Here is a 57671-nt window from a genome sequence, read left to right on the forward strand (position 1 = left end):
TCTGGCGCTGCGGAAATACAGTTCAACAACGTAAGCTTTTCCTACGACGGAGAAACAGAATTCGCCTTGAAAGATGCAAGTTTTATCGTTCCCGCAGGGAAAAGAACCGCCATTGTTGGCGCTTCGGGCGGTGGAAAAACAACTTGCCTGGGATTGCTGGAGAAATTCTTCTTTCCAAACTCTGGAGAGATATTGTTAAATGGAATGCCCCTGAATGAAATTGAGACAAGTCGTTTGAGAGCCTCAATCGGCTATGTAGACCAAGATGCAGTTGTCATGAGGGGGACGATACGATCGAATTTGTCTGTCGGACGGGAGGGAATCTCGGATTCCGAGATGGAAAAGGTCCTGGATTTAGTTGGACTAACGCTTCCGCAACCGCGACTCGATTATCAAACGGGGGAAAACGGCTCCGCCTTGTCTGGAGGGCAAAAACAAAGACTGGCCCTGGCTCGATCATTTTTGGGGCTCCCAAACCTGTTAATTATGGATGAGCCGACATCGAGTCTCGACGGGATAGCGGAGCATGAGATAAATGACATCATCCGTAAGGCATTCTCATCAATTACCGTACTCTGTACGGCGCATAGGTTGTCTCAGATTTTGAGTTCTGATTGGATTGTTGTCGTGAATGAAGGTCAAGTTGTCGCGCAAGGTCCGCATGAAATCCTGATGGACACATGCGAGTATTACAGAGAGCTCGTTGCTTCTCAGGCAGCATGAACTGTTGTCGTTGCGTTACCTTGCGCGATGACTACAACAAAAGACGATACGCACCCCCAGCAACTTATTCGACAGCACAGAAGGCGCGTGACGTTTCGTCCTCGAGCAATTCAAAGAAACGAATCATTAGTGGGCAGTATGGATCGGGCGCAGCAAGAGTGGGCGATGAGCATAAAGATCGCGCCCTGCATCCACCGCCACATATTTCGCAGTATTTACAAGTGGAGCATGTCTCAAATCGAGATGCATCAAGCTGCTGAAATAGTCTCGCGACATCCGAATCGAGAGCATTGGCCAGACTATCGATAAACACATTGCCCATTGCGTACTTTTCCTCATGAAGCATATGGCACGGGTAAACCGTTCCGTCGGAATCAATACTGAGCGTGTTTTTCGCAGCGCCACAATAACGTTTTGCAGAAATGTTGAGGCGCGTTTGTCCATGAGGGCCGGCCATCGAATCGCTTCCAAGGTGGAACAATGCGTCCCCCAGCGAGTAAAGTTGGCTCGGAGAGGGAATGAGGCCAGCCGTATGAGGATCGGAAGAGGTGAACGATATCAGGCTGAAATTGATCGTAACTCCAAGTCTTTTTGAAAGGGTCACGTACTGAAGAACATCTTCGATGTTCAGGGCGTGAATTGTGGCGATGATATGTCCTTGAATCCCGGCGCTCTTTATTTGTTTAATCGAGTCAACGAGCTTAGAAAAGTTTTGTGTACCACGAATGTGAGCTTGCGATTCTGCGGAGTATCCATCAAATGAAATAGAAATGCAGGGAGAATGACCTGAGAGGCGATGAAGGGAGCTTTGATCGATGTGCAGCCCGTTCGAGAGAATGGCCAGAGACGGGATTCCGCAAACCTCCTTTGCATATGCGACGATATCTGGCAAGTCATCACGAAGGAACGGCTCCCCTCCAGAGATGACAAGTTGACTTATTCCGCGACTACTTATTTCATCCAACGCTTTCTTGATGCATTCCAGGGAGGGGTCTTCGCAGGAATTTCTCCCCTCCTTGTACGAATAACATCCCTGACATGTTAAATCGCAGCGGCTCGTGACATGAAAATACACCGTTTTCAATGCGGGTGGATGCCGTGGACCCTCAAAAAAACAACTATTACTTAGCTGGTCGAACAGACTTTGATCTACGAGTGAAATTTCGGACCGGTCTAGGTCTTCCACGAGCAACTTTCGACATATTTCTGCACCGGCGGCAGTCAGTCCGATAATAATACCGTTGTCATAATTCGCAACTATCGGAATACCAGCAAAATCGAACATGGTCACGTTTTTATGGAACTTCATCCTCAATCCTCTCAGGTTAAGTCCCCAATGGTCGTCCCGCAGATGGAAGCCAATACAGCTGAGTTTGATTGTTCCGGTTGGGCCATAAGGGTCCATGAGGCTGCATTGACACACATATTCTATTGCGCAAATAAGATATGCCAATTGTGAATCGAATGAGTGGCCACAGTTGTTGTCAGCCAAATCCCAATCAGCGAATAACGTAAAGCGACGATACGGGTGCAGGCTCCTATGATTCAGGAGGGCGAGTTTCTGCACCGCAGCTCATAAATTCTCTTGATAGTGCTTGAGAAGAGGGGTGCTTCGTTTTCGATTTTCGCAGGTAAGAAGACCTATTTGGAATCTCGATTATCGAGATGGCTGGATTCGGTGTCATTATCAGGCTGGTGAAGATGCGGAAAAGCACCAAGAACGTTGTTTGACAGGGTTTTTCGGGCCTCCTGCACGTCTTGGAAGTTGCAAAATGATACAGCAACTCAAACATATCGAAGAGCGATAGCTGTTGGAGCGAGAGCCAGAACAGCGAGATTAAGCGAGTCGCAGCGGTCTCAACGCCTTCCCCTAAAGGGCCTCTTTTGTCCGTAGTGGCAAGAGGGGCTTTTTCGTTTCCCTCTTGCGGCGGAGGGGGACACCATGCGCCTATACAGGACGAATTGCGCGCTCTCGTCGGATGGTGGACTATGTGTCGAGATGAGGATCTCGGGTGGAGGTCACGTCGTGGTCGCGGTCGGGCGCGCCGTGGCGGAAGCCCTAGACGACCTCCAGCGCGAATGGTGGCGTATCGAGCGTCGGGAGGCACGCCACACTCTCAGTTTGGACGCTATGCTCCCCCAGGTGTTGGCGGACCCTTCGTCGAACCCTGAGGAGATGCTGGCGAGGCGATACGAATCGAAGGCGCTGGCTTACGCGGTCGCAACACTCTCCCCAGTTCAGATGAGGCGGCTTCTCATGCACGATGTGGCCCTGCTCCCGATAAGGGAAATTGCGGAGGGAGGGGTGCTTCGAAAGGGCGATAAAGTACGGCCTCTCACGAAGCGAGTGGGAAGGTGGATGCCGACGCACGTTCTCCTTCCTGCGGTCGTAGGGTTGAGACGGACGTCGACGGTGATGCTCGAGCAGGTAGGAACGCTCGACATGGCACGTCTCGGGGTGCGTCTCGGCATTGCAGGCGAGCGTGAGATGGCAAGGGTCGATGCGGCTATCGCGGTAAGCCCGGGGCTTGTCCCACGGAGAAACGTCGTCCCCTTGTGTGACGTCTGTGCGCGGCGGTTTCGCGACGCGGGCTACTAGCTCGACGCCCGAGACCCGGGAGCCGCGATGACTCCCTTTGTGTCTACTGCGGAGACCGCGCGGGTCGAGATTACGCGGTATCGGGGCCGTGGCGAAGCGTGTGGCGGACCGCAAGCGTGCAAGCCCGGCAGCAGCACCGTTGCCGTGTGAGGCTGCGGGGATGAGACTGGGATCGCGTGCCTTTAAGGGTGCGCGGCCCTCCAAGATTGGAAGGGAAATGTCGAGCGAAGGAATCGTGGCAGATCCGAACATGCCCGTCCTGGCCGACGCAGATCTGGACGGGCTGTACTTGGCGGCGCTCGAACCCTATCCCTACCTCATGACGCCAACGCAGGTCGCCGAGTTCGCTTGAAGGGACTCCGGGCGGAGTGAGGCGTCTGCTCAAGATGGGGGAAATTAAAGGGGCGAGGATGGGCAGCAGATGGGTGGTCCCGATTGAGATTTCTGGGATTGCATTGTTCTTTCCAATCAGGTGCAGATATGACAGATGGCGGGGGTGGAACGGCGTAACAAACCACGGCCGTTGGACGGACGTTTCCAATTTGTATGCGATTGACCGTTCCCTAAAGAACAATGACCAAAAAGACATCCCCTTGGATGATCGAGATTGGTCTAAGGCCCGTGACAGCTCTATTGTAAGACACTGCGTGCGGGCCGGGGCATGCCATATGTCACGGATTCCCGGGTGGACTGGGCCTCGCACGGTGTCAGCGCTACTTCCAAACCGCGAGCGCCGCAGTGCCCAAGACGATGAGGGCGAGACCGATGGCGCTGCGCCGCGAGACCTTTTCGTTGAATGTCAGGCGCGCAAATAGTACCGATACGACAATCGATAGTTTGTCGACCTGCACCACGACGCTCACCTGGCCTGCGGCGATGGCATAGTAATAGAGTAGCCACGATGCTCCGGTCGCGATGCCCGATGCCGTGAGAAATACGAGTTCGTAGCGGTCTACGTGCACGGCTTGGCCCATCTTGCCTTTAGCTGCCACGATTGCCCATGCCATAACCAGTACCACGCAGGTACGGATTGCCGTGGCCAGGTTGGACTCGACGCCTTCGATGCCAACCTTGGCGAGGATGGACGTGAGCGCCGCGAACACGGCGGCGCCGAGGGCGTAAGCGAGCCAGGTCCGGTCTTGCTGCTGCTCGGGTCCGGCAGACTGCTTCTTCTCGATCATTAAAAACGTGCCGAGGGTGATGACGGCAGTTCCCACGAGCTTAACCGCAAGGTTGCTCGTCTCGCCAAAAAGCACGATGGCGATCAGCGCGGCGAGCGCGGTGCTCATCTTGTCAACCGGTACGACCTTATTGACGTCTCCGATGCTCAGCGCCTTAAAGTAACAGATCCACGAAGCTCCGGTAGCGAGTCCCGAGAAGACGAGAAAGAGCCAGGATCTGGGTTCGATGCTGCCAATGGTTCCAATGGATCCAGAAATACCCGCCATTGCCCAGGCGAAAACGAGCACCACGCAGGTGCGAATGGCCGTCGCGACATCGGAGTCGGTCTGCTTGATGCCGCATTTGGCCAAGATGGATGTGATGCCGGCAAAGAATGCTGACGCAAATGCTGCGACGACCCACGACACGGGTGCGGTGCCTCCTCAAAAAAGATCACGCCAGATCTATGGCGCATGTCCGATGATACCGCGCTTGCCTATAGGTCGCGTGCCCGGTAAACCTTGGTGCTGATGGCACAGCTGACAACGCCAAGGACGACCGTTGCCAGCGCGACGGCACCACACAGGCAAGCGAGGACGGCAGAATCGGGATTCGTCCCTGCAATCGACATGAGCTGGTTGCTGATGGGGTTGAATGAGTTTAGCGTGACCATGATAAGGCACATGTAAAGGGCGTACAGACCAACGGATAGGCGTTGCGCCTTCATGTGTTCAAATCGAAAGAACAGAGGCAGTACCAAAAACACCGCCATGAGGGAGAAAAGCATCGATATTGCCGAGGCGATTGCGGTCTCAAAGACGGTCCCTCCCGTGGAGGGGATACCCACGCTGTTTAAGATCGGGATGGCGACGATACTCAACAGCACGGCCGCGCACGCCATGATGACCGAGAAAATAGTGATGCACAGGTAGCGTGCGCTGACGATGTCTTTGCGTGAGATGGGCAGCGTTGCCCGATAGCGCTCCCATCCGTTTTGGTTGTCGAGCCCGGCCAGCGACGTCATGGCCATGATAGGCGACATGGCACTGATCGCGAAGGCGCCGGCGGCGCTCATGTCGGAATCACCATTCGATGCCCTGACGGCGGTCAGCACGACGAAGATGAACAGACCGACACCTGCGATGCTCGGGACGAGCGTGCGAACGATGGCAAGCTCGGACATAATGGCGCGTTTCATTTCAAAGCCCCTTTCAGCATGAAGCGCAGATAGTCATCAATGGTTGCCCGATCGCAGGGAATCTCGGGGAAGGCCTCGAGCACTTCGCGGTGGTTGGGCACGAGCACGTCCACGCTGTAGGCGTGGCGGGCGGCGCGGGTGCCTTCGACGCACGCCATGAGCTCGGCGGCCTGTGCCTGGGTGCAGTGGGCGATGCCGGCGCGGTCGGTAATGTCCTCGCGTGGCAGGTCAAACACAATCGAGCCGTTATCGATGCAGATGACGCGGTCGGCAGCACGATCGAGATCAGACGTAATGTGGCTCGAGAGCAGCACGCTGCGCTGGCCGTCGGCGACAAAGGCGAGCAGCTCATCGAGCAGTTCCTCGCGTGCCATGGGATCGAGGCCCGCGGTGGCTTCATCCAAAACGAGCAGCTTGGCATGGTGGCTGAGCGCGCAGGCGAGCTGCAGCTTCATACCCATGCCGCGGGAGAGGTCCTTGACCTTTGTCTTGGGATCGAGGCCAAATCGGTTGATGAATCCGGCGAACGTTTCGCGGTCCCACGTGGGGTACGCCGGGCCTACGAGCGCCTCGATCTGGACGACCTTGAGCGTGGAGGGGAAGGGGCATGTGTCCAGCACGAGGCCGATGCGAGAGCGCAGGTGGCGTTGCGACTCATCGGGCGCGTCGGTGCCACAGCGCTGCCCAAACAGGTGCACCTCGCCGGCATCGAGCTTTATAAGCCCAAGCGTGGCGCGAATGGTCGTCGTCTTGCCGGCGCCGTTTGCGCCCACAAAGCCAACAATTTGGCCGGGCTCCACGGCCAACGTGACGCCACGTAGCGAAAAGCGGTCGCTCACGCGGCGTGAGATGCTTTTGAGTTCTAGCAAGTTTTGCATGGCATAGCCTTTCTTGCAGATGGTTACTGCATGGTTTCGGGGGCTACCAGGTCGAGCATCTCGTGCAGTTTATCGCGCGTGACGCCCACGGCTTCGGCTTGCGTTGCTGCCTGTGCGAGCAGCTCTTCGATATGGCAGAGCTGATTTTCGCGCAAGAGTTCTTGGTTGCCCTCGGCGACAAAACAGCCCTTGCCCTGCACAGTGCAGATAAAGCCGAGTTGCTCCAGGTCGGCGTAGGCGCGCTTGGTGGTGATGACACTCACGCCAAGATCGCTCGCGAGTGCACGGATGCTGGGGAGTTTGGCTCCCGCAGCAAGCGTGCCCGAAAGGATCTGAGCTTTGACCTGCGAGGTTATCTGCTCGTAGATGGGCTTGTCGCTCGAATTGGATAGGATGATGTCCACAGCGGCTCCTTAGCTGATGGGCTACACGTGTATATAACCGGTAAGCACAGTATATACACACTATGCACAGTTATGCAAGAGGTAATTACGGGGCTGTCCGTCCCTCTACTCATTCATCTCAATCTGTAACACTAAGACCCGTTTTGGATGACTAACTGTTACAGATTGAGACGTTATTTGCCTGTCCATTCATTTGTCTTGATCTGTAACATCTAGACCTGTTTTTGCTGGCTAACTGTTACAGATCAAGATATTGGCTGACCGCCCTGTGCGTTCATCTCAATCTGTAACATCTGGAGGTCAAAAACCCTTCTAGGTGTTACAGATTGAGAAAAACCGTCGCGGAACACCGCTGACATTCCACCGTCCGAGCCCCAACTGATGAATTTGTCCTGATAGGCGCCCTATGGCGAGGTTTCGCGGCTACAATAATACGGTTACATCGACGTAATGCACTCAATGCAAGAAAGGATCCGCATGGCAAGCCTGTCGGATGAAATCTCGTCGCGCCGCACATTCGCGATCATCAGCCACCCGGACGCCGGTAAGACCACACTGACCGAGAAACTGCTGCTCTATACCGGCAGCATCCAGACTGCCGGCTCGGTCAAGGGCAAGAGCTCGGCCAAGCATGCCGTCTCGGACTGGATGGACATCGAGAAGGAGCGCGGTATCTCCGTCACCTCCTCGGTGCTGCAGTTCACCTATAACGGCGCCTGCGTCAATATCCTCGATACCCCCGGCCACCAGGACTTCTCGGAGGATACCTACCGTACCCTTATGGCCGCCGATGCTGCGGTCATGGTCATCGACGGTGCCAAGGGCGTCGAGGCCCAGACCAAAAAGCTCTTTAAGGTCTGTACGCTGCGCCACATTCCCATCTTCACCTTTGTGAACAAGCTCGACCACGATGCTCGCGATCCGTTTGAGCTCATGGAAGAGATCGAGAATGTCCTGGGTATCAATACGTATCCCATGAACTGGCCGATCGGCAGCGGCCGCAACTTCCGCGGCGTGTTCGATCGTCAGACCCGTCGCGTCATTGCCTTTGAGGGCGACGGCCACGCCAACGCCACCAAGAAGGTCGCCGAGGTCGAGGCCGAGCTGGGCGATCCTTCCATGGACGAGCTCATCGGCGAGGAGAACCATAAGAACCTGATGGACGACATCGAGCTGCTCGATGGCGCCGGTGACGAGCTCGACTTGGATGCCGTGGCCTGCGGCAAGCTGAGCCCGGCGTTCTTTGGCTCGGCACTCACCAACTTTGGCGTGGAGCCCTTCCTCAAGGAGTTCCTGCGTCTGGCCCCGACGCCGCGCGCCTATACCGATACGCTCACCAGCGAGCCGGTCGATCCCTGCCGCGACGACTTTAGCGGCTTTGTGTTTAAGATTCAGGCCAACATGGACAAGAACCACCGCGACCGCATCGCCTTTGTGCGCATTTGCTCGGGCAAGTTCGAGCGCGGCATGGATGCCTTCCACGTGCAGGGCAACCGCAAGCTTAAGCTTGCCACGGGCACGTCGATGATGGCCGATGACCGCGCCATCGTGGACGAGGCGTATGCGGGCGATATCGTGGGCCTGTTCGATCCGGGCATCTTTAGCATCGGCGACACCGTGTGCTCCGGGAAGCGCCACGTGCAGTATCCGCAGATCCCGACGTTTGCCCCCGAGATGTTCGCTCGCATTACGCAGGTCGATACGCTCAAGCGCAAGCAGTTCGTCAAGGGTATGGAGGAGCTTGCCCAGGAGGGTGCCATCCAGATCTTCCGCGAGCTGGGTGCCGGCATGGAGAGCGTCATTGTGGGCGTGGTCGGCGTGCTGCAGTTTGAGGTGCTCGAGCGCCGCCTTAAGGCCGAGTACCGTGTTGAGGTTCGTCGCCAGCCACTGCCCTATACGGACATCCGCTGGATCCAGAACGACCCCGACACCATCGATATCCCGGGCCTTTCGCTCACGCGCGACACGCTGCGCGTCGAGGACATGCGCGGCGGTAAGCTGCTGCTGTTCACGAGTCCGTGGAACGTGGATTGGGCAACCGATCACAACCCCAACCTTATCCTGTCGGAGTTTGGCAACGTAGCCTTTTAACGCATCGGCGCGGTGGCCCTGTGGGGCTGCCGCGCCGCTTGCTTGCCTGATGCCGTGTGAGCGGCTATCATACCCACCGTCGTCTCAAGACCGGGGCGTCCGAGCAGTTCGGGTCCGATATCCTGCTCGTTAAACCTAAAACCAAAGGAGTACATAATGATCAAGAAGGTCATGGAGGACTACAAGGTCCTGTTGCGGAGCATTCCCGCGGCAACGGTTTCGCTGTTTTTCGTGAGCGTCATCATGATGAACCTGCTGGCCAACAAAGAGCTGATCAGCCTGCCGTATCTGGCGCTCGACTGTGGCTTTGTGGTGAGCTGGGTTTCGTTTTTGTGCCAGGACATGATCTGCAAGCGCTTTGGCGCCAGGGCATCCATCAAAATCTCTATCCTCGCGCTGCTGGTCAACCTGGCCGTGAGCCTGTGCTTCTGGGCATGCTCGCTCACGCCCGGCATGTGGGGCGCCTACTACGACACCGGCATGATCGAGGTCAACACTGCCCTTAACGCCACCATCGGTGGCACCTGGTACGTGGTGCTTGGCTCGTCGCTTGCCATGCTCATCTCTGCCGTGGTTAACTCCACGCTCAATCAGTCGCTCGGCCGTATGGTCAAAAAGAATAATTTTGCGAGCTTTGCCTTCCGCTCCTATGTGTCCACGGGCGTTGGCCAGTTCATCGACAACCTGGTCTTTGCCATCGTGGTGAGCCACACGTTCTTTGGTTGGACGTGGGTACAGGTCCTTATGTGCTCGCTGACCGGCGCTATTGCCGAGCTGCTGTGCGAGGTCTTCCTGAGCCCCGTGGGCTACAAGGTCGTGCGCAGCTGGGAGCGCGAGAACGTGGGCGCCGAGTACCTCGAGCGCCACGCAACCGCCTAAGGAGCAAGTATGCGGGTTTTGATCACGGGTGCTTCGGGCGGTATCGGAGCCGCATGCGTGCGGCGCTTTTTGGACGAGGGCCACGAGGTCGTGGGCTTTGACCTGCTGCCGGCGGCGGTCGAACATGAGCGCTACCGCCATCTGATCGTCGATGTCCGCGAGCTGGACGCGTTTCCAGGCGACCTTGAGCCCCAGGTGATTGTGAACGTTGCCGGTACACAAGATTCGTCCGATGATATTGCTGCCAACCTGTGTGGCACCATCAACGTGACCGAGCGCTACGCCTTTGTGGGGGAGGGGCTTGCCGCCAAGCCGGCGCCGGCTATCAAATCCGTGGTCAATGTGGGGTCGGCGAGCGGGCATACGGGATCGGAGTTTCCCGCCTATGCCGCCAGCAAGGGCGGCGTTATCGCCTACACCAAGAACCTTGCAAACCGCTTGGCACCGCAGGCCATCGCCAACAGTGTGGACCCGGGCGGCGTTATCACGCCGCTCAACCGTTGCGTGATGGAAGACGAGCACCTGTGGAACCAGATTATGGGGCTCACGCCGCTTAAACGTTGGGCTACCGCCCAAGAGATCGCCGAGTGGATCTACTTTGTGGGCGTGATCAACCGGTTCATGACCGGGCAGAGCCTGCTGATCGATGGCGGCGAGGCCGGCCGCACCCAGTTTATCTGGCCCGAGTAGAAAACGCGCCCGATGGCAAGATTGCCGTCGGGCGCGTTTTTGATGTATCGATTTTAGCCGAGGCAAGTCCAGTTGACGGGGGTCGAGCCGTGCTGTTCGAGTAGACGATTGGCTGCCGAGAAGGGACGCGACCCCATAAAGGCGGGGAGTTCTGCCGTGGCACGGTTGGCCGAAAGCGGCGAGGGGTGCGTGGAGGCCAGACAGAACTTGTCGGTTGCCTTGCCCGCGCCGATCGCGGCGAGCTTACCTTCGACCATCTGCTGGGCAAAGCGACCCCATGCCAAAAAGACGACCGACTGGGGCAGCTGGCAGCAGCGTTCGATAACGTAGTCGGTGAGCGTGCACCAGCCTAGTTTGGCGTGCGAGTTGGCGGCATGCTCGCGCACGGTGAGCGTGGTGTTGAGGAGCAGAACGCCCTGTTGTGCCCATGGCGTTAGATCTCCTGTGGCGGGAATGGGGCAACCCAGATCGGCATTGAGTTCCTTGTAGATGTTGCGCAGGCTCGGCGGCAACTTGGTTTGCGTCGCGGGGACCGAGAACGACAGCCCCATGGCCTGGTTGGGCCCGTGATAGGGGTCTTGACCCAAGATGACAACCTTGACCTGGTCGGCCGGCGTGTAGGCGAGGGCATTGAGGATGTCGTCTTGTGCCGGGTAGATGGTTTGCTCGGCACGCAAAAGGGCGATGCGCTCGAGCAGCTGGTTCGTAGTGTCACGTACCGGCTGTGGCGCATCGCCCAACCAAGTTGCTATGTTGCGGTCGCGGGTCGCGGCGTCCATGGGGCTCCTTTACGTCAGATGCTCTGTTTGCATCTATTGTAAAAACTTTCGTCGGCCGATATTCGCGTACGTCCCGTTGTGCATGCCCCCTCGCGCGACGTGGTGGCGGCCTGGCGCCGCCGAGAGACCATGCCTATCGCCACGAGGCGCTTTATCGACTATATGAGCTCGCATATTGTCCATTAATGACTGGCGGGGCGTTGAGTGCGGTGTTTAGCGGGCTGTCGCTTTGGTTTGGGCAGTGCGATAGGTGCGTGCCGGGTGGCAGAGTAGCACCGCCACGACCATAAAGAATGCCGTGGTGCCCAGGCTGATGGGATAGACCATCATGATGTTCGCAAAGGTGCGGAAGTGCGGGAATACGCAGAACACCCAATAGAAGCGAATGCCGCAGACGCAGATCATGGTGATGAGGGCGGGCATGAGCGAGATACCAAAGCCGCGCAGGTAGCCGGACATGTTTTCGTAGAACATGCTAAAGGCGTAGGCAGGGAAGATCGAGCACACGCGGATATAACCGATCGAGACGATGTTGGGATCGCTGTTGAACAGCGACAAGATCTCGCGCCCCAGGCCGACAATAACGACAATCGTGGTGAGTGCAACGATGCCGCCTTCGGTCAGGCAGACCTTGAGCGTTTTGGTGCACCGGTCGATCTGGCGGGCACCGTGGTTTTGTCCCACAAAGGTGGTGCAGGCCTGGCTAAAGCTATTGAGCAGGTTGTAGCATACGTACTCCAGGCTCATGGCGGCGCTCGATGCCGCCATGACTTCGGTGCCCAGGCTGTTGATGGCAGACTGGATGATAATGTTGGCGACGGCAAAGACGGCGCTTTGGATGCCGGCGGGCAGGCCGATCTTGACGATGCGCTTGAGGGCGACGGGGTCTAAGCCTAAGTCGCGCGGGGTGACACGGACGACGGAGTTGGTTTTGAGCAGGCGGATGAAGAGCGTAGCGGCGCTGACGGTGTAGGCGATGGCGGTGGCGATGGCGACGCCCGCGACGCCCCAGTGGAGTACGGGGACAAAGATGAGGTCCAGGCCAATGTTGAGGACGGTGGACACGGCAAGCGCCTGCAGCGGCATGCGGGTGATGCCGACGGAGCGGAAGATCGCGGCCTCAAAGTTGTAGAGCAAGATCGAGGGCATGCTGAGCAAAAAGACACGCAGGTAGAGCGAAGCGAGCGGCATGGTTTCGGCGGGAACGTTGAGCGCGGCGAGCATGGGCTCGGCAAAGATCTCGCCCAGTGCGATGACGACAAAGCCCACGAGCGCCATTAAAATCGAGGTATGGACGGCGCGTTTGACCATGTTCTGATCGTTGCGCCCGATAGCGTTGGCGATGACCACGTTGGAGCCAAGTGACATGCCGATAAACAGGTTGAGCATAAGACTGGTAAGCGGAACATTGGAGCCGACCGCCGCCATGGCGAGGGTTCCCTGGTCGCCCGAGAAGTTACCGATGATGACCGTGGCGATGAGGTTCGACAGCTGCTCCAAGATGCTCGTGGCGGCCACGGGGAAGGCGAACAGGGGAATATTGCGCCACAGCGAGCCGGTGGTCATGTCAATGTGCTTAGATGCGGTGTCAGCCATACGCTCTCAATCTCTAACATGCTCTTTCGTGCTCATTTGCGCAGACGATGATACTCCTAATCGCCTAGTCATTGGGGACGTTCTTAAACGACTAGTCATTCAAGAACGTCCCCAATGACTAGGTGGGGAAGGCGTGCGACAATGGTGGGCGTTGTGTTGTTCGCGCTAAGGAGTTGCCATGTTGTTGTGTCCCGTTTGCCATGAGCCGTTGGTGGACGACGAACGCGGTGCTGTATGCGCGGGCGGACACCGGTTTGACCGCGCGCGCGAGGGCTATCTGTATCTACTGCGCTCGTCCAAGAGCGGAGACTCTATGAGAGATCCCAAGTCGCAGGCGCGCAGCCGTCGTGACTTTCTGAACCGCGGTTACTATGCGCCGTTGCGCGATGCGATGGTCGAGTTCGTGCGCCTGCGCGTGTCTGGGCACGCCGCGTCTGCGAACGACCCCATGACCTTGCTCGACATTTGCTGTGGCGAGGGCTACTACACGAGCGCCATGGGCGCGGTGCCGGGCGTGGATGCCTACGGGTTCGACTTGGGCAAGGAGATGGTGCGCCTGGCCGCCAAGCGCGGCGATGCGACCTACTTCGTGGCCAACATGAAGGACATCCCCGTGGCCGATGGCGCCTTCGATATGGTGACCGAGCTCTTCGCTCCCTTTAACGAGCGCGAGTTTGCCCGCGTGCTGGCGCCCGAGGGCTCACTCTACACCGTGGTGCCGGGCGCCCGTCATCTGTTTGGGCTCAAGGAGGTGCTCTACGACACGCCATATCTTAATGACGAGAAGTTGCCGCAGACCACCGAACTCGAGTTGGTCGGAACGCGGCGGGTGTTTGCGAACATTACGCTCCAGACCCAGGCCGACATCGAGGCGGTGTTCCAGATGACGCCGTACTACTACCGCACGCGCCCTGCCGACAAAGAGCGTCTGGCACATTTGGACGCCCTTCAGACCGACATCGACTTTATCATCGCCGAGTACCGCCGCTGCTAGCAACCTGCCAAAAAGGGACAGGTTTATTTTGGTAGGTTTTATCTGGGCAAACGTAAAGGGCCGACCGCGTTGCTACGCGATCAGCCCTTTTTTGCTGCTTGATAGCAGGGGTTGTGAGAAGTGGGCGTTTACAGGCGGTCCTTGTTCTCGACCTTAACGGCGCGTGCCTGCTGAACAAAGAACAGGTCGTAGACCACGATGACAAAGGCGCCATAGTTGATGGCGTTGCCGCCAAACGCGGGAAGCGTGAGCACCGCCTGGGCCAGCGTGGCGACCGCGGCAACAATACCGAGCTTAAACGCGCCGTCTACTTGCGAAGGCTTGTTGGCACCCTTGATGCCCGCAATGCCCGCGGCAAGGTCGACGAGGCCCTTAGCGATAATCACGACCGCGGCGAGCATGGCGTTTGGGCCGAATGTGGAATAATCGAGGTTGTTCGTGGCAATGCCGACGCCGGCGATGACGAGGTCGGAGATGCCCCGAATGAAGTAGATGAGGGCAAGGATTTTGAGTGTCTTGCGAGCGAAGCTCATGGGTAGTCCTTTCGATGCGGGCGCTGCCAGGCTGGCGCGTCCCATATGCTGCACATATCGTGAAACACATTGTAGTTCACTGTGACGGCGTGTGTGTTGGAAAGCGCTTCTCGCCTGTGCAGGGCAATCTTTCAAAAAAGAAAGCCAGCTGTAAGCCAAATCGATGGCAGCTCATGTGCGGCGCTGCGATGATGGAGCCATGGTAAGAGCTGGACCGAAGGAGGAGCCATGATGTACGGAGCCAAGCAAGTGCGTGAGCCGCGAACGTTGGGAAGGCGCATGAGTGATTCCGTGATTGCTACCGTGTGCACGGGATTGATGGCGGTGCTTTGCATTGGGATGCTGTGGACCATGTCGCATGTGGGACAATAGCGACGGGTGGGTGCTGGCATAAACGGCGCTCACGTATCCGTTTTGCTTGTTAAGGAGTGTCCATGGGCGTCGTCGATCCCTTTTCTGTTGCTCGGGCCGTGGGGCTTGAGCTGACCGGGAAGCCCGAGGGCCTCACGCTCACCGACGGCACGATGGAGCTGCGTGCCGATTTTGCCCGCATGCTTCCGCGGCTCAAGCAGGGCCGCCTACAGCAAGAGCTGCTGGTAAAGGCTGCGCGTGCAAAAGGCATCGAGCGCCCATGGGCGATTGATGCCACGGCGGGCTTTGGCGAGGATTCGCTGCTGTTGGCAGCCGCAGGCTTTACCGTCGATCTGTATGAGCAGGATTGCGTGATCGCGGCGCTCCTCAAGGATGCCTTGGATCGCGCGGCGGGTGATCCGGAGCTTGCGACCGCCGTGACCCGCATGCGCTTGCACGCGGGCGAGGACAGCATCGCCGGTCTTCGCCATACAGCTGAGCTGATCGGGCAGGGCGAGCTCGCGGCTCCCGACGTGGTGTATCTGGACCCCATGTTTCCCGAGCGCACCAAGAGCGCGGCGGTGAAAAAGAAGTTCCAACTCTTGCACCATCTGGAGCAGCCGTGCGCCGATGAGGAGACGCTGGTCGAAGCTGCGCTTGCGGCGCGCCCGCGCAAGGTCGTTATCAAGCGGCCGGTGAAGGGGCCGCTGCTTGCCTGCGTTAAGCCGAGCTATCAACTTGCGGGCAAGGCCGTTCGCTACGATGTGTTGGTGCCGCCGCGCCCGTAGCTTGCGTGCGATGGCTGGCGCTCCGTCAATGCCGTGCCGATGCGGCGCCTATTTCCAAGGGTGCGACGTCAAGTGCCAGCCGCCGCAGTATTCGCATTTGTAGCAGGCCAGCCCGCGGCGTCCGCGGTTTTCGCAGTCGGCCATAACTGCCTCGGCCTCGGCGCGCGTGTCGTAACGGTTTTTGCGCTCGCACGATTTGTAGCGCCAGGCTTCATCGCGCTCGGCGTCCAGGGCGTCGCGGCGCTCGTCCTCGCGTGCAAACAGGTCGCTCATATCGCCGCCGGTAGCAGCGCTCAAAAACTCGCTTTTGGCCTTTGACCAGGCGGCTCGCTTTTTGCTTCCCATCTGCTTCGCGCCCTTCTCCAAACGTTGGTATCATTGCTCAATCAAAGTGATACCAATAAACGTGAGGTCGCCGCGTGATGATCAGAAAAACCCTCGATACCGACATTCCCGCCGTCATGGCCATCTATGACGCGGCCCGTGCCTTTATGCGCGCACATGGCAACACGACGCAGTGGCCCGAGGGCACGCCTTCGGGCGAGCAGCTGGCTGCCGATATCGCCGCCGGTGGCAGCTATGTGTGCGAGGAAGACGGACGCGTGGTGGCGACGTTTGCCTTTCTGCCGGGGCCGGACAGTTCCTACGATGTGATCGAGGGCGGCCAGTGGCGCAGCGACGCCCCGTATGCTGTGCTGCACCGTGTGGCGTCCGATGGCACCGCGCACGGTATCGCGGCTGCGATGTTTGCCTTTGCCAAGGAACGCGCCGATCACCTGCGCATCGACACGCATCAGGACAACCTGCCCATGCAGGGAGCCATCGCCAAGGCCGGGTTTAAGCGCGCCGGTATCGTATATGTGTCGGACGGTACGCCGCGCGTCGCGTTTGATTGGCTGCGCGAGGCATAAAGGCCGAGCCACATACCAGCGTTTTACCAAAAATGGCCCCGAGTGGGGCCATTTTTTGTAAAACGCGTTGTTGTGGGGCTCGCGTTGTTATCGCCCCAGATGAGCCCAGGCAGACAAAAAGGGGAGGTGCCGGCTTTCGCAAGGCGCGAACCTACGAAAATCGCTGCGCGGCAACGCGGGGCGATGAGCTCGGTCGGGGGATAGGGCTCGCTTCGCCCGCCGGCCCGTACATTGTATCATCCAGTGTGGAACGAGGATGCCCGTTGCCGCGTGCGATGGGCTTGCAATAAGAGGAGAGCCATGTCGAAGCAAGCGGTCGTTGGAATCTTGGCGCATGTCGATGCCGGCAAGACCACGCTGGCCGAGGCCATGTTGTTCAACGCGGGTCGCATTCGCAAGCGCGGCCGCGTGGACGATGGCGATTCGCATCTGGACACGAACGCGATCGAGCGTGAGCGTGGCATTACGATCTTCTCGTCGCAGGCCGTGCTCGACCATGGCGATACCCACGTCATGCTCGTGGATGCACCGGGGCATGTCGATTTTTCGGCCGAGGCGGAGCGCACATTGCGCGCGCTGGACTACGCGATTTTAGTTGTGGGCGCCAACGACGGCGTGCAGGGGCACACCGAAACCCTGTGGCGCCTGCTTGCGCGCTATGACATCCCGACGTTCATCTATATCAATAAAATCGATTTGGAGAATCCCGGCCGCGATGTTTTGCTGGCACAACTTGGGCAACGTCTCTCCGAGGGCTGCTTGGATGCCAGCGAACTGCTGGCGGGCGGGGCCGTTCAGGAGGACGCTGCCGCGTTAGACGAAGAAGCGCTCGAGGAGTTTCTTGAGGCGGGCGAGCTTTCTGTCGCAACGCTGTCGCGCATGGTTGCCGAGCGCAAACTCTTTCCCTGCTTTGCCGGGTCGGCGCTCAAGGACCAAGGCGTGGACGAGCTGCTGGACGGCATATGCGCGCTGATGCGTGAACAGGCATGGCTTCCGGAGTTTGCCGCGCGCGTCTATCGTGTCAGCCGCGGGGATCGCGGCGAGCGCATGGCTTGGGTTAAAGTGACCGGCGGCACGCTGCATGCCAAGCAGATGATTGACGGACGTTCCGGCGCCGAGGCATGGGAGCAGAAGGTCGATCAGGTACGCATCTATAACGGCGAAAAGTATGAGCTTGCCCAAGAAGTTGCTGCTGGCGGTATTTGTGCTGTGACGGGTCTTGCGCATGTTCGCCCAGGGGACGCCCTGGGCGCGGAGCCCGCGGGCGATGCGCCCGTCATTGCGCCGGTCCTCACCTATACGGTGCTTCCGGGCGAACACGATGTCCATGCGGTGTTCAAAGCGTTGACTGAGCTGGCGGACGAAGATCCCATGCTCGGCGTAAGCTGGAATACGCATCTAGAGCAGATTCATTTGCAGCTGATGGGCGCTGTGCAACTCGAGGTCGTGCAGCGGGTGTTGGCCGATCGTTTTGGCCTTTCGGTTGCGTTTGAGTCTGGCGGCATTCTCTATAAGGAGACTATTTCGCAGCCGGTCGAGGGCGTGGGCCACTTTGAGCCGCTGCGCCACTATGCCGAGGTGCATCTGCGCCTGGAGCCGTTGGCAGCGGGTTCGGGCGTGCAGTTTGGCACCGTGACCTCGACCGACGAGCTCGATCTTAACTGGCAGCGTTTGGCGCTCACCAACGCCATGGAGCGCGACCACCTGGGCGTGCTGACTGGCTCGCCCATCACCGATGTGCGCATTACACTCACGGGCGGCCGCGCGCATGCCAAGCACGCCGAGGGCGGTGATTTTCGCCAGGCCACGTACCGCGCGATTCGCCAGGGGCTCATGCAAGCGAGTGAGGCCGGCGCGGCGGTGCTGTTGGAGCCGTGGTATCGCTTTGAGCTCGAGGTGCCGGGGGAGTGCGTGGGCCGGGCGCTCTCGGATGCCACGCGCATGGGTGCCGAGTACGAGCCGCCGACGATGGCGGGAGACCGGGCGAAGCTTATGGGTCGCGTGCCGGCATCCGAGGTGCAGGATTACGCGCTGGAGGTGGCTGCCTACACGAGCGGTCGCGGACATCTGTACCTGGAGTTTGCCGGCTATGCGGCTTGCCATGATGCCGAGCGCGTAATCGAGACTGCCGCTTATGAGCCCGAGGCCGATCTGCCCAACACGCCCGACTCGGTCTTTTGCTCTCACGGCGCCGGTTACACGGTCAAATGGTACGACGTGCCCGCCGCGGCGCACGTAAAGATCGATCCCGCCACCTTCCGCCCCTGGCGAGCAGCAGACGCCGAGTTTTTCGGCCACATGTGACAAAGGGACAGTTTCTTTGTCACATGTTATTGGTATAACTCGGTATAAGTTGGTATAACTATTACCAGGGTTTGCCAATCCGAGGAGACCGACATGAATCCAAATCCCTTTAAGCCCACGGCTGGCAAGCGGCCTCCGATACTCATCGGTCGCGAGTCGGTCATCGAAGGTTTTGCGGAAGGGCTCGATAACGGTGCCGGAGCGCCGGGCAGGCTCATGCTCATTACGGGAAACCGCGGCTGCGGCAAGACAGTTCTCCTGCGGGAGCTGCAACGTCTGGCCAGCGAGCGCGGATGGGCGGTTGTCTCCGATTCCGCTTCGCTTGGCTTATGCGACCGCTTGGCCGACGCGCTTCGCTCGAATAAACCCGTTGTGACGTCAATGGAGTTCGGTCCGTCGTTTGGGCGGATGTCGGTCGAGGCGGCGCGATCAAAGGGCGAGACGTTGCGAGGGCTGGTCAACGAGCGCCTCAAGAAGCTCGGTCCAGGCAAGGGCATACTGTTTGCGATTGACGAGGCTCAATCTGCGTCTATCGAGGAGCTGGCGGCTCTTGCCGTTCTCTATCAACAGGTGCTCGGAGACCAGGATGCCACGGGCTTGTCCGATAGCGACCAGCGCGGCCTTGCGCTTGTTTTTGCCGGCTTACCCAGTATGGTTGACGATCTGCTCGAAGAGCCGAGCGTGACGTTTTTGCGGCGTGCCCAGCAGCGTACGCTGGGGGCGATATCTTTGCCCAAGGTGCGCGATTCGTATATCCAGACGGTCAAAGACGCTGGTCTTTACGTTGACGCGGAGACGGCGGACCTTGCGGCACGCAAAAGCATGGGGCATCCCTATATGGTTCAGCTGGTGGGCTATTACATGTGGCGGTCTGCTGTCCGGCGCAACTCGCGAGTCATTGAAAGGCGCGATGTCGAGGCTGGCTACGCCGATGCCGTCTCCGAGTTCTATGAAGCGGTCGACGCTCCCTTGTATTACGGGTTGCGCAGTCCGCAGCGCCTCTTTATCGAGGCCATGGCGGCTGACGAGGGCAAACCGACTCGCATGGCGGATATCATTGAGCGTTGCGATCGCACCCAAAGCTGGGCGAGCAAATATCGCGCAAGCCTGATTCGCGAGCGCGTCATCGAGGCTGCCGGATACGGCCTCGTCCGGTTTACCGTGCCCATGCTGGGCGCGTACGTTCGCGATCGAGTTTTATGGCATGAGTAGGGTGATAAAGGTGACGGAACAGAAGATGAGCCCGCAGGCTATCGAGGTGCGTGGCGCGCGCGTTCATAACCTTAAAGACATCGATATCGATATTCCGCTGGGAAAGCTCGTGGGCATTGCCGGCGTGTCGGGTTCGGGCAAGAGTTCGCTGGCGCTGGGGGTTCTTTATGCCGAGGGCTCGCGTCGCTACTTGGAAGCACTCAGCACCTATACTCGACGTCGCCTAACGCAGGCCGAACACGCCCAGGTGGACGAGGTGCTGCACGTGCCGGCAGCGCTCGCGCTACACCAGCGTCCGAGCGTGCCGGGCGTGCGCTCTACCTTTGGCACCATGACCGAGCTCAACAACAGCCTGCGCCTACTCTTTAGCCGCTGTGCCCATCACGTGTGCCCGCATTGCGGGGCGCGTGTGGAGCCGAGCCTTAACGTAGCGGCTGGCCTGTCGCTCACGTGTCCGACATGCGGCCGCGAGTTCTACGCGCCGAGTGCCGAGGATTTGGCTTTCAATAGCGGCGGTGCATGCCCCACATGTGGCGGCACCGGTGTCATGCGCGAGGTGGACGAAGCGAGCCTGGTGCCCGACGAGTCAAAGACTATCAACGAGGGCGCGGTGCTTCCCTGGGGTACGCTCATGTGGGATCTGATGAAGCAGGTGGCAGGTGAGATGGGCGTACGCACCGACGTGCCGTTTAACCAGCTCACGCCTCAAGAGCGCGACATCGTGTTTCATGGTCCGGCGGTTAAGAAGCACATTCTCTACGTTCCCAAAAACGGTGAGGGCGCCACGCCGCTCGACTTCACCTATTACAACGCCGTCTATACCGTCGAGAATGCGCTCGCCAAGGTCAAGGACGATAAGGGTTTAAAACGCGTTGCGCGCTTTTTGCGCGAGGGAGCATGCCGCGATTGCGGCGGCACGCGTCTCTCCGAGGCTGCGCGCCAGCCCCAGGTGCGCGGTATCAATCTGGCGCAAGCGGCGGCCATGACGCTGGGCGGGGCGATTGAGTGGGTGCGCGGGGTGCCCGCATCCTTGCCGCCCGAGATGCGGCCCATGGCGACGGATATCTGCGATTCGTTTTTGAGCGCGGCCCGTCGTCTGGTCGACCTGGGTCTCGATTACCTTTCACTCGATCGCGCCGGTGCCACGCTCTCCACGGGTGAGCGCCAGCGCGTACAGCTTGCTCGCGTGGTGCGCAACCGATCGACGGGCGTGCTTTATGTGCTGGACGAGCCTTCGATCGGCCTGCATCCTGCCAATGTCGACGGCCTGGTGGGCGTGATGCGCGATCTGGTGGATGACGGCAACACCGTGGTTGTTGTCGACCACGATACGCGCGTACTGGCGGAAGCCGACTATCTGGTTGAGATGGGCCCCGTTGCCGGAGCAGGCGGCGGCAATGTAATCGCCGCTGGTACGGTAGACGAGGTCGAGCAATCGCAGAGCAGTCGCATCGCGCCGTTTTTGCGCGCCGAGCCCAAGCGCTTGCGTCCGCAGGTGACTGACGACGAAATGTTCGACCAGGGCCATATCCGCATGGCGACCGATGCCATCCATACCGTCAAGCCGCTCGAAGTCGATATCCCGCGCGGTCGCTTGGTTGCGGTTACGGGTGTTTCGGGTTCGGGCAAGACGACGTTGGTGCTCGAGACGCTCATCCCGGCACTCAAGGCGCAGGCAGCTGGCGAGCGCCTGCCGGGGCACGTGCGTTGGGTCGATGCCGAGGGTATTGCCCGCGCAAACCTGATTGACGCTACGCCCATCGGCGCCAACGTGCGCTCGACGGTAGCGACTTATGCCGACATCCATGATGAGCTGCGCCGCGCCTTTGCCCGTACGCCCGAGGCCAAGGCAGCCGGCTACAAGGCGGGCGCCTTTAGCTACAACACCGGCGCCTTGCGCTGCCCTACGTGTGACGGCACGGGCTCGATATCGCTCGACGTGCAGTTTTTGCCCGACGTCGAGATCATCTGCCCAGCATGCCGTGGTTCGCGCTACGCCGAGGCCGCCTCGCATATCCATCGCGAGGGTAAGGACGGGAGCTTGCTGACGTTGCCGCAGCTCATGGACATGAGTGTGGACGAGGCTATCGACGCTACGGTGGGGCTCAAGAAAGTTCAGGCGCGCTTGCAGACCTTGCACGACCTGGGCTTGGGCTATCTCACGCTCGGTGAGCCCACGCCGGCGCTCTCGGGTGGCGAGGCACAACGCCTTAAGCTTGCGAGCGAGATGGGCCGCGTGCAGGACGATGCCGTGTTTGTGTTTGACGAGCCCACGATCGGCCTACATCCGCTCGATGTTCAGGTGTTGCTGAGTGTGTTCGACGGCCTCGTTGCCAAGGGCGCCACGGTTATCGTGATCGAACACGATCTCGACCTTATCCGTAACGCCGATTACGTGATCGACATGGGCCCGGGCGGTGGCGACGCGGGCGGGCAAATCGTCTGCGCCGGCACGCCGGGCGACATCGCGGCTTGCTCCAAGAGCATTACCGGTCGCTACCTATAGGCAATGTGACAAAGGGACTGCCCCTTTGCCACATTGACTTCTATTTCACGCATTGAGCCGCGAGATAGTCGCGGAAGAATGGCAATTCAAATGCGACGAGCCCTCGTCCTCGTTCCCCGATGATGCCGGCATCTATCATGCGGCGTCGGTAGCGGGAGACCTGCTGTGGCGAACGCTTAAGGCGCTCGACAAGGTCAGCGGTGGTGGACTCTTCCTCGTCGTCGAGCATGGCGATGAGGAATCGTTTGTCCTCCGCAGTGAGTTCCCGATAGGTTGCCGCGAGGATTCGGTCGTCCATCTCGTCGCGCGCGATTTTGATTCCAAGGTCAAAGTCGCGTGACGAGATTTTCTTCGAATCGCTTGTGAGATCCCAGGCACGGTAGCCTACGAGTTGCAATAGGAAGGGAAAACCAGAGATCGAGCGAACGGCTCTATCGATTCCCTCAGCATCTGCCAGGCGATCGTTTTCCTGGATTGTGCGAATCAAGGCCTCGCGTACGTCATAGTCGGCAATGCGACCCAGATGATATTGTTGGGCGCGGCGAAGGAACGAGACCGTCTTGTGGTTCAGTAGTGTCGATACGTTGTTGGGAAGTCCTGCCATGAGCAGGGCGACGCGTTTCCCATCGGTAACAAAGTGCTGATACGTCGCTGCGAGCTGAATCATCTCGTCGAGTGTCGGGTCCACCTCGTCAACCGTGACGAGCAGACCGGTGCCCGCCTCGTTGAGCTGGTCGATGATGTCGCTCATGCGATAACGCCAGGTTGAGGCATCGTGAACGCGATCGACCTCGATGCTGCCGAGCGGTGCAATTCCGAGACCGGTGACTTCGAAGTGGGTGGACGAGTCGATGAGATGGGCTGCGGCACGTTTCGTCCCGAACTCGATTTCCTCAAGCATTCCCGGGAGCGCGGTCGTCTTTACGGCTATCCAGCCGTGGGATTCCGCCCTTGTCGCGAGCGACGACATGAGGGCGGTTTTACCGGTTCCACGCGCGCCTGAAAAGATCGAGGTCAATTCTGGGCGCCTACGCTGGCTCAAGAAGGCACGGTCCAAATCCCGAATAATCTGTTGTCTGCCAGCGAGATGGGCAGGAACCTCACCAAAACTGGGGGTAAACGGGTTCTCGAGATATTCCACTAGGCTCTCCTTTAGCGTCTCTGGTTAACTTCATTTTATTCTAGTTAATTTAAGTTAAAAACGATTAATTTTATTTCAAAGTATCAGGTTGGCGTCGTGCGTTATCGAAGCGGTGCTTGAATAGCTTACGTTGGAGCCCGAAAATGGGTTCAACCCATTCGCGAAATTTGCACGCCCTATTGTGAGTGGGCTCTCAGATGAGCTGAAGCTGCCATCGTGCGGCTGATAGGGGCAATCATGAAAAACAGAATCTATGGGTATGCTCGAGTTTCGTCAGCAGATCAGAACCTGGATCGCCAACTGGATGCGCTGGAGCGGTTTCCGGTCCAAACGAATTTGATCTATGCTGACAAAGCGAGTGGAAAGGACTTCAGGCGTCCTCAGTACCAGCGTCTTCTTCGTCGTCTGCGCGAAGGGGACGTTCTTGTGATTAAGAGTATCGACCGATTGGGTCGCGACTACCGTGAAGTTCTCGATGAATGGCGTCGCCTAACGACGGACAAACGCGTTGCCATCGTGGTGCTCGATATGCCATTGCTTGATACACGCGAACAACCCAATGGAATTACGGGGACTTTTATTGCCGACCTAGTGCTTCAGGTTTTGAGCTACGTGGCTCAGGTGGAGCGTGAAAACATAAAACAGCGCCAGGCGGAGGGTATCGCGTCGGCGCGTCTGCGGGGTGTGAGATTTGGGAGACCGACGCTCGAACGTCCGGATAGCTACCGCGATGTCATCAAATCATTCGAAGGAGGTGAGGTTACGAGGCAAGAGGCCGCAATGCTTTTGAACGTTAGCGCATCGACGTTTGATCGTTGGAGACGGGCGGACGCGAACGGATATGACCGTTCGCCGTCTGTCCGTCCTCTTTAACTAGACATTTTGACGAGGGGAGTTTATTGCACGGAGTCCACTCCTTCCCTCGATGTTTATCCAGTTCACGCCCTGGAACCAAATAGTGCCACCGCGTTGCCAATTCGTCTGCTTTTTGACGAGGGGGCTAGATATCGTGTTTTGTATTTAAAGGAGGACAAGATGAAAAGGCATTATGGGATGGCTGCGGCGATCTCGCTATTTGCGACGGTGCTCTGTGGGGCACTTCTGCTGAGCGGCTGTTCACAGGTTGAGAAGAAAAACGATGGGCCTGATTATGCCGATGAACGTGCAATGGCCGTGATTGCTCAAGGCTATCAAAAGCGGTCGGATTACCTTGAATCACTGGGAGAGGATGCTGATCTGGGCTCTAATAAAGTTCGAAAAGAGGCAATTAAAACCGAGATCGATAACGACAAAGAACTCAAAAAGGCGTCATTTAAAGACACTAAGATGCAAGAAGACGTCATTGCCTATCTCAATCTGCTTGATAATCAGCTTGATGTTGTCAAGAAGTATGCGGAATCGGATCCCAAGTATTACGACGAATGGGAAAAGGCCTATGACGCACGATCTGCACAGCTTAAGAAACTGGTTGATCGGTATGACTTGACGGTCGATGATGAGTATCGAGATGCGTTTGACGAGCTGATCAAGAACGGTAGGACCGTGGAGGAGAAGACGCATAATGATGAGGTTATCAACGGCCTGCTCTCATCGGCGACCTTTGAGAAAAGTGACGACGGCTACGGCCTCTATACGTACACCGCAATCGTCGAAAACACCTCTGACATATCGTTCGAAAACGTTTTTCTAAATGTTGCTCTTTACGATGCCGATGGTGTAAGGGCGGAAGAATGCTACGCAGATACATCCGCCTGGGCGCCTGGCGAGAAGGTGAAGTTTGAGGTAATGAGTGAGGTAGACGCTTCGAGGGTCGCGCCGACAGTATCGAATTACAGCATCAAGGAATAATTCGCGGGAATTGGAAAGAATGCGCGACCGTTTTCTCCGAACGGTCGCGTTTTTCATTAAGCCGTTGACAGAATGATTCGTGCCGTCATGTACACGATGGAAGATGATGGAGAAGTCGGGCCCATAAAAGAAAGGCGAAGCAGGATGACAAGAACAAACTTGTTTACAACAATAACGCAAAAGCTAATCTTTGGCGGTTTGCTGGCTGTTACGGCCGTGGCGACTGCCGGGTGTATCTGGTTGTATTTGACACGTAATCCTACAACGATCACCGATGATTCGATTCGCGAGGAGATCGCGCCGGTCGTAAAGCTTGTGACGTACGAATATAACTTTACGCAGCTGCTCTCAATCGATGAAGCGGGGAATCCGCTTGGGTGGGAAAACCCCTTTACGTCTAAGCGATATGTCGCAACGATTGACGGCAAGGCTGATATCGGGATCGATGCCGATAAAATGAAGATTGAAATCAAGCGGATTGATATGAACGACGAGAACTCAGAGGTCAAGAGCGTAAAGGTTACATTGCCTCACTCGGAAATTACCTCTTTCTCAACAGACCCCAATACACTGAAGAAATATGTTGAGGACAATGGTTTTCTGAACTGGAATCAAGTAAGTACGGACGATCTGAACGGTTTGTTGAAACAGGCGAAGAAAGAGCAGACCAAGAAGGTCGAAGAGAGCGATATGCTCAAAGAATCTGATGATAGAGCCAGCGGATTGATCGAAAAACAGGTCAAAGCCCTATGCGGCGACGATGTCGATATTAACGTTACGTTTAAGTAAGGGTGAATAGTGTGTCCGATAAACGACAACAGTATGGTGAGGCGGAGCCCGAAAAGCAGCGGAAGCCCGGTGTCGGTTCTTCTTCGCTGGAGAACATAATGTTTGGAGCATTAAATGGCGCGCAAAACGCCATTATGGGTGTGGTCAAGGAGACCCAAAAGAAATCGAGTGAATTGGCGGACGCCGCTAGCCCGTTGGCGGATAATGCGCTTAAAGGTATTACTGACTTTGCAAATGGGATTGCTTCTGCAACTGCAGCCGCGGCGAATGAACGCTATAGCGCAAAGCGACAAGAGCAACTCGGCCTACCATCGACGCTCGTTGACGATAACGGTGATTGGGTGTTGCCCGATCCGTTGCTGACCAATCAAGAGCTTGCCGAGCTTGAGGTATTGACCGAGCAATACGAAAAGATGGTAGCGCCTTCAAAGCTCAAGCAGCTGACCGATATGGCTGGGCTAAAAATACCGGAGAATCTTCGCACTGCCGTTGGAGATGCGGTCGATGAGCTTACAAGTGAGATTCAGCAACAAGAGCTATATGCACAGGTTATGAAGCAGGTCGTCGATGGTTTCAAAGCTATCGAGGAGCAAGCTGCCAAGTACAGCGTTACTGAGGCGCAGATTGTTGAGGCCGCAAATACTACGCTTGAAGGCGTTACTATCCGTTCGATTGACGAGTTATTCATGCTTCGCAGTTTTGACGTCGCGAGGATTGCGGCGGGTGAGAACGGTAGACACTTGCTGCTTGCGGCGACCGAGGGTGCGGTGACGGGTGCTCCTGGGTTTGCCGGTTTGCCCTTCAATATCGTATTCAGCATGTTTCTCTATTATCGCGCGGTGCAGTCGGTTGCCATGATGTACGGATTTAACGTTAAAGAGGATCCGGCTGAAATGGTCATTGCGGGCGATGTGTTTTCAAACGCGATGGCTCCGTCGGCAGGCTCTGCTGATGGCATGGCTGTCACAATCGGTAAAGTGATGCTTGTAGCCGAGATGGAGGGTGTGAAGCAGACGGTCAAGAAAGGCTGGACGGCAATGGCGGCACGGGGCGGCGCGGCTATGCTTGTCACGCAGATTCGCGCCCTTGCTAATGCCGCTGCACGTAAGGCACTCGAGAATGCTGGCAAGAAGTCGCTCGAGAATAGTGTTTTCAAAAACGTACTCGAACAAATTGGCAGGAATATCACTCAAAAATCCCTCGGCAAGGTCATTCCCGTGTTTGGCGGCGTTGTCGGCGCCTTGTTTGATGTCTCGCAGATGAATCGTGTTTTGCAATATGCCAACATCTTCTACCATAAGCGGTTCATCCTTGAAAAACAGGAGCGTATTGCAATACTTGTCGGTATGGAGACCGTCTCTGTGGGCGGTGAGGTTGAGATTTGCTCCGCAGAAGGATAGTCGGCCGCATTCTTTGGTGACTGAGAGCCTAGGCGGCATTTGGTGTAAATCGGTGTAGGTCGGGGCGCGGATGTCATTGAACGTTGCGACCACACTCGGGGTTGGGCGAGTGCCTTCGCGATTGCGTGCTGTGGCACGAATGTGGCCTTGTTGCCAAGGGCGCCACAGTCGTCGTGATTGAACACGATCTCGACCTTATCCGTAACGCCGATTATGTGATCGACATGGGCCCGGGCGGTGGCGATGCCGGCGGGCAAATCCTCTGCGCCGGCACGCCGAACGACATCGCGGTCTGCTCCAAGAGCATCACCGGCCGCTACCTATAACCGAATGTGACAAAGGGACAGTTCCTTTGTCACATTCCCGGAAAGCCTGTCTGGCGCAGGGCCTCGTAGAGGACGATGGCGGCGCTGTTGGAAAGGTTGAGGGCGCTGATGCGGTAGTCGTCCGGATTGACGAAGTTGCCGCATATATCCTGCCGAAGGATGGCTTCGTGGTCGTCCTCGGTATGCCCGAGCGATTCCTCGTGGGCTTCCCATGCCTCGGCGTTATCGAGTGAGTCGCAATCGCGCAGCATCGGGATGCGCTCGCAGCGCTCGGGCGCCGCGGCAAGCAGTGGCTCGGGAATGCCCGAGCTCTCGCTGCCAAAGACCAAGTAGTCGCCATCGCGGTAGGTACTCTGCGCATAGGTGCGGCGTGCCTTTTTGGTCAGCAGATGCAGGCGACCATCGGCGGGGGAGAGGCCGTTGCGGGCAAGGAAATCCTCCCAGCCGGCATAGGTCGTCACGTCCAAGTTTTGCCAGTAGCCCAGGCCGGCGCGACGCACCGTCTTGTCGTCGAGCGAAAACCCCAGCGGCTCCACCAGATGTAGGCGGGTACCGGTAACCACGCAAGTGCGGCCGATATTGCCCGTATTGGCCGGAATCTCGGGCGCATACAGCACAATGTTGAACATGAATCTCCTTGGCTCAGAACGAAAAACCACCACGAAGGGGACCTTCGTGGTGGTTTAGCGGTTACGTAGGCAGAAAAATGCCCGCTTGGATAAACCTAGGCGCGGTGCCAGTCGGTCAGGCAGGCATCGAGGGAGGCGATGAGCGCGTCCTTGTCCATGTGACGGCCGATGATGCACAGGCTCGTCATGCGGTCGCCCGTCTCGTCGTCCCAAATTTGCATGATCTCGGGGTTCTCGTCGATGATCCTCTGCTTCTCGCCTTCGGGCGCCGAGTCGACAAACAGACCGTTCTCCATCAGGCGCATCTGGTGGCCGGCCTGCTCAAACATGTAGCACATGTCCGGATTGTCGGCCTGCCACAGCGGACCCTTGACGCGGATGACCTCGTCGGGCCACTCCTGCTCAACAAAATCGGTGAACTTCTGCAGGTCAAACGGCTTGCGGCGCGAGTACACAAAGGTCTCGATGTCGTACTCGAGCACCTCGGGGTCGTCGTGCTCCTCAGGATGCTCCATGGCCTCGATCCAAGCGGCGGAGTTGTAGGCGCGCATAAAGTCGAAGCGGTCGGTATCGAGCAGCTCCTCCATGGGGACCTCGCCGTTTTGGGCCTCGACGATCACGGCGTCCTTCTGCAGGCTGCGCACGATGGCCTTGAGCTCGGCGATCTGCTCAGGGCTCACGGTATCGGTCTTGTTGAGGATCAGCGTGGAGCAGAACTCGATCTGCTGGATAAGCAGGCTCTCGATGTCGTCCTCGTCGATATCCTCGGCCAGCAGGTCGCGACCGCCGTTGAACTCGTCGTACATGCGGGCGCAGTCGACCACGGCCACGATGTTGTCGAGCGCGAGCTTGGGCTCGCCGCCCACCTTGGCCTCGTCGCAGAAGCTCGAGATGGTGTAGGCGATGGGGATAGGCTCGCAAATGCCCGATGCCTCGATGATGATGTAGTCGAAGTTGCCCGAATCGGCGATGCCCTGCAGCTGGTTGGCCAGGTCATCCGAAAGCGTGCAGCAGATGCAGCCGTTGGTGAGCGGGATGAGGTCGTCGGTCTCGGAAAGGCCGCCGTCGGCGATGAGGCTGGCATCGACGTTGATCTCGCCGATATCGTTGACAATCACGGCGGCGCGGATGCCGCCGTCGTTAGCGAGGATGTGGTTGAGCAGCGTGGTCTTGCCGGCACCGAGGTATCCGGTAAGCATGATGATCTTCACGGGTTTGTTGGGCATGTGCCCTCCTTTGTTAGACATGGCTTACAGTTGAATCATATGCCAAACGCCTGCTCTTATACCCACGCGCCGGCAAATAACACAGGCTACTCCCAGGCTCCCCATACATCGGGGCAATAACCGACGGTGGCCTTTTTGCCGTTGCGCACGATGGGCTCGGCTAGAACCTGCTGGTTCTCGAGCAGCTTGTCGAAGCGCTGGCTGGGGGTAAGGTGCTGGATGAGCGCGAGCGTCTCCTCGTCCTTGGCTTTGGGGTTGAGCAGTTTGTCGATACCGCCGACCGCCTGCATCACGCTCGTGAGCTCGCCCTTGCTCATCTCCTTTTCCTTAAGGTCAATAAACTGCACCTTAATGCGGCGCTCCTTAAAATAACGCTGAGCCTTCTTGGTATCGAAAGACTTTTTGGTGCCAAAAATTTGCACGTTCATGGATTTGTTCCGCCGTTCTACCTGATGAAGTTGGTGCGCTCGCGATCGGCTTCGGGGGCTTCGATGCCGGCGGCCTGTCCTGCCTCGATACAATGCAGGAGCCAGGCCATGTTCTTGCCGATATTGCGCATGGTGGCCAGGCCCTCGGCGTCCCCATCGGCGTCGCCGGGCACGCGGCCAAACACGTTGTTCCAGTACGTGGAAGCAACCACGGGCATCTGGTTGATGGTGAAGTACTTATTGAGCACGTCGAAGGTGGTCGACGTGCCGCCGCGACGGGCAACGGCGACGGCAGCGCCCGGCTTGTGTGCAAAGGCTTTGCTGCCGGCATAGAAGGCGCGATCGAGGGCCGAAAGGATGCGTCCGCTGGGGTGCGCATAGTAGACGGGCGAGCCAAAGACAAAGCCATCTGCCTGCTCGGCGGCAGCGATCAGCTCGTTCACCACGTCATCGTCAAAGGTGCAGCGGCAATCGAGCTTGCCGCACTGACCACAGCCAATGCAGTCGCGAATGGGCTTGGTGCCCAGCTGAAACACCTCGGTATCAATGCCTTCGGCATTGAGTTGCTCGGCGACCTCGGCGAGTGCGCGGGCGGTGTTGCCGTTTGCCTTGGGGCTGCCATTGACCAAAAGAACCTTCATCACAAACTCCCTCTGCTGTCGGTGACTTCTGCAGAGGATTATCGCACGATGGGGGAGGCGGTGTGGGCGCGGTGCTAATCCAGTTTGGTACCTGGCACCTGCACGGCTTTCCCGAGCAACGCTTTGAGCTCGTTCAAAATCGAAACGGGCTGACGGTCGACGCCGTCCAGATGGAGCGTGGCCACGCGAATGGGCGGCTGATATTCAAATGGGCCAAAGAGCACGGGCGAACCCAGGAACCGCTCGATTTCCTCTGCAATCGCATCGGTTTCTTCGGGATCAAAGTCGTCGAAAAGCGCCACGAACATCGGCCCCGTCGAGCGGAACATACGACCCTTACCGCGCGAGCATTCCACCAGACAGGCGGCACATTCTGCCAAAACACGGTCGCCCGCATCAAAGCCAAAACGGGCATTGACCTGAGCGATATCGTCGATTTTAATGGCGATCAACCCCGCCTTGCGCGCCACGCGACGCATTTCGCCAATGGCGTTGACCAGGGCGTGAATATCGCCCAAGCCGGTCACGGAATCGGTCGTATCTGCCAAGCTTCGGTTGATGATAATGCCCACATACATGCCGGGCTCGGTATCGGTGCCGTCCAAGCGGTAGCCCGTGCAGTCGCAAAGCACGTATTTTCCGGTGGCATCCATTACGCGATACTGCATGTAGTGGAAGTGCCACGTGCCGTTTATCACCATGTCGAGCTCGGCACGTACGTTGTCGCGGTCCTCGGGATGAACGCGGGCGAGCCACATGTCAAGTGAGTTAAAAGGGTGCTGGGAGGGCAGGTCAAAATCGCGCACGGCGTTAACCGACCATTGCGATTCTCCCGTATCGAGATTGAGGATAAACGGATAGCGCGTCTCGGAGCTCATGGAGATCGCTTGGAACACCCGGTCATTGCAGGGAAGCTGATCGACGATTGGGCGTTGCGGCGCGTCATCGTCTTTCGGTTGCTGCACACGATGCATAAGCTTATAGCGATACATCTTGCGATCGGCATCCATCGTCATCTGGCGACGCGTGTCGCCAGCAAGTGGATCGACGCGCGAGCAGCCAAAGCTAAAGCTGCCGATCATGGGCGCCTTGCCACCTGAGCTCGCCTCGATCAGCCTGGTACGTACCTGCTCCAAGCGCTGCTCGAGTTCAATCTCGTTTGCGGAGAGCGAGATGAGCACAAACTCGTCTCCACCGATACGGAACAGCATCTCATCGTGCTCCATGGTTTCGGAGAGCGTGCGGCAGATGCCCAGAATATAGCGATTGCCTTCGGCGTGGCCAAACCTATCATTGCAATGCTTGAGATGGTCGATGTCAATATAGGCGCAGGTGAAGGGATCGCCTTTGCGCCAGAGTTGCTCGACGTGACGGTCGAATCCGTTGCGGTTGCCCAAGTTGGTGAGCGGATCGATATAGGCGTTGCGCTCAAGCAGCTGGCGCTCTTGTTGCAGGATGGCATGCGTCTTTTGCAGTTGCTCACCAACGGCGCGTAGCTCAGCAGGCAGCGCGGCAACATCGAGTTCAGCGGTCGAGACGCCGTTCGCAAGTCGCTGAAGATAGGCAATAATCGATTGCTCGCCCAGGCGATATGACTCGTTCATGATGGATAACCTCCTTGGGCGGAACAACGGTTTGTATCATATCCCCAATTCGGTTTGAATTGGGGATATAAGTTAGCTAATGGAGACAAATGCCCCCTTCGGCGGTGGCGTTTTGCGCGCGAGCGTATCAGTTGTTATTGCCACCATCGAGCAATGCCTCAAAATCCTTCGCCGGCATGGGGCGGTAGTAGAGGAAGCCTTGAGCGTCGCGGGCGCCCATTTGCCGTAGCACGTTCGCCTGCTCATTTGTCTCGACGCCTTCGACCACGACGGGCAGATGGAGCGACTGCGCCATCTCGAGCATCGATGAAATGATTTGCGTGCTGCGGCCATGATCGCCGTCGATGGACACAAACGTGCGGTCGAGCTTGATGACGTCGACGTTGGCGTTCTTGAGCATCGCGAGCGTGGACTGGCCGGTGCCAAAATCGTCCATATAGGTCGAGAAGCCGCGGGTGTGCAGGTCGGCTGTCAGTTTGTCCACGGCCTCGGACTCTCCCGTATAAGCCGTCTCGGTGATCTCGATACGCATGAGCTCGGGCGGTAGGTTGTATTGGGCGGCGAGCGCCCCCATATGTTCGGCAACGTCACAGGCAAGGATATCCACGCGCGACACATTAAGCGAGATCGGAACCACGCGAAGACCGCGATCGAGACGCTCACGCAGCCACGAGGCGACACCCTGCCAAATGTACTTGTCGAGCGTCACTACAAAGCCACTTTCCTCGAGTGCGGGGATAAACGTTGCGGGAGAAATGAGAGAGCCGTCCTTGTCAATCCAGCGGGTGAGTGCTTCGGCACCAATAATCTCGCCGGTTTCCATATCGACCTGGGGTTGCAAGTGGTAGGTAATGCGACCGTCCGAGAGCGCGTACTGGAATTCGGTCAGCGTGCGGTGGAACACGACTTCGCGCTCGTACTCCGCGGGGCAGAAAATGGCAATGCGCTCCTTAAAGTCGTTTTTTCGCGCCGATTGGTAAACATGGCCTTCGCCTGTGCATCGATGGTGATCTCCTCATTGGAGTCGATGGGGTAAACGCCCATGGACGGCCAAAAACCTACGCCGTCATCATGCCTGGCTACGGCCTCGCGAACGCGGTTGTAGATTTGATGGACGGTGGTGTGCTTAAAGGGGATGAGTACGCAAAAGTCATCTTGGCCCCAGTATCCTGCGACTCCCATATCGGCATTCTCGATGTCCTTGAGGACCGTGCCCACATCGGCGAGCACGCGGTCGCCCTCGGCCTGGCCGTGCCATTCATTAAACAGGCGCATGTGACCCATGTCGACCGTGGCGATGCACCAGGCACCGTCGCGCCTTGTCTTGAGAAATGCGTTGGCGCGCCGCATAAACTCGCTGGGTCGATAGAGGCCCGTGAGCAAGTCGATGCGTTCGTCGATGGCGCTTTTGCGCTCCGCCTCGGGTATGGGGAGGCTGTCGTTGGGAACAAGCTCGCCGGCCGTGCGAAGGCGACGCTCGAGTTCGCCTAAAACGGCAGTCGTTTGATGAGTTAAGTGCTCGTAAAAGGCCGGAACGACAAGACAGACGGGAGTAATGGTGTCGCCCGCGATTCGAACAGGAGCGAAAACGGCCTCTTTAAGGTGGCAAGTCAGTTGCTCGAATGCCTCATGGTCCAAATCGTTGCTGAGCACGACGAATTGGACGCTTCGTGAACGGTAGACCCTACTCCTGCCGTGGGTGATCGACAGCATACGACCTGCGTATTCGGCAAGCATGTTGTCGACAGCCTCGGCTCCGTAGAGCTCGTTGAGCTTCGCCGTGCCACGAACGCGCACCGCTATAAGCCCCGTTTCGCAACGGTCGCGACGGCAGGCATCGATAGCGTTGACCAGCATGCGCTGCGTACCGAGGCCCGTCGCGGCATCGACGGTTTCGGCAAGTGAGTGGTTGACGAGTTCGCCGACATAGAGCGAGGGGACATTTCCGTCGCCGTCGATACGAAAGCCACGGGCGCGACAGAGTACGTAGTCGTCATTGGCATTGCGCACGCGATACTGCATGACGCGACGGTGCTTGGTGCCGTTATAGACTTGGTCGATGTCGTTGATGCAGGCCTCAAGGTCATCGGGATGGACGCGCGTTTTCCAGTAATCGCGGCAGTTGTCTATGTGCTCCGAGGGAAGGCCAAGATCACGCAAGGCACCTTGTGACCAAAGGGTGCGATGTTTGTCCAAGTTCTCGATAAAGAAATAACGGCCCTCGTTGAGCATCGAAAAGGCGTCAAAAATTCGATCGCTTATTTCGAAGTCGTCGGCGTGAACTTGCGTGATATTGCGTCGATCGAGGTGCATGGCATGACGTAGCTTGTAGTCGTACATGCGATGGTCGGCATCGAGCGTCATGCGATTGGAAGCTTCGCCCAGGGCGGGGTCGGCATGTGACACTCCGTAGCTAAACGAGTGGGGCATCTCGGAATCGTTGTTTTTGAGCAGAACCGTTCGGCAGTGTTTCAGACGTTCGGCGAGGTCGTCCTCGGTTGCAATCGTCGATAGGATGGCAAACTCGTCGCCGCCTATGCGAAACGCCGCTTCGCCCACCTTCATATACAGCTTAAGATAGAGACTTACCTGCAAGATATAGCGGTTGCCCTCGTCATGCCCAAAGACGTCGTTGCAGTGCTTGAGATTGTCGATATCGATGAACGCCATGGTAACGGGGGCGTCCTGCTCCCAGAGCTCCTCGAGGGAACGGGTAAAGCCGCCACGGTTGCCAAGCCCGGTAAGCTGGTCGGTAAAGGCAGTCCTGATCAGATCCTCCTGCCGCTCGGGAAGGTCACGGACGGTCTTTTCGAGCGTTTCGGTGTAATTGCTGACAGTATCCATGTTCTAAGCGGCTTTCTGAGGTCGGGGCGGATTGCGTCGGGCGAGTTTGTTGTGTACACGCGTCGTTGCTCGGCGTTTTGCGTGTATCCAGGCCCCCGCCTTGCTGCGTTGTTGAGTTAATTTGTCGGCTAATGTTCGCTGTTGATAACAGCTGAGTAGTGTAAACAACAGCACACAATTATATATGGGTGCACATGCTGTGGGCGGCTATTGTTCGACAGGCGGTGGCGCGACGATGCGATGTTCGATGAAAATGCGACTGAGACGATATATGTTGACGGGTATACTTGTTCCGTTTGAATTTGCGGGGACGGAGATGGTCGCATGGCACAGTCAAATACGACGCGCACGGTGGGGCTGGCACTCGAGGGAGGCGGCTACCGCGGCATGTATACGGCGGGCGTGCTCGACGTATGGATGGAGCATGGCTTAACTTGCGACCATATGGTGGGTGTCTCGGCGGGCGCGGCGTTTGGCTACAACTTTAAATCGCGCCAGATCGGCCGCGCCATTCGCTACAACAAAGCCTATTGTGCCGATAAGCGCTATGCGAGCGTGACGAGCTGGTTGCGAACCGGCGACATGTTCAATGCCGATTTTGCCTATCACGAGGTGCCCATCGAGCGCGATCCCATCGATTTGGAGACATATCGCGCCTGCCCCATGCGGTTTACGTGCGTGTGTACCGATATCGAGACGGGCAAGGCCGTCTATCACGATCTGCCGTATGGCGACGAGCGCGATATCGAGTGGATCCGGGCGTCGTCGGCAATTCCCGTGGCGACGCGTCCCGTTGCTATTGACGGGCATAAGTATCTGGATGGTGGCGTGGCTGATTCTATTCCCAGCGTATGGCTGTTTGCGCAGGGGTATGACCGCAATATCGTGGTACTCACGCAGCCAGCGGGCTTTGTGAAGCAGCCCAACAGCGTGATGCCCATGCTGCGACGCGTGTTCCGTCACTATCCGGAGTTTGTCGCAGCGCTTGAGCATCGGCATGAGGTTTACAATGCCACGCTCGATGACCTGGCGCGTCGCGAGGCTGCCGGCGATATCTTTGTGGTGCGGCCGAGCGAATCGGTGAAGGTGCCGTCGCTGTGTCGCGAGCCCGATGAACTTGAACGCATCTACCAGATTGGTCGCCGCGATGCGGAGGCGACCTTGCCGGCACTGGAGGCATATCTGGCAGGGTAGAGGCTGCTGCCTCCATCTCGGCGGAAAGCGCATCCCGGAATGGAGACCCAAACTGGGATGCGCTTTCCATTGCTGAAGATATGGGGCTGCGAATCAGCTGCTCGGCCTAGACTTACGCCTGCTGCCAGGTGTCGACGAGCTCCTTGGCGGCGGCGTAGGGGTCATCAGCGCTGCAGACGGCGCTCACCACAAAGAAGCCATCGACGCCGGTGGCCTTGAGCCGTGGCAGGTCGGCCGTCTTGACGCCGCCGCCCACCACGATGGGCACGGGGCTTGCTGCGTGGAGGGCGGCCAGGTCCTCAAAGCTCTTGGTGATGATAGAGCCGTCGGCCGCGCGTCCGCAGTCGCGCTTGGTCTCGGTCTCGTGGAGTGGGCCGATGCCCAGGTAGTCGACTAGGCTCATGTCGGCGGTCTTGACGTACTCGAGCATCTCCTCGCAACGGGCGGAAAGGCCCACGATGGCGTCGGGCCCCAGCAGCTTGCGACAGACCTCGACGGGAATGTCGCTCTGACCCACGTGCACGCCGTCGACAGCAATGCCCTGCCCGCGCGCGGCGAGTACGCAGTCCAGGCGGTCGTCAATCAGCAAAGCGACCTGACCGGTCTTGCCGGCCTGTGCGATTGCCTGCGCGGCGTCGCCGGTCAGCGCAATGATCTCGCGGGCGCTTGCCACCTTGGAGCGCACCTGGATGCAGGTAAAGCCGGCGTCGAGTGCCTGGGCCACCACATCGCCCACGGGGCGCCCGAGCGTGTTTTCGGGGCCGAGCACCAGATAGGCCGAGATATCAAGGTTGTCGCGGATGCTCATCGTGCTTCCTCCTGTTTCTTGATCTGTGCTTCCATGCGCTCGAGTTTGCCAGTCATGGTGTCGGTAAATCCGGGTCGAATATCGGCTTTGAGCACGACTTCGGTGCGGATGCCCTTGCTCGCCAACACAAAGGTTGCGTCGCGTACGACCTGCATGACCTCGTCCCAGTCGCCCTCGATCTCGGTGAACATCGAGGTGGTGCGGTTGGGAAGGCCACTCTCGCGAATGACGCGCACGACCTCGGCGACCTCGGCGGACAGCTCATCGCCGGTGCCGCACGGGGCGATGGCCACGGCGACGAGTGTGTTCATTCCGGCAGCAGTTGCGGGCTCGGACATGGCTTATGCCTCCTCGAGCTCGAGTTGGTTATCAGCGATATCTTGGGCGGTCGCGCGGTAGAGCTCGTCGATAAAGGCGACCTTAAAGCTTGCCGGGGCATCGGCGACAGCGGCGGCACGCGTGCCGGCAACGTTGTAGACCGCGGTGCCGCAGATGGCTGCCGTAAACGGGTCGGTGGCACAGGCGTACACGGCCAGCACGCCGCCCTGCGAGCAACCGCAGCCGGTGATCTTGGACATGAGCGGGCTGCCGCCGTGGGACTTGGCCACGGTCGTGCCGTCGGTAATCAGGTCGACTTCGCCCGAGACCACTACGGCGCCGCCGGTGTAGCGGGCGAGCGCCACGGCGGCGCCACGGGCGGCGTCGACCGTGTCGGTGGTATCGACACCGCGCACGCGGCTCAGATCGGCCGCCTCGCCCTCAAGACCCCACAGGCCGGCGAGCGCGATAATCTCGGAGGCGTTGCCGCGCACGATGGCGGGCTTGTACTGCTTGAGCTCGTTGACCAGCTGGGTGCGCAGGCTACCGATACCCAGGCCCACCGGATCGAGCACCCAGGGCTTACCGGCGTCGTGTGCCGCCTTAGCCGCGCGGGGAATCGTTTGCTCGTAAATGGGGAAGAGCGTGCCCATGTTGAGATAGATGGCACCGCCGCCGGCAACGAGTGCCTCGCCCTCGTCGGGCAAATAGACCATGGCGGCCGAACCGCCCACGGCGAGCTGCGCGTTGGCGACAAAGTCGATCGTCACCGTGTTGGTGATGGAGCCGGCCATCGGATTGGTAGCGCGAATCTCATCCACGGCCTTGACCATATGTTGCTTAAGCTGTTCCGAATCAATCACTGCACATGCCTCCTTGGCATAGAAAAGGGGCGCTGTGCATAGACAGCGCCCCTGTAAAGGCGGCATGCTCCCTACGCCAGCATTAACTGACAGGTTCAAAGGATTGGGCCCATGCCCTCTCAGCCTTGTGGTTTGCACCGCCGGCACTCCCGCATCGAATCTGTTGTTCCCTATACTAGCGCACCTGCCAAAAAGGGACAGGTTTATTTTGGCAGGTAACAACTGGGACTTTGCGTTTTCCCAGATGAAACCTGCCGAAATAAACCTGTCCCTTTTTGGCAGGTCGGTACAATAGATGGGATTAAGAATGACCGAGGGGACCTTATGATCAAACTTGTGCTGACCGATATGGACGATACGCTGATTCCTGCCGGACACGATGGCGCCAGTGACTATGCCATCGAGGGCATTCATGCCATGCAGGCAGCGGGCCTGCATTTTGGCCCGGTTTCGGGCCGTCAGCCGTCCGCGATGGGCTGGATGTTCCGCAATCGCTCCGAGTGCTTCTCGACCGGTGCGTTTTGCAACGGCCAGGTGATGTTTGTCGATGGCGAAGTAGTCGCTTCGCGCGCAATCGACAACGATGCCCTTATGCGCTTAGCCGATTATTTTGAACAGGAGACCGACGATACGTACTTGAAGGTCTACCGTCTGGGTGATGACTTTTGGGACAACGACGCCTATTGCGTGACAAGCGATCCCGAGCGTGTGCGTCGCGCCATGGAGTCAGGCGGCAACGCGTGGCTCAAGGGCGAAGAGGCTCCCTGTCGTCCTGTCGTTGACGATGCCCCGGTATACAAGGCGAATATCTGGAGTGCCCGTTCGCGCGAGGAGCTCGCCGAGCTGCGCGAGCGTGTTGCCGCCGAGGTGCCGGAACTCTCGCTTGTGTTTCCCAACAACCGAGTGCGCCTGTTCGACATCCTTCCGGCTGGTTGGGACAAGGGCTGCGCTGCGCTGGAGCTGGCGCGCGCTTTGGGCCTGACGTCCGACGAGGTGGCCGTATTCGGCGATTCCGATAACGATTTGCCCATGATCGATGCCGTTCCTAACTCCGTTGCAGTCGCCAATGCCAACGAGGCCGTCACGGCTGCCGCTCGCTGGCATATTGGCGCTGCGGCAGATGATGCGGTTGCCGGGGCTCTGCATCAGATTGCCGCTTGCGCCGCGACGGGGGAGATGCCGCCGTTTATGCGCCTGCCGGGTACTGCCGACGCGAATCTCACGAACAGCTAAGGAGACAGCCATGAAGCTCCAGCAGCTCAGATATGTCGTCAAAGTTGCCGAATGCGGCAGCATTACCGAGGCCTCGCGCCGGCTCTTTGTATCGCAGCCTTCGATTACCGCGTCGATTCGCGATCTCGAAAACGAGATGGGTGTGCACATCTTTGAGCGCACCAACAAGGGCGTCATTGTGTCCGAGGAAGGCGAGACCTTCTTGGGCTATGCGCGCCAGGTACTCGACCAGGCCGACCTGCTCGAGGGCAAGTACAAGGGCGCATCCGAGCAGGTGCCGCACTTTAGTGTGAGCTGCCAGCATTATTCCTTTGCCGTCAACGCGTTTGTCGACGTGATCCGCGAGTTCGATGCCGCGCGTTACGACTTCACCCTGCGCGAGGAGCAGACTCACGAGATTATCGAGGATGTCGCGCATATGAAAAGCGAACTGGGCATCCTGTACTTATCCGAGCATAACCGCGAGGTCATCGAGCGCATGCTGGTGGCCAACGAGCTCGTGTTCGAAGGACTCTTCTGCGCCACGCCGCATGTCTTCGTCTGCGCCGACCATCCGCTGGCGGACCGCTCCAGCGTGACGCTCGAGGATCTGGAAGACTACCCGTTCCTGTCCTACGAGCAGGGCAGCTATAACTCGTTTTACTATTCCGAGGAACTGACCTCGACGTTTGAGCGCCGCAAGAATATCCGCGTGCGCGACCGCGCGACGTTGTTCAACCTGGCCATGGGCCTCAACGGCTACACGGTATGCTCGGGCGTGATCAGCCACGAGCTCAACGGCCCCGGCATTATCTCGATTCCGCTCGACGTGGACGAGTACATGGAGATTGGCATCATCACGCGCAAGAACACGACGCTCACGCGCTACGGTCGGGCCTATATCGACGCGATTCGTCAGCATATCTAGGCTGCTGTGCTCCGCACAGTTCAAGTCTCTTTATGGCAGTCCAGACTGATATAGGAAGCATCTATATCAAACTGTTATAAACGTATATTTTACGATGGTCATATGAGCGCTCATACTCTGTCCCAGTAAAGCATCCAATGCAAAGGGAGATATCTATGAGCACTTCGATTCAACCGAACGCGCCGTTTCGCGCCGATATCGTCGGCAGTTTTCTTCGTCCGCAGGCTGTAAAGGACGCCCGTGCCGCCTATGTCGCGGGTAAACTCGACGCTTCCGGCCTTAAGGCCGTCGAGGACGAGGCCATCCGCGACTTAGTGGCCAAGCAGAAGGCTGCCGGCTTGCAGGTGATTACCGATGGCGAGTTCCGCCGCAGCTACTGGCACCTCGATTTTATGTGGGGACTCAACGGCATTGAGCGCCGCACCTCACGCACGGGTTATATGTTCCATGACGAGGAGACGACGGCCGACACCGCCGTGGTTACTGGTCCCATTAGCGGCGAGAACCACCCGTTCGTCGAGCATTTTAAGTTCGTCAAGGCGCTTGAGGGGGAGGGCCAGGTCGCACGCCAGACCATTCCGGCGCCGATCCAGACGTTCTCTGAGGTCACGCTCGATCGCTGCGACGGCCAGCAGGAGAGCCTGCGCGCTGTCTATAAGACCGATGAGGAACTTGCCGACGCCATTGCAGCCGCTTATCGCACGGTGATCGCCGACCTGTACGCAGCAGGCTGCCGCAACATCCAGTTTGATGACTGCACCTGGGGCATCTATTGCGATACCGACTTTGTGTCCAAGACCGGCATGAGCCCGGTCGACCTGCAAAAGGTAAGCGAGCTGGGCGTGGCGCTCAACAATGCCGCCATCGAGGGCAAGCCCGACGATCTGGTCATCAACACGCACGTGTGCCGCGGCAACTATCACTCCACCTATGCCTTTGAGGGCGGCTACGATCCCATCGCGCCGTACCTGTTCGCACATGAGAATGTCGATGCGTTCTATCTGGAGTTCGACACGCCGCGCGCCGGCGGCTTTGAGCCGCTCAAGTACGTCGCTCCCGGCAAGAAGGTCGTGCTGGGCTTGGTAACCACCAAGGCGGCAGAGCTCGAGAACGAGGATGTTATCGTCGAGCGCATCCGCGAAGCCGCTAAGTACGTGCCGCTCGAGAATCTGTACCTGTCGCCCCAGTGCGGCTTTGCCAGCTGCGAGATTGGCAACAAGCTGACCGAGGACGAGCAATGGGCGAAGATCGCGCTGGTCAAGCGCATTGCCGAGCGCGTTTGGAAGTAACGCTAGCGTTTGCAGGTGGCGGCGCGTGCGAGGCATTGCGTATCGCGTACAATGGTTCGGATCGTATCGTTCGGGCAGGTTATCCGATATGCCTGATCGCCCTTCCATCATGAAAGGACTTCCATGTCCCAATCCTCGACGCCCGCCGTATCTGAACTCGAGGAGACTGTCGAATAGTAGTTGTGTTCAGCTAAATCAAAAAATGGCGCCCGTGCGTACGCGTGGACGCCATTTTTAATGCGTCAGTATCCAGTGGATGCCGCGCGCCATGCGCAGGTCAGTTTGGGCAAAATGATTGCCGGGGTTGAGCTCCAGCGTTGTTGGGATGTCGCGCTCGATAAACAGCTCTTCCATCGCGCGCGTATCGTCGAGTACGTGCCGCATCATGCGGTTGGGCGTCTTGGTTTCCTTTTTACCGAGCGACAGATAGGCGGCGTCGGGCGTAGCCGTCATCGTGCGCTCGCGCGCGTAGTCGATAAAGCTGGGGAACCACAGCGACCCCGATGCACTCGCTGCGCGCTCAAAGACATCTGTTTGCCAAAGTGCCCACAGTGCAAAAAGACCCGCCAACGAGTAGCCGGCAACGCCGCGCCAGGCGGGCGGTTGCGGGAGCGATGATTCGGCCTGGGGGATTATCTGCTTCAACAACTCGTCAAGAAAACCAGCAGCCTGTCCGCCAAAGGGCTCGGCATCTCGTATAGTTCCCTCGCATTCCCAGGGGCTCAGCTCGCGATTCCAATCGAGCCCTCCAATGGCTACAAGGGTGAACGGCGGGCAGTCGAGCTCTCGGCAGCGCTCGTAGACTTCACTACCGTCGCCCATAACCACGGGGAGGTAGATGACGGGCGCGCCTTCCGCACACTCTGAATAAACGGTTATCTGCTTATGATGCGCTTCCAAGGCAGGCTTCTCTCGGTGTTGTGATATCGACAGCCTCAATTGTCGCACGCTGGCACGGGGGCAGACGCTAAAAGAAAGGCGCGGAGCCGCTCGATGCGATTCCGCGCCTTGTTGTTTTGCTTTAGCAGACTATGCCGTTACGCCACGAAGAAGTAGACGAGGAAGGCAAGGGCTGCGATCCACATGAGCGGCTTGATCTTGGAGGCCTCGCCCTTAAAGAGCGCGACGACCACGTAGGCGATAAAGCCCAGGCCAATGCCGGCAGAGATGGAGTAGGTGAAGGGCACGCCGGCGACGATCATGAACGCCGGGAAACCCTGCGACACGTCGGACCAGTCGATCTCGGAGGCTTCGCTCATCATGAGGTAACCGACGTAGACCAGAGCACCGCAGGTGGCGGCGCTGGAAACGATGGTGACGATGGGGGAGAAGAACGCGGCGAGAATGAACAGCACGCCGGTGGTGACGGAGGTGAGGCCCGTGCGGCCACCGTCGGCAGCGCCAGAGGTGGACTCGACGAAGGTGGTGATGGAGGAGACGCCCATGAAACCGCCCACAGCAGCGGCGGCGGAGTCGACGATCAGGATCTCCTTGATATTCTCGACGTTGCCGTCGTCGGTGAGGAACTCGCCCTGCTTGGCCACGGCCATCGCGGTGCCCATGGTGTCGAAGAAGTCACTCATGAGCAGCGAGAACGAGATGACGAGGAGCGTGGGGTCGGTAAGGACCTTGACGATGGCGGGCACGCCGCCGGCGTCGGCGATGGGGCCAGCGATGCTCGAGAAGTCGAGCGGGGCGATGATACCGGTCGGAGCATGGGTCACACCTAGGGGGATACCGGCGATGACGGCGACGACGATGCCGATGAGCAGCGAGCCGGGGACGTTGCGGCAGGCGAGGGCGACTGTCACCAGGATGGAGATGATGCCGACGATGAAGGTGGGGGAGGTGATGTCGCCCAGACCGACGAGTGTACCGGCGCCAGCGGTGATAATGCCGGCATCGCACAGGCCAATCATGGCGATGAACAGGCCCAGACCCACCGAGATGGCGTGACGCAGGACAACCGGGATGGCGTCCATGATGGCCTCGCGCAGGCCACAAAGCACGAGCAGCAAGATGACGATACCCTCGAGGAAGATGACGCTCATGGCCACGTGCCAGTCACCGCCGCAGACGGTGGTGGTGATTCCAGCGATCATCGCGTTGACGCCTAAGCCCGACGCGCAGGCGAGCGGGCGGTTGGCGAAGATGCCCATGCAGATGGTCATGATGCCGGCGCCCAGGCAGGTGGCGCAGGCGAGCGCTCCCGCATCGATGCCAGCGCCCGAGAGCACCGCGGGGTTGACGGCGATGATGTAGGCCATCGCCAGGAATGTTGTCAGTCCAGCGCGGAGTTCGGTCCCGATTGTGGACTTGCGCTCGCTGACGTGAAATAGTTCGTCCATGCATACCCTTTCCTTGTTCGGCCCCGAGTTTAGGCCGATTGACACGAACTCACTCACTATAGCCCCTTTACGACGCTGTTGTTCCTCGCATGTTGATGTTCGGCGCTTTGTGGCAGACGGACGGTATTTTTCGCATGAAAATGTGCGGGTACCGTATACTTAAGCGGTTACAACGACCCCTATGGAGGAACGTATGATTAAAGAGCTTTGCCACGACGAGGCTATCCTGTCCCAGCGTTGCGAGGTTGCGACCGTCGAGGACGAGTCGGTTGCTCAGGACCTGATCGATACCATCAAGTCGCTCGACGATGCCGGCTGCCTTGCCGCTAACCAGATTGGCGTTACCAAGAAGGTTTGCGTCTACCTGGACGATGCCGGCGAGCCCCACGTGCTCTACAACCCCCGTCTGGTGTTTGGCCTGGGCGCCAGTAAGATGGAGGAGAGCTGCCTGACGCACGAGGAGGTCACCAAGTCCACGCGCTATATCAAGTGCAAGGTGGCCTTTGACCAGATCGTCGACGGCAAGATGAAGGAGTGCCGCCGCGACTACGCGGGCTTTGAGGCACAGATGATCCAGCATATGATCGATCACTGCCAAGGTAAACTTGTCTAGGGTGACTACGTCACCGCACTTCGTCGTTTTTGGTCCGGGCATGACATTGTTGTCATGTCCGGGCTTTTGTGTTTAGCGCCTTTTTGTTTGGAGACAATAACCTTAGCAAGAACGTAAGGCTAGGAGGCGCTATGTGCACGAGTATTCGATTTACCGATAATTCTGGCCACATGTATCTGGGCCGCAACCTCGACTGGAGCTTTGACTACGGCCAACAGGTTCGCGTGATGCCGCGCGGGTTTCACATTCCGTATTCGTTTATCGACGACGCGACAGCGGCACACGCGGTGATCGGTATGTGCATCGATTACAAGAACTATCCCATGTTTTTCGATTGCGGTAACGATGCGGGCCTCGCCGTGGCGGGTCTCAATTTCCCGGGTTATGCCGAGTATGCCGAGGACCCTGTCGACGGTAAGACCAATATCGCAGCCTATGAGTTTCCCCTGTGGGTGGCAGCGACGTTCTCGACGGTCGACGAGGTCGAGGCCGCGCTGCGCGATACGGTGATTGTTGCTAAATCTGCTGGAGAGGGGCTGGGCGTGTCGCTGCTCCATTGGATTATCGGCGACAGCCAGCGTAGCATCGTGGTCGAGATGATGGCTGACGGCCTGCATGTATACGACGATCCGGTCGACACCCTTGCCAATCAGCCGACTTTCCCGTGGCACATGGAAAACCTGCGCACCTATATCACGGCCACAAGCGATTTTCCGCAGACGGCGACATGGCGTGGCGCCGAGCTTAAGCCCTATGGAGCCGGTGCCGGCATGCGCGGCATTCCGGGCGATTGCTATTCGCCGAGCCGTTTTGTAAAGGCGGCGTACCTCAATGCCAATTACCCACAAAAGGAGAGCGAGACCGAAAACGTCGTTCGCATGTTCCGCTCGCTCGAGGGCGTGGTGATGATCGAGGGAGCGTCCAGGATGGGCGATGGCAAGTTCGAGAAGACTATCTACACCGGATGCTTTAGCGCGCGCACGGGCAATTATTACTACGCGATGTATGGGGATCCGTCGATTCGCTACGTGAGCCTGATGGATGCCGAGGGCGCGAGCCCCGATAAGCTCGTGACTCCCGAGCCGCGCCGCTCGTAGCCGATAGCTTTACTGCAATGCAAAGCGGCCCTGCATCTCCCGTGAGGTGCAGGGCCGCTGTCGTTGATTTGCGACGTCGCTAGAAGTTGGCGTCGTTGAGTTGTTCACTCTCGAGGCCGTCGAGCTGTTGCTGTTCGGGCGTATCGGCGACGCTCTCGAGCAGCTCGGTGGGATCGACGTTCATGTCCCTACCGGCCTCGTTGCCGTTGACCAGGTCGTCCGAGAAGATATCGACTTCCATTTCCTCGGCTTCTTCGATCTGAACCTCGAGCGGCACCTGGGTGCGCACGAGCTTAACGGCCGGGCGCATGCGGGCAAAGAGGGGCACGTACTCGATGATGATGGCCGAGTTCTCAAGACCGTACCAGCGTGCCGGGCTTCCGCAGGCGCGGCGGACGGCGTACTTGATGGCCATGACGCGGTGGTCATTGCGGTTGATGTCCGTTTCGGGGGCGAGCATCTTGCGCAGCATGCAAAAACGGAAGTCGCCTACGTTGCCGCGTGTCTCGTAGATGGAGTAGGTGTGATGCTGCGGCGGCAGCTCGCCCGATGCCATCAAGTCGCCGACGATCTGACGCAGATAAGCGTTGACGCGCTGGTTGACTTTAAAGCCCAGGTCCAGGCGAACGCGGAAGAGGAAGTCCGTGCCAAAGGTCTCGACGGAATACTCGTGCGTATAGGGTTCGTCGGTAACGTGCACGTTAATGAACCAATATGCCTTGGCGCGCTTGGGATGCTTATCCAGGATGGAATAGAGCACGTCACGGTCGAGCGTGAGCGGGTCGGGGCTGTTGGTGAGAAATACCAGATTGTCGGCGAGCACGGGATAGGTCTCGTCGTTGCGCAGGCGGTTGAGCTGATCGATGTACTTGGAGACGGGCAACAGAATCGTCTGCGTGCGCTCGATGGCGGTGCCACGGCGCCACACGTACATAAGGCCAAACAGCAGTGCGGCCAGGAAGATCATCACATAGCCGCCGTCAAAGAACATGGTGAGGCACGAGGCAAAGAAGCACAGCTCAATGGCACCGAAGAGCAGGGCGAAGACGCAGGCGCCCAGCTTGTGCTTGAGAATGCCAGCGATATAGCTCGTCAAAAGCGTCGTGGTCATGAGCATGGTCACGGTAATGGCGAGGCCGTAGGCGCTCTCCATGCGCTCGGAGTTTTGGAACAGCAGCACGATGAAGATGCAGCCGACCCACATGATGTTGTTGACGAGCGGAATATAGAGCTGGCCCTTGGTGTCGCTGGGGTAGTGGATGCGCAGATGCGGCATAAGGTTGAGGCGCGTGGCCTCGGATACCAGCGAGAACGAGCCGGTGATGAGCGCCTGCGAGGCGATGATGGCCGCTACGGCCGAAAGCACGATGGCAAAGGGGCGCAGGGGCTCAGGGAGCATCATATAGAACGGGTTGACGATATCCATCGCGAGCATCTGGGGGTTGGAGTTATTGGCGAGCAGCCAAGCGCCTTGACCCAGATAGTTGAGGATAAGGGCCGCCTTAACAAACGGCCAGGATACATAGATGTTGGCCTTGCCAACGTGACCCATGTCCGAGTAGAGGGCCTCGGCGCCGGTCGTCGACAGGAAGACAAAGCCGAGCACCATGATGCCCGAGTGGTTGATGGGCGAGAACAGAAACATGACGCCGCGGATGGGGTTGAGCGCGCGCAGGATGGACAGGTTACCGAGCATGTTGAACAGGCCGGCGCCTGCCAGGAACAGGAACCACAGCGTCATAAGCGGACCGAACAGCTTACCGATCGACGAGGTACCGGCGCGCTGCATGGCAAATAGGCCACAGATAATGATGATGGTGATGATGATGACGTTGGTCTGGCCGTCGCCCAGCAGCGCGTGGCCCCACTCGATGGTACGCAGGCCCTCGATGGCTGTGGTGACCGTGACCGCGGGGGTGAGGATGCCGTCGGCGAGCAGTGCCGCGCCGCCGATCATGGCAGGTAGGATCAGCCATGGTGCCACTTTTCGCACCAGGCTAAACAGGGCGAAGATGCCGCCTTCGTTGTGGTTGTCGGCCTTCATGGCGATTACCACGTACTTGACCGTGGTCACGAGCGTCATGGTCCAGATGACGAGCGAAAGCGCGCCCAGAATCATGTCCTCGCTGACGGTACCGATGCCGCCGTTGTTGGCGACGATTGATTTCATGGTGTACATGGGGCTCGTGCCGATGTCGCCATAGACGACGCCGAGCGTTACGAGCAGCATGCCAGCGGAGAGGGGGATGGCTCCGTGCCCGCCTTGACCACGCTGGTCTTGGGGGCTTGCCTCCAGTTTGTTGTGTGCCACGTGGACTCCCTTAGACATCCGGTTATCTGTCTAGGACAGATAATCTTTATGCCGTCTTTATACATACAAGAGCAGTTTGGCACATCAGGTTATTTTAGACAATAATCCCCAGCTGGGGATTATTTATGTACGTAGGTAGCATTTCAAAACAGGGGCTTTTAAGCACGTGCTGTCTGGGCTATGCCAGCCTTGGCGCTTGCGCGTTTGCCGGCGAGTTCGCAAAAAATCGCGCCGCCGATGATAAGCGCGGCACCCATCAGGCGGACCGGTGTTATGGCTTCGCCCAAAAGGACGGCCGAGAACACGACGGCCGAAAGCGGCTCGAGGTAGCCGACGACCGCGACGGTCTGGACGGGCAGCTTGGCGACGGCACTAAAGTAGAGCAGGCAACCGATGCCGGTGTTGACGACGCCGAGCATGATGACGGCGCGCCAATCAATACTGGCGGCGACGCCGGCGGACAGGAATGAGGGAACGCCCTGCGTGATGAGCGTGAGGACCAGCGCGGTCAAAAAGGCGGCGCTCACCTGGAGCGTGGAGTTCTCGAGGCCTTCGATGTGTGGCGCACCCTTGCTAGCGATGACCATCAGCGCATAGCAAAATGCCGAGGCGATACCGCAGGCGATACCCGCAATGGGCATATTGCCGCCTAGACCTTGTGCTGCAATGAGAAAAGCACCGCAAGCAACGGCGATAAAGCCGGCGATTTTGCCGCCGGTCAGCTTTTCGCCAAAGATGAGCGGGGAGAGCGCCATGACAATGATGGGGCCGCAGTAGTACAGCAGCGAGGATACGCCGACGCCGATCGTCTGATAGGCGCGGAACAGGAAAATCCAGCTGGCGCCCAGCGCGGCTCCCGAGAGAAGGAGTGCTGCGGCTTCGCGGGGACGAGATGGCGCCTGCAGTTTATGGCGTTGGGTGATGGCAAGGATAGTGACAAGCGAGAGGGCGCCCAAAAACGTGCGTAGTAGCACGATATCGGAGCTCGGCAGCGCGATGGCAGCGGCGATGATGCCGTTGGAGCCAAACAATAGCAATGCTGCTAAGTACGTAAACAGTCCGTTGTTCATGCGCTTCCGTCCCCTCTATATTCGAGCATGTTCACTATGGGTGAACTGGCAATAGAAGAAAAGCGAATATAATGCATGGCTAACATGACAAAAAATCATGTAAAGGTGGAGGCGTGTCGTGGAAACGAATATTCAAAAGATGCAGGTGCTGCTGGAGACGGTGCGCGCCGGAAGCTTTACGCGTGCTGCCGAGCGCCTGAGCTATTCGCAGTCGGGCGTGAGCCGTATGGTGGCCGATCTTGAGGCCGATTGGGGCTTTAAGGTGCTCGACCGCAGTCGCGAGGGCGTAGTGCTTTCTGCCGACGGGCGGCAGGTCATGCCGGCTGTCGAGGCGCTCTGCGAGGAATTCACTCGCTTGCAGCGACGGGTGGATGAGATGCGCGGGCTCATGCGCGGCAAAATCTGCATCGGTACGTTTTCGAGTGTGGCGACCCACGTGCTGCCGCCAGTGATTGCGCGCTTTCGCGCCGATCACCCGGACGTCGATTACGAGTTGCTGATGGGCGATTACTCAGAGATTGAACAATGGGTGTCAGAGGGCCGCTGCGATCTGGGCTTTATCCCGCATGAGCCCCGAGAAAATGGCATGGCATCGCGGCCTTTGGTGCGCGACGAGTTGATGGCGGTAGTGCCGGCAGGCTCTTTGCTTGCCACGGCGGAGGCCGTCTCTCTTTCCGATTTGGCTAACGAGCAGTTTATTCTGCTAGAACGCGGCACCGATGACGAGATTACGCCGCTGTTCCGTCGGGCGGGGCTGACGGTGTGCTCCAAGCTGTCGACCTGGGATGATTATGCGATTATGGCTATGGTCGAGGACGGCCTGGGCGTGAGCATTCTTCCCGCGCTCATCTTGCGCCGTTGTCAGTTCGATGTTGCCGTGCGTTCGCTCGAGGGACATCCCCATCGGCAGATCAATGCCATATATCGAACGGCCGATGTTTCGCTTGCCGCCGCCCGTTTTCTCGAATACCTCTAAACGTGTACACGCCATTGTTTGCTTTGGGCAGATCTCGGAGTCCGATACATTTTCTTATGAAATTGAACTTTCGAATGAAGCGCCGCGTTATACTGCTTGCTAAATTGAACCATGGTTCAATTCGTGTTCTATAAATTGAACTTTGCCAGCAAGGAGGTTCTAGTGGCCCAAGAGACGTTTAGCGATCGCCTGCGACAGGCTATGTCCGATCGCGACGTTCGCCAGTCGGACGTGATCCGCGCATCGGAGATGCTCGGCAAAAAACTCGGCAAGAGTCAGATGAGCCAATATGTGAGCGGCAAGACGATCCCGCGGCGCGATGTGGCTGAGCTGCTCGCCCGTATTTTGGAGGTCGATGTTACCTGGCTGCTTGCCGGCGACGCCGATCAAGGCGAGGCATCATCACCCCGCAACGATTCCAAGCCCGAACCCCATCCCTCAGCTCAAATTGCAAGGAGCACCACCATGCGTACTTTTTCTAAATCCACCAAGCTCGATAACGTCCTGTATGACGTGCGCGGTCCCGTCGTCGACGAGGCCGCCCGTATGGAGGACGAGGGCGAGCGCATCCTCAAGCTCAATATCGGCAACCCGGCGCCCTTCGGTTTCCGCACGCCCGATGAGGTCATCAAGGACATGCGCCAGCAGCTGCCCGACTGCGAAGGCTATTCCAACTCGCGTGGCCTGTTCTCCGCGCGCAAGGCGATCATGCAGTATTCGCAGATCAAGGGCCTGCCCAACGTTCAGATGGAGCATATCTACACGGGCAACGGCGTGTCCGAGCTCATTCAGCTTTCGATGAACGCGCTGCTCGACAATGGCGACGAGATTCTGATCCCCAGCCCCGACTATCCGCTCTGGACGGCGTGCGCAACCCTTGCTGGCGGTCATCCCGTACATTATCTGTGCGATGAGCAGGCGGATTGGTATCCCGACCTGGAGGATATGGAGTCCAAGATCACGAGCGCGACCAAAGCCCTCGTCATCATCAACCCCAACAACCCCACGGGCTCCGTTTACCCGCGTGAGGTGCTCGAGGGCATCGTTGAGGTTGCGCGCAGGCACCAGCTCATGATTTTTGCAGACGAGATTTACGACCGCCTGTGCATGGACGGCTACGAGCACGTCTCGATTGCCTCGCTCGCCCCCGACCTGCCCTGCGTTACCTTTAGTGGCCTTTCCAAGTCGCACATGATTGCGGGCTATCGTATTGGCTGGATGGTGCTTTCGGGCAACCAGCGCTGCATGAGCGACTTCATCATGGGTATCAACATGCTCTCCAACATGCGCCTGTGCTCCAACGTGCCGGCTCAGTCGATCGTTCAGACGGCACTCGGTGGTCATCAGTCCGTTAACGACTACATCCGTCCCGGCGGCCGTGTCTACGAGCAGCGCAACTTTGTGTATGAGGCGCTCAACAAGATTGACGGCATCTCGGTGGTTAAGCCGCGCGCGGCGTTCTACATCTTCCCCAAGATGGATGTGAAGAAGTTCAACATCACCGATGACGAGCAGTTCGCCCTTGACCTGCTGCACGAGAAGAAGATCCTGATCACGCGCGGCGGCGGCTTCAACTGGGCTGAGCCCGACCACTTCCGTATCGTGTACCTGCCGCGCATGGAAGTACTCAAGGAGTCCCTCGAAGACCTCGCCGACTTCTTCGATCACTACCGCCAGGCGTAACGGCAAAGGTAGCCTGTAATGAAACGGTCGGCCCGCAACGGATGCGGGCCGACCGTTTTCTGTCTAAGCCCGTGCTGTTAGCGCTTGTCTCGTTGAGCGGGCGAGGTTCGCGCGTGAGCGGTAAGTTCTATTCCAAAATGGAATACAGTGGGCTTAAGCTGGAATTGATGTCCGGGTACCTGCTTTTCTAGAATGTTTTCAACAAGATGAAAGGCGGTTCCAACCAATGATTATCGATGCAAATTCCTACTGGTTCGACGAGCGCATCTTTCATGACGAGACGCTCTGCGAACAGTTTTTGGCCGAGGTACCCCGCGCCTATGACACCGAAGGCTATCTGACCATGAATTCCGCCGGCAAACGACAGATCGTGATCGAGATGCCCGCCGGTTCTCCGGGTCTTAACTACATTGAGGGCGACTACACCCTCGAGAAGCGCTTGGCCGATATGGATGAGGCGGGGGTCGACAAGGCGATCCTTAAGTTCCCCGGCTGCCACGAGTGGATGTCGCTCGAGATGTGCCGGCGTTTCAACGACGGTATGGCTGCTGACGCGAAGGCGTCAAATGGCCGTCTGATTCCGCTTGTTGCCGTGCCGCCCTTTGGCACCAAAGCGAATTTGGAGGAGCTCGACCGCAGGCTCGACGATGGTTTTGCGGGCGTGCAGCTCTGCGCTCACTACGGCAAGCGCTATCTCGACGACCAGGTCTTCTCGAGCTTTTTCGAGCACCTGAACGAACGTCATGCCACCGTTTACGTGCACCATGTTCCCGTGCCGGTCGAGAACGAGTCGCTTCTCGCGTACGACAACCTTCGCCGCTCTTATGGCCGCTGCGTCGACCAAACTACGGCGATCGGCCGAGAGATCTTTGGTGATTTCTTTGAGCGCTATCCCAATATCAAGATGGTCCACTCCATGCTCGGCGGCGCATACTTTGCGTTCAAGGAGATGCTGCTGCCTCATGGTCCCAAGCGCCCTGATGCTTCTGGCCGTTTTCAGGTCGATACCGAGACCGTTTCCAGGCACCTCGAGAACAACATCTATTTCGACATGTCCCATGCCCAGCCTTGGGGCAAGACACTCCTCGCCTGCGCGGTTGACGTGCTGGGTGCAGACCATATTGTTTTTGGCACGAGCTATCCCGTTAAACGCGAGTGGCTCACCGAGGGTGTCGCCTGCGTTCGCGCTGCAAATCTGAGCGATACAGACAGCGACCTTGTGCTTGGCGGTACGGCGCAGCAACTGTACGGTGTCGAGTGAGCGGCAATCAGAGGGGAGTATCTGCCATGGGCGAAGGAGAGATGAGGGCTGGGGCCGCTCGTGTGGCCATCGATCTTGGGGACGTGTTGCCGTTCGACGGTTTCGACGAACTCCGTCATGAGGTCTTCGCCCGTGCCCTTATCATCGAGGGGATGGGGCGACGCGCCTGCGTCCTTTCGCTTGAGGTCACCTCGATCGCTCCGGCTCTACTCGCCGATCTGCGTGAGGTTGTTGAGGATGCCGCCAATTGCAGCGGTGCTTATTCTTGGGTGGTTCCTACCCACACGTTTTCCATGCCTCACGTCCGCACTCCCGGGCATCTTGCCGACGATGCTACCCGCAATCGCAACGAGCGCTATCGCGCAGCGCTCGTCGCTGCCGCCCGCACGGCTGTCGAGCGCGCTGTTGCGGGCATTCGCTCTGCCACGCTCGCCACTGTGGAGGGCGAATGCCCCGTGAACGTTAATCGCGACATTGAGACGCCTGCCGGCTGGTGGTTGGGCTCGAATCCCAGGGGGTTTGCCGACCACACGATGCCCGTACTCGCCATAAGGGATGCCGGGGGCGAGTATGTTGCCGTGCTCGCGATGGCGGATGTTCAGTCCTCCGTGCTCGACGGGTCGCGCGACTCCGAGGGGAGGCGCATGGCGAGCGGAGACCTCTTTGGTTTTGCCGCCATGTCACTCGAGCGCGAGCTGGGCGGCGTTGCCCTGTTGCTGCCAGGCGCCGCGGGCGACCAAGGTCCGGCGGAGCGCGCCATGAACGTCATGTTCGATGCGGTCGGCGTTAAGCAGACGGTCGATGCCCATGAGGACGGATACCGCATGCTGCACCAGCAGGGGCAGGCCTTGGGCGATGCTTTGATCGAGGCCGCTCGCATGGCGCGTGAGGATGACGCTACCGGCATCGATGCCCGCACGGTCGACGTTCTCCTGCCCGCTCAGACACGCGCCGATTTTCACTCTTTGGCTCCGCACCGAACGTATGAGTTTCATGCCGCTGGCGAGCAGCGCACGAGGGTCTATCTGCTCCGGCTGGGAAACGTCGAGCTTGTCGGCGTACAACCCGAGGTCTCGAGTGCATTCGGCGCCACTGTGCGCGCCGCTCGGTCCGGCTCTGTGTTCTTTGCCACGCTCGTCAACGGCGGACAGAAGTACCTACCGGCTCCCGACGCGTACGAAAAAATCACCTATGAGGCTATGAACTCCGGTTTTGCCGCCGGATCCCATGAGCGCCTCGTCGAAATCATCATTGCCGCCTTGAATGCGGCGTGACACAGAAGGAGAACGTGCATGAACATTGGACACGCGCGCCGCAAAATCACCCCACAGGGCGACATCTACCTGATTGGCTACCGCAATCTTCCCAACCGTCTTGAACCTGCGACAGGCGTCCATGACGACGTCTTCGCCAACGCCATCCTCTTCCAGCAAGGCGAACGTGAAGTGTTTCTCTTTAATGCCGATGTCCTCGAGTTCGAGGAAAGCATGGCCGAGGAAGTCAAGACAATGCTCGCTGAGCGCTACGGCATTGACCGTGATTGCGTTCTGCTCTCGGCGACGCACGACCATACTTCAATCGTCGCTTACCACCGCAGCTGGTGGACGGGAAAATTCGACGAGAACTACTACCGCTGGTTCCTCGATACCATTTGCCAATGCTTTGAGGAGTGCCGCGCCAACGCACAGCCCGCGATTTGTCGCTTGGGCAAGCAGGTCATCACCGGTTTCTACGACAACCGCATCATCCCAGGTGAACTCGCCGACAATGAGGTCATTGTCGTATCGTTCTTCGATACCGAAGGCAAGCCATTTGCGGGCTTTGTGAACTGGGCGGTGCATTCCGCTTGCGTCGGACCCGACTGCACGGAGCTCACGAGCGAACTCGCCGGTCTTACCGGCAAAAAGCTCGCTCAGAGCCTTGGTTACTATCCGGCCATGGTCGTCGGTGCTGCTGGCGACTGTAGCGACCGCAATTTTCGTCAGGGACGCGGCATTCCCGAGGTCGAGCGCGTTTCGACCGGTCTTGCCGAGGCGATTTCCCAGATCAAGCTCGATCGCGAGGTCGTTCTCGACCGCATCGAGCCTCAGACGTTCTATCACACCGTTGCCCATGACGACTTTTCGCTCACGCTTAAGTGTGTCGTCATCAGTTTGGGCGGCCTGCATCTCTTTGTGTTCCCGAGTGAGCTCGGCAGCGACTTGGGTATTCGCATGAAGCGCGAATGCCCGGTCGAGGGAATAGTTTGCGGTTACACCAACGGCTATTTCGAGTATTTCCTTCCGGCACGCGAGTACGGCCTCTCTTTTGAGACCGAGCGTACTCAGATTCCCCAGGGCGAACCGGAACGTCTGTGTGACAAGTTCTGCCAGACGACGAGACTTCTCGGCGCAGCAGATTCGCGTCTGTAGGCCTGATTGCGTGATATGGGCCAATGAGGCTCATTGCCATGTGATCGGCATCTTCCATCTTCTCTGCCGTTCCCCATCCCGGGCGTACGTGCGTCCGCGGATTTCAAGGGGGAAAGCGGGTTCCTTGCCCTCCCACGTCGACTACGGAGGCATGAAATCGATGCTATACCCCGCTCAGAAAAAGGAGAATTCCATGAAATACCAGAAGCTTTGCGATGAAATCATCACAAAGGTCGGTGGTCGAGACAATGTGTTAGACGTGAGCCACTGCATTACGCGTCTCCGCTTCCGCCTCAAGGATGAATCGCTCGCCCAGACCAATGAGCTTAAGGCGACGAAGGGCGTCGTTGACGTCATCCAGGCCGGCGGACAGTATCAGGTCGTGATTGGTGCCACTGTCGAGGCCGTCTACAACGACCTTGTTCAGATTGGCGGGTTCGACTCCAAACCCGCACTCGATATCGATGAGGGCGACGACGTCAAAAAGGGCGATCCATTCTCGCGTCTGCTTGCCATCATCTCCGAGATTCTGCAGCCGGTTCTTGGCGTGCTTATGGCCGGTGGCTTTATCAAGTCGATGCTCGCGCTCTGCACGGTTGCCGGTTGGCTTGCCAAGGACAGCAATACGTATGTGACGCTCTCGGCAATCGGAGATTCGGTCTTCTATTACTTTCCGCTAATCATTGGCTGGACGTCGGCCAAGAAGTTCGGACTTAAGCCCGTTATGGGAATGGCACTCGGTGGCATCCTCGTCTACCCGACGCTCGTTGCCCTTATGGGTGGAGATCCGCTCTACACGCTCGGCGCCGGCACGGTCTTCGAGTCCAATGTCTACGGTGATATTTTTGGCATCCCGCTGATCATGCAGAATTACTCATCGACGATTCTGCCTGCGATCTTTATCGTCTGGATTGCCTCCAAGGTGCACAAGGCCCTTTCTAACGCGCTGCCCGCGCTTGTGAGCTCGTTCTTCTCCAACATCCTGACGCTCCTCATTTGCGGCATCCTTGGCCTGCTTGTGGTCGGTCCGGTCATGACGGTCCTCTCCAACATCGTTGCCCAGATCATCTTGATGCTCATCAACTTCCAGCCCGCCATCGCCGGCTTCGTCATCGGCACGTTCTGGAGCCTGCTCGTCATGTTCGGCCTGCACTGGGGTATCATCCCGCTGTGGTTTCTCGATGTCGCAACCTACGGCTATGACCTCATTAACCCGCTCGTGTATGCAGGCGGTTGTGCCATCGCCGGTGCTGTGCTTGGCATGGTCATCCGAACCAAGGACTCCGAGGAAAATGCTGCCGTCAACATTCCCGCTCTTGTCTCTTCGATTTTCGGTGTCAACGAGCCTGCGCTTTACGCCATCTTGCTGCCGCGTAAGCGTCTTATGTGGGCAACCTTTATTTCCGCTGGTGTAGGCGGCGCCATTGCCGGCCTCATGGGTACCAAACTCTATGCCTTCGGTGCCTCCGGCCCGCTCGGTTTCCCGAGCTTTATTAACCCTGCCGGCATCGACACGGGCTTTATCGGCCTTGTCATCTCCGGTGTGGTCGCTTTCGTTCTGGCTCTTGTCGCCGCTATGGTGATCGGTACCAGGAAGGACGAGGGCGGTAAGGCGCTCAACATCTCGGTGGACTAGTCTGTCTGCGCACTTTAACTAAATATGCCTCGGACGGCGACGTGCCGCCCGAGGCATATTTGTGTTTTGTGCCGTTGTCAGCGTGTTTGCGGACACAGGTCTGCGGTTGTGGAGCAGCGGGGATTATGACGGTCGTGCCGCGGTGGAAGACGCACGGTCGCCCTGCAGGAGCTGACGGTA

General features: G+C 58.4%; 52 protein-coding genes, 1 pseudogene and 1 riboswitch (2 of these 54 cut by a window edge). Of the genes and pseudogenes, 28 read left to right on the forward strand and 25 right to left on the reverse strand.

The features are described 5' to 3' along the window. Positions 1–723 carry the 3' end of an ABC transporter ATP-binding protein gene (locus tag AB5202_RS00235; protein ID WP_368143436.1) on the forward strand. It extends 984 nt beyond the left edge of the window, so only the last 723 of its 1707 coding nucleotides appear in the window; its start codon lies off the left edge, out of view; it ends in the stop codon at positions 721–723. 64 nt (positions 724–787) lie between these two features. Here AB5202_RS00235 and AB5202_RS00240 read toward each other — a convergent pair whose 3' ends face one another. After that, on the reverse strand, positions 788–2032 hold the full coding sequence (locus tag AB5202_RS00240; RefSeq protein ID WP_346969459.1) for a radical SAM/SPASM domain-containing protein: 1245 nt from the start codon (positions 2030–2032) through the stop codon (positions 788–790). A 690-nt stretch (positions 2033–2722) separates the two neighbouring features. On the opposite strand from AB5202_RS00240, the gene AB5202_RS00245 reads away from it, so the two are divergent. Then, positions 2723–3322, forward strand: coding sequence for a type II toxin-antitoxin system PemK/MazF family toxin (locus AB5202_RS00245; protein ID WP_346978060.1), 600 nt, complete (start codon positions 2723–2725; stop codon positions 3320–3322). Between the two features lie 713 nt (positions 3323–4035). On the opposite strand, the gene AB5202_RS00250 is transcribed toward AB5202_RS00245, so the two are convergent. The 4 genes from AB5202_RS00250 to AB5202_RS00265 all read right to left on the reverse strand — a co-directional run bounded on the left by AB5202_RS00250 (position 4036) and on the right by AB5202_RS00265 (position 6963). Continuing rightward, positions 4036–4911 (reverse strand): EamA family transporter, encoded by an 876-nt coding sequence (locus AB5202_RS00250; RefSeq protein ID WP_346969455.1) that lies wholly within the window; start codon positions 4909–4911, stop codon positions 4036–4038. 68 nt (positions 4912–4979) lie between these two features. Continuing rightward, on the reverse strand, positions 4980–5681 hold the full coding sequence (locus AB5202_RS00255) for an ABC-2 transporter permease (RefSeq protein WP_368143435.1): 702 nt from the start codon (positions 5679–5681) through the stop codon (positions 4980–4982). Next, entirely contained in the window at positions 5678–6559 is an 882-nt protein-coding gene (locus AB5202_RS00260; protein ID WP_346969452.1) for an ABC transporter ATP-binding protein, read from the reverse strand. Before AB5202_RS00260 ends, AB5202_RS00255 begins: the two co-directional genes overlap by 4 nt. A 23-nt stretch (positions 6560–6582) precedes the next feature. Continuing rightward, positions 6583–6963, reverse strand: coding sequence for a GntR family transcriptional regulator (locus AB5202_RS00265; RefSeq protein ID WP_118388727.1), 381 nt, complete (start codon positions 6961–6963; stop codon positions 6583–6585). 477 nt (positions 6964–7440) lie between these two features. Between AB5202_RS00265 and AB5202_RS00270 the strand changes: the two genes are divergently transcribed. The 3 genes from AB5202_RS00270 (at position 7441) to AB5202_RS00280 (ending at position 10623) form a co-directional block, all read left to right on the forward strand. After that, a complete protein-coding gene (locus AB5202_RS00270; protein ID WP_346969451.1) occupies positions 7441–9054 on the forward strand; it encodes a peptide chain release factor 3 in 1614 nt (537 codons plus the stop codon). A 156-nt stretch (positions 9055–9210) separates the two neighbouring features. Next, positions 9211–9933 (forward strand): VUT family protein, encoded by a 723-nt coding sequence (locus AB5202_RS00275; protein WP_346969450.1) that lies wholly within the window; start codon positions 9211–9213, stop codon positions 9931–9933. 9 nt (positions 9934–9942) lie between these two features. Next, the gene (locus tag AB5202_RS00280; protein ID WP_346969449.1) at positions 9943–10623 is read left to right on the forward strand and encodes an SDR family NAD(P)-dependent oxidoreductase; all 681 of its coding nucleotides are present in this window, start codon (positions 9943–9945) and stop codon (positions 10621–10623) included. Positions 10624–10676: 53 nt separating this feature from the next. Here AB5202_RS00280 and AB5202_RS00285 read toward each other — a convergent pair whose 3' ends face one another. Then, entirely contained in the window at positions 10677–11402 is a 726-nt protein-coding gene (locus tag AB5202_RS00285; RefSeq protein WP_156597989.1) for a uracil-DNA glycosylase, read from the reverse strand. Positions 11403–11615: 213 nt separating this feature from the next. Then, the gene (locus tag AB5202_RS00290) at positions 11616–12998 is read right to left on the reverse strand and encodes an MATE family efflux transporter (protein ID WP_152077417.1); all 1383 of its coding nucleotides are present in this window, start codon (positions 12996–12998) and stop codon (positions 11616–11618) included. A 178-nt stretch (positions 12999–13176) separates the two neighbouring features. Between AB5202_RS00290 and AB5202_RS00295 the strand changes: the two genes are divergently transcribed. Further along, complete coding sequence (locus AB5202_RS00295; RefSeq protein WP_346969448.1) at positions 13177–13992, forward strand: putative RNA methyltransferase; 816 nt, start codon at positions 13177–13179, stop codon at positions 13990–13992. A gap of 128 nt (positions 13993–14120) precedes the next feature. On the opposite strand, the gene AB5202_RS00300 is transcribed toward AB5202_RS00295, so the two are convergent. Further along, complete coding sequence (locus AB5202_RS00300; RefSeq protein ID WP_346969447.1) at positions 14121–14525, reverse strand: hypothetical protein; 405 nt, start codon at positions 14523–14525, stop codon at positions 14121–14123. Between the two features lie 434 nt (positions 14526–14959). Between AB5202_RS00300 and AB5202_RS00305 the strand changes: the two genes are divergently transcribed. After that, positions 14960–15664, forward strand: coding sequence for a class I SAM-dependent methyltransferase (locus AB5202_RS00305; protein WP_368143434.1), 705 nt, complete (start codon positions 14960–14962; stop codon positions 15662–15664). 48 nt (positions 15665–15712) lie between these two features. Here the strand turns inward: AB5202_RS00305 and AB5202_RS00310 are convergent, their stop codons facing one another. Beyond that, the gene (locus AB5202_RS00310) at positions 15713–16009 is read right to left on the reverse strand and encodes a hypothetical protein (RefSeq protein WP_118081365.1); all 297 of its coding nucleotides are present in this window, start codon (positions 16007–16009) and stop codon (positions 15713–15715) included. Positions 16010–16086: 77 nt separating this feature from the next. On the opposite strand from AB5202_RS00310, the gene AB5202_RS00315 reads away from it, so the two are divergent. The 4 genes from AB5202_RS00315 (at position 16087) to AB5202_RS00330 (ending at position 22597) form a co-directional block, all read left to right on the forward strand. After that, on the forward strand, positions 16087–16575 hold the full coding sequence (locus tag AB5202_RS00315; RefSeq protein ID WP_368143433.1) for a GNAT family N-acetyltransferase: 489 nt from the start codon (positions 16087–16089) through the stop codon (positions 16573–16575). A gap of 300 nt (positions 16576–16875) precedes the next feature. After that, positions 16876–18879: a GTP-binding protein gene (locus AB5202_RS00320; protein ID WP_368143431.1), complete on the forward strand. Its 2004-nt coding sequence runs from the start codon at positions 16876–16878 to the stop codon at positions 18877–18879. Between the two features lie 93 nt (positions 18880–18972). Continuing rightward, on the forward strand, positions 18973–20091 hold the full coding sequence (locus AB5202_RS00325; RefSeq protein ID WP_368143430.1) for a DUF8462 domain-containing protein: 1119 nt from the start codon (positions 18973–18975) through the stop codon (positions 20089–20091). Continuing rightward, positions 20084–22597: an excinuclease ABC subunit UvrA gene (locus AB5202_RS00330; protein ID WP_438265653.1), complete on the forward strand. Its 2514-nt coding sequence runs from the start codon at positions 20084–20086 to the stop codon at positions 22595–22597. The genes AB5202_RS00325 and AB5202_RS00330 overlap by 8 nt, the downstream gene beginning before the upstream one ends. Before the next feature lie 40 nt (positions 22598–22637). Here AB5202_RS00330 and AB5202_RS00335 read toward each other — a convergent pair whose 3' ends face one another. Next, positions 22638–23738: a DUF8462 domain-containing protein gene (locus AB5202_RS00335; RefSeq protein WP_368143428.1), complete on the reverse strand. Its 1101-nt coding sequence runs from the start codon at positions 23736–23738 to the stop codon at positions 22638–22640. A gap of 237 nt (positions 23739–23975) precedes the next feature. Here AB5202_RS00335 and AB5202_RS00340 point away from each other — a divergent pair, with 237 nt between their 5' ends. From AB5202_RS00340 to AB5202_RS00360, 5 genes and pseudogenes are all read left to right on the forward strand, one after another. After that, positions 23976–24611, forward strand: a complete 636-nt coding sequence (locus AB5202_RS00340; RefSeq protein ID WP_368143427.1) for a recombinase family protein — start codon at positions 23976–23978, stop codon at positions 24609–24611. A 162-nt stretch (positions 24612–24773) separates the two neighbouring features. After that, positions 24774–25586, forward strand: a complete 813-nt coding sequence (locus tag AB5202_RS00345) for an FxLYD domain-containing protein (protein ID WP_055252199.1) — start codon at positions 24774–24776, stop codon at positions 25584–25586. A 72-nt stretch (positions 25587–25658) separates the two neighbouring features. After that, on the forward strand, positions 25659–26375 hold the full coding sequence (locus AB5202_RS00350; protein WP_368143426.1) for a DUF4230 domain-containing protein: 717 nt from the start codon (positions 25659–25661) through the stop codon (positions 26373–26375). An 11-nt stretch (positions 26376–26386) separates the two neighbouring features. Further along, entirely contained in the window at positions 26387–27775 is a 1389-nt protein-coding gene (locus AB5202_RS00355; protein ID WP_368143424.1) for an EcsC family protein, read from the forward strand. Positions 27776–27921: 146 nt separating this feature from the next. Continuing rightward, positions 27922–28101 (forward strand): annotated as a pseudogene (locus tag AB5202_RS00360) (hypothetical protein); the annotation flags it as partial. Between the two features lie 29 nt (positions 28102–28130). Here the strand turns inward: AB5202_RS00360 and AB5202_RS00365 are convergent. From AB5202_RS00365 to AB5202_RS00395, 7 genes are all read right to left on the reverse strand, one after another. Further along, on the reverse strand, positions 28131–28730 hold the full coding sequence (locus AB5202_RS00365) for a tRNA (cytidine(34)-2'-O)-methyltransferase (protein WP_368143421.1): 600 nt from the start codon (positions 28728–28730) through the stop codon (positions 28131–28133). 95 nt (positions 28731–28825) lie between these two features. After that, positions 28826–29956 carry a GTP-binding protein gene (locus AB5202_RS00370; protein WP_368143420.1) on the reverse strand — a complete coding sequence of 377 codons (1131 nt, stop codon included), beginning with the start codon at positions 29954–29956 and terminating at the stop codon, positions 28826–28828. A gap of 86 nt (positions 29957–30042) precedes the next feature. Further along, positions 30043–30384, reverse strand: a complete 342-nt coding sequence (locus tag AB5202_RS00375) for an arsenate reductase family protein (protein WP_055252194.1) — start codon at positions 30382–30384, stop codon at positions 30043–30045. A 17-nt stretch (positions 30385–30401) separates the two neighbouring features. Then, positions 30402–31025, reverse strand: coding sequence for a flavodoxin family protein (locus tag AB5202_RS00380; protein ID WP_368143418.1), 624 nt, complete (start codon positions 31023–31025; stop codon positions 30402–30404). Positions 31026–31099: 74 nt separating this feature from the next. Further along, on the reverse strand, positions 31100–32629 hold the full coding sequence (locus tag AB5202_RS00385; RefSeq protein ID WP_368143417.1) for a diguanylate cyclase domain-containing protein: 1530 nt from the start codon (positions 32627–32629) through the stop codon (positions 31100–31102). Between the two features lie 127 nt (positions 32630–32756). Beyond that, positions 32757–33533 (reverse strand): EAL domain-containing protein, encoded by a 777-nt coding sequence (locus AB5202_RS00390; protein WP_368143415.1) that lies wholly within the window; start codon positions 33531–33533, stop codon positions 32757–32759. Further along, a complete protein-coding gene (locus AB5202_RS00395; RefSeq protein ID WP_368143414.1) occupies positions 33515–35473 on the reverse strand; it encodes a diguanylate cyclase domain-containing protein in 1959 nt (652 codons plus the stop codon). The genes AB5202_RS00390 and AB5202_RS00395 overlap by 19 nt, the downstream gene beginning before the upstream one ends. Before the next feature lie 324 nt (positions 35474–35797). On the opposite strand from AB5202_RS00395, the gene AB5202_RS00400 reads away from it, so the two are divergent. Next, complete coding sequence (locus AB5202_RS00400; RefSeq protein WP_368143413.1) at positions 35798–36667, forward strand: patatin-like phospholipase family protein; 870 nt, start codon at positions 35798–35800, stop codon at positions 36665–36667. Positions 36668–36779: 112 nt separating this feature from the next. Here the strand turns inward: AB5202_RS00400 and AB5202_RS00405 are convergent, their stop codons facing one another. The 3 genes from AB5202_RS00405 to thiM are packed head-to-tail and all read right to left on the reverse strand — an operon-like array spanning position 36780 to position 38656. Continuing rightward, positions 36780–37475 (reverse strand): thiamine phosphate synthase, encoded by a 696-nt coding sequence (locus AB5202_RS00405; RefSeq protein WP_368143412.1) that lies wholly within the window; start codon positions 37473–37475, stop codon positions 36780–36782. Further along, entirely contained in the window at positions 37472–37813 is a 342-nt protein-coding gene (locus AB5202_RS00410; protein WP_368143411.1) for a thiamine-binding protein, read from the reverse strand. Before AB5202_RS00410 ends, AB5202_RS00405 begins: the two co-directional genes overlap by 4 nt. A 3-nt stretch (positions 37814–37816) precedes the next feature. Beyond that, entirely contained in the window at positions 37817–38656 is an 840-nt protein-coding gene (gene thiM, locus AB5202_RS00415) for a hydroxyethylthiazole kinase (RefSeq protein WP_368143410.1), read from the reverse strand. Positions 38657–38707: 51 nt separating this feature from the next. Continuing rightward, a riboswitch (TPP riboswitch) is annotated at positions 38708–38817 on the reverse strand. Between the two features lie 163 nt (positions 38818–38980). Here thiM and AB5202_RS00420 point away from each other — a divergent pair. The 3 genes from AB5202_RS00420 to AB5202_RS00430 all read left to right on the forward strand — a co-directional run bounded on the left by AB5202_RS00420 (position 38981) and on the right by AB5202_RS00430 (position 42085). Next, complete coding sequence (locus tag AB5202_RS00420) at positions 38981–39889, forward strand: HAD-IIB family hydrolase (RefSeq protein WP_368143409.1); 909 nt, start codon at positions 38981–38983, stop codon at positions 39887–39889. 10 nt (positions 39890–39899) lie between these two features. Continuing rightward, positions 39900–40796 carry a LysR family transcriptional regulator gene (locus tag AB5202_RS00425; RefSeq protein ID WP_055286633.1) on the forward strand — a complete coding sequence of 299 codons (897 nt, stop codon included), beginning with the start codon at positions 39900–39902 and terminating at the stop codon, positions 40794–40796. A gap of 155 nt (positions 40797–40951) precedes the next feature. Next, complete coding sequence (locus AB5202_RS00430) at positions 40952–42085, forward strand: 5-methyltetrahydropteroyltriglutamate--homocysteine S-methyltransferase (RefSeq protein ID WP_349088433.1); 1134 nt, start codon at positions 40952–40954, stop codon at positions 42083–42085. A 234-nt stretch (positions 42086–42319) separates the two neighbouring features. Here the strand turns inward: AB5202_RS00430 and AB5202_RS00435 are convergent, their stop codons facing one another. After that, positions 42320–42985: an alpha/beta hydrolase gene (locus AB5202_RS00435; RefSeq protein WP_368143408.1), complete on the reverse strand. Its 666-nt coding sequence runs from the start codon at positions 42983–42985 to the stop codon at positions 42320–42322. Positions 42986–43122: 137 nt separating this feature from the next. Next, positions 43123–44433, reverse strand: coding sequence for an NCS2 family permease (locus AB5202_RS00440; RefSeq protein WP_368143407.1), 1311 nt, complete (start codon positions 44431–44433; stop codon positions 43123–43125). Between the two features lie 193 nt (positions 44434–44626). Here AB5202_RS00440 and AB5202_RS00445 point away from each other — a divergent pair, with 193 nt between their 5' ends. Beyond that, a complete protein-coding gene (locus tag AB5202_RS00445; protein ID WP_022094377.1) occupies positions 44627–45046 on the forward strand; it encodes a peptide deformylase in 420 nt (139 codons plus the stop codon). 131 nt (positions 45047–45177) lie between these two features. Further along, positions 45178–46143 carry a choloylglycine hydrolase gene (gene bsh / locus AB5202_RS00450; RefSeq protein WP_368143406.1) on the forward strand — a complete coding sequence of 322 codons (966 nt, stop codon included), beginning with the start codon at positions 45178–45180 and terminating at the stop codon, positions 46141–46143. 79 nt (positions 46144–46222) lie between these two features. Here the strand turns inward: bsh and AB5202_RS00455 are convergent, their stop codons facing one another. Then, positions 46223–48472 carry a KUP/HAK/KT family potassium transporter gene (locus AB5202_RS00455; RefSeq protein ID WP_368143405.1) on the reverse strand — a complete coding sequence of 750 codons (2250 nt, stop codon included), beginning with the start codon at positions 48470–48472 and terminating at the stop codon, positions 46223–46225. A gap of 140 nt (positions 48473–48612) precedes the next feature. After that, on the reverse strand, positions 48613–49524 hold the full coding sequence (locus tag AB5202_RS00460; protein WP_368143404.1) for a DMT family transporter: 912 nt from the start codon (positions 49522–49524) through the stop codon (positions 48613–48615). 118 nt (positions 49525–49642) lie between these two features. Between AB5202_RS00460 and AB5202_RS00465 the strand changes: the two genes are divergently transcribed. From AB5202_RS00465 to AB5202_RS00490, 6 genes are all read left to right on the forward strand, one after another. Continuing rightward, positions 49643–50500 carry a LysR family transcriptional regulator gene (locus AB5202_RS00465; protein WP_368143403.1) on the forward strand — a complete coding sequence of 286 codons (858 nt, stop codon included), beginning with the start codon at positions 49643–49645 and terminating at the stop codon, positions 50498–50500. A 201-nt stretch (positions 50501–50701) separates the two neighbouring features. Continuing rightward, entirely contained in the window at positions 50702–52183 is a 1482-nt protein-coding gene (locus AB5202_RS00470) for an aminotransferase class I/II-fold pyridoxal phosphate-dependent enzyme (protein ID WP_117637011.1), read from the forward strand. A 226-nt stretch (positions 52184–52409) separates the two neighbouring features. Further along, positions 52410–53444: an amidohydrolase family protein gene (locus tag AB5202_RS00475; RefSeq protein WP_368143402.1), complete on the forward strand. Its 1035-nt coding sequence runs from the start codon at positions 52410–52412 to the stop codon at positions 53442–53444. Between the two features lie 26 nt (positions 53445–53470). Next, the gene (locus tag AB5202_RS00480; RefSeq protein ID WP_368143401.1) at positions 53471–54718 is read left to right on the forward strand and encodes a hypothetical protein; all 1248 of its coding nucleotides are present in this window, start codon (positions 53471–53473) and stop codon (positions 54716–54718) included. An 18-nt stretch (positions 54719–54736) separates the two neighbouring features. Then, complete coding sequence (locus tag AB5202_RS00485) at positions 54737–55855, forward strand: neutral/alkaline non-lysosomal ceramidase N-terminal domain-containing protein (RefSeq protein ID WP_161115318.1); 1119 nt, start codon at positions 54737–54739, stop codon at positions 55853–55855. A 193-nt stretch (positions 55856–56048) separates the two neighbouring features. Beyond that, positions 56049–57491 (forward strand): PTS transporter subunit EIIC, encoded by a 1443-nt coding sequence (locus AB5202_RS00490; protein WP_368143400.1) that lies wholly within the window; start codon positions 56049–56051, stop codon positions 57489–57491. 123 nt (positions 57492–57614) lie between these two features. Here the strand turns inward: AB5202_RS00490 and AB5202_RS00495 are convergent, their stop codons facing one another. Next, positions 57615–57671 carry the end of a LysR family transcriptional regulator gene (locus AB5202_RS00495; protein ID WP_138341146.1) on the reverse strand. Its footprint extends 867 nt past the window's final position, so 57 of the gene's 924 nt are visible here — the last part of the coding sequence; its start codon lies beyond the right edge, outside the window; the stop codon is at positions 57615–57617.

It is taken from the genome of Collinsella aerofaciens (assembly GCF_040915545.1).
Lineage (GTDB): Bacteria > Actinomycetota > Coriobacteriia > Coriobacteriales > Coriobacteriaceae > Collinsella > Collinsella aerofaciens_BE.

What these genes read in the sequence shown, in the direction of transcription:
- AB5202_RS00240 (WP_346969459.1), bottom strand. Translation starts at nt 2,032, where the DNA reads ATGAAGTTCCATAAAAACGTGACCATGTTCGATTTTGCTGGTATTCCG.
- AB5202_RS00245 (WP_346978060.1), top strand. Translation starts at nt 2,723, where the DNA reads ATGAGGATCTCGGGTGGAGGTCACGTCGTGGTCGCGGTCGGGCGCGCC.
- AB5202_RS00255 (WP_368143435.1), bottom strand. Translation starts at nt 5,681, where the DNA reads ATGAAACGCGCCATTATGTCCGAGCTTGCCATCGTTCGCACGCTCGTC.
- AB5202_RS00260 (WP_346969452.1), bottom strand. Translation starts at nt 6,559, where the DNA reads ATGCAAAACTTGCTAGAACTCAAAAGCATCTCACGCCGCGTGAGCGAC.
- AB5202_RS00270 (WP_346969451.1), top strand. Translation starts at nt 7,441, where the DNA reads ATGGCAAGCCTGTCGGATGAAATCTCGTCGCGCCGCACATTCGCGATC.
- AB5202_RS00275 (WP_346969450.1), top strand. Translation starts at nt 9,211, where the DNA reads ATGATCAAGAAGGTCATGGAGGACTACAAGGTCCTGTTGCGGAGCATT.
- AB5202_RS00280 (WP_346969449.1), top strand. Translation starts at nt 9,943, where the DNA reads ATGCGGGTTTTGATCACGGGTGCTTCGGGCGGTATCGGAGCCGCATGC.
- AB5202_RS00285 (WP_156597989.1), bottom strand. Translation starts at nt 11,402, where the DNA reads ATGGACGCCGCGACCCGCGACCGCAACATAGCAACTTGGTTGGGCGAT.
- AB5202_RS00290 (WP_152077417.1), bottom strand. Translation starts at nt 12,998, where the DNA reads ATGGCTGACACCGCATCTAAGCACATTGACATGACCACCGGCTCGCTG.
- AB5202_RS00295 (WP_346969448.1), top strand. Translation starts at nt 13,177, where the DNA reads ATGTTGTTGTGTCCCGTTTGCCATGAGCCGTTGGTGGACGACGAACGC.
- AB5202_RS00300 (WP_346969447.1), bottom strand. Translation starts at nt 14,525, where the DNA reads ATGAGCTTCGCTCGCAAGACACTCAAAATCCTTGCCCTCATCTACTTC.
- AB5202_RS00305 (WP_368143434.1), top strand. Translation starts at nt 14,960, where the DNA reads ATGGGCGTCGTCGATCCCTTTTCTGTTGCTCGGGCCGTGGGGCTTGAG.
- AB5202_RS00310 (WP_118081365.1), bottom strand. Translation starts at nt 16,009, where the DNA reads ATGGGAAGCAAAAAGCGAGCCGCCTGGTCAAAGGCCAAAAGCGAGTTT.
- AB5202_RS00315 (WP_368143433.1), top strand. Translation starts at nt 16,087, where the DNA reads ATGATCAGAAAAACCCTCGATACCGACATTCCCGCCGTCATGGCCATC.
- AB5202_RS00320 (WP_368143431.1), top strand. Translation starts at nt 16,876, where the DNA reads ATGTCGAAGCAAGCGGTCGTTGGAATCTTGGCGCATGTCGATGCCGGC.
- AB5202_RS00325 (WP_368143430.1), top strand. Translation starts at nt 18,973, where the DNA reads ATGAATCCAAATCCCTTTAAGCCCACGGCTGGCAAGCGGCCTCCGATA.
- AB5202_RS00330 (WP_438265653.1), top strand. Translation starts at nt 20,084, where the DNA reads ATGAGTAGGGTGATAAAGGTGACGGAACAGAAGATGAGCCCGCAGGCT.
- AB5202_RS00340 (WP_368143427.1), top strand. Translation starts at nt 23,976, where the DNA reads ATGAAAAACAGAATCTATGGGTATGCTCGAGTTTCGTCAGCAGATCAG.
- AB5202_RS00345 (WP_055252199.1), top strand. Translation starts at nt 24,774, where the DNA reads ATGAAAAGGCATTATGGGATGGCTGCGGCGATCTCGCTATTTGCGACG.
- AB5202_RS00350 (WP_368143426.1), top strand. Translation starts at nt 25,659, where the DNA reads ATGATTCGTGCCGTCATGTACACGATGGAAGATGATGGAGAAGTCGGG.
- AB5202_RS00365 (WP_368143421.1), bottom strand. Translation starts at nt 28,730, where the DNA reads ATGTTCAACATTGTGCTGTATGCGCCCGAGATTCCGGCCAATACGGGC.
- AB5202_RS00370 (WP_368143420.1), bottom strand. Translation starts at nt 29,956, where the DNA reads ATGCCCAACAAACCCGTGAAGATCATCATGCTTACCGGATACCTCGGT.
- AB5202_RS00375 (WP_055252194.1), bottom strand. Translation starts at nt 30,384, where the DNA reads ATGAACGTGCAAATTTTTGGCACCAAAAAGTCTTTCGATACCAAGAAG.
- AB5202_RS00380 (WP_368143418.1), bottom strand. Translation starts at nt 31,025, where the DNA reads ATGAAGGTTCTTTTGGTCAATGGCAGCCCCAAGGCAAACGGCAACACC.
- AB5202_RS00385 (WP_368143417.1), bottom strand. Translation starts at nt 32,629, where the DNA reads ATGAACGAGTCATATCGCCTGGGCGAGCAATCGATTATTGCCTATCTT.
- AB5202_RS00395 (WP_368143414.1), bottom strand. Translation starts at nt 35,473, where the DNA reads ATGGATACTGTCAGCAATTACACCGAAACGCTCGAAAAGACCGTCCGT.
- AB5202_RS00400 (WP_368143413.1), top strand. Translation starts at nt 35,798, where the DNA reads ATGGCACAGTCAAATACGACGCGCACGGTGGGGCTGGCACTCGAGGGA.
- AB5202_RS00405 (WP_368143412.1), bottom strand. Translation starts at nt 37,475, where the DNA reads ATGAGCATCCGCGACAACCTTGATATCTCGGCCTATCTGGTGCTCGGC.
- AB5202_RS00410 (WP_368143411.1), bottom strand. Translation starts at nt 37,813, where the DNA reads ATGTCCGAGCCCGCAACTGCTGCCGGAATGAACACACTCGTCGCCGTG.
- AB5202_RS00420 (WP_368143409.1), top strand. Translation starts at nt 38,981, where the DNA reads ATGATCAAACTTGTGCTGACCGATATGGACGATACGCTGATTCCTGCC.
- AB5202_RS00425 (WP_055286633.1), top strand. Translation starts at nt 39,900, where the DNA reads ATGAAGCTCCAGCAGCTCAGATATGTCGTCAAAGTTGCCGAATGCGGC.
- AB5202_RS00430 (WP_349088433.1), top strand. Translation starts at nt 40,952, where the DNA reads ATGAGCACTTCGATTCAACCGAACGCGCCGTTTCGCGCCGATATCGTC.
- AB5202_RS00440 (WP_368143407.1), bottom strand. Translation starts at nt 44,433, where the DNA reads ATGGACGAACTATTTCACGTCAGCGAGCGCAAGTCCACAATCGGGACC.
- AB5202_RS00445 (WP_022094377.1), top strand. Translation starts at nt 44,627, where the DNA reads ATGATTAAAGAGCTTTGCCACGACGAGGCTATCCTGTCCCAGCGTTGC.
- bsh (WP_368143406.1), top strand. Translation starts at nt 45,178, where the DNA reads ATGTGCACGAGTATTCGATTTACCGATAATTCTGGCCACATGTATCTG.
- AB5202_RS00455 (WP_368143405.1), bottom strand. Translation starts at nt 48,472, where the DNA reads ATGTCTAAGGGAGTCCACGTGGCACACAACAAACTGGAGGCAAGCCCC.
- AB5202_RS00460 (WP_368143404.1), bottom strand. Translation starts at nt 49,524, where the DNA reads ATGAACAACGGACTGTTTACGTACTTAGCAGCATTGCTATTGTTTGGC.
- AB5202_RS00470 (WP_117637011.1), top strand. Translation starts at nt 50,702, where the DNA reads ATGTCCGATCGCGACGTTCGCCAGTCGGACGTGATCCGCGCATCGGAG.
- AB5202_RS00475 (WP_368143402.1), top strand. Translation starts at nt 52,410, where the DNA reads ATGATTATCGATGCAAATTCCTACTGGTTCGACGAGCGCATCTTTCAT.
- AB5202_RS00480 (WP_368143401.1), top strand. Translation starts at nt 53,471, where the DNA reads ATGGGCGAAGGAGAGATGAGGGCTGGGGCCGCTCGTGTGGCCATCGAT.
- AB5202_RS00485 (WP_161115318.1), top strand. Translation starts at nt 54,737, where the DNA reads ATGAACATTGGACACGCGCGCCGCAAAATCACCCCACAGGGCGACATC.
- AB5202_RS00490 (WP_368143400.1), top strand. Translation starts at nt 56,049, where the DNA reads ATGAAATACCAGAAGCTTTGCGATGAAATCATCACAAAGGTCGGTGGT.